This is a genomic window from Streptomyces sp. NPDC036764 (genome assembly GCF_055609385.1).
Genome location: NZ_JBVJPT010000008.1, coordinates 148,042 through 203,436, shown reverse-complemented (window position 1 = coordinate 203,436; position 55,395 = coordinate 148,042). Strand labels below are relative to the sequence as shown.

The following is a 55,395-nucleotide window of genomic DNA, read 5'->3' as shown; positions in this document are numbered from 1 at the left end:
CGAGGACGCCGCCGTAGAGGCCGAGGAGCAGCATCGGCAGGAACTGCAGGGCCGTCGTGATGCCGACGGCCGTGGCGGAGCCGGTGAGGCCGAGCACCAGCCAGTCCTGGGCGATGCGCTGCATCCAGGTGCCGGTGTTGGAGACGACCTGGCCGAGGAAGAACAGCCGGTAGTTCCGGACCTTCAGCGAGCTGAACATCGAGGACTTGCGGGGGCCGGAGGGGGTAGTAGGTGCGGTCGGTGCGGGTGCGGAATTTGCTCCGGGTCCCGAACTCAAAAGTGTTCGCCTCCTTGCGACGACTGCTTACAGATGCGCGAGCTTCTCCAGCACGGGGGCGGCGGCGCGCAGTTTCGCCCACTCGTCCTCGTCCAGGCCCTCGACCAGGGTGGCCAGGAAGGCGTTGCGCTTGCGGCGGCTCTCCTCGAGCATCGCCTCGGCCTGCTCCGTCTTCGTGACGACCTTCTGGCGCCGGTCCTCCGGGTGCGGCTCCAGTTGGACCAGGCCCTTGGACTCCAGCAGCGCGACGATGCGGGTCATCGACGGCGGCTGGACGTGCTCCTTGCGGGCCAGCTCACCGGGGGTGGCCTTGCCGCAGAGGGAGAGGGTGCCCAGCACCGACATCTCGGTGGGGCTCAGCGACTCGTCGACCCGCTGATGCTTGAGCCGACGCGACAGTCGCATCACGGCTGAGCGCAGGGAGTTCACGGCGGCAGCGTCGTCGCCATGGGTGAGGTCCGACATGTTCCTTAGCGTAACTCATTACCCTGACTAAAGACCACCGGGTACGGTGTCACTCATCCGGGTGATCCGGTGGCGGAACGTGACACGCCGGACCCGCACATGAGGCAACCCTCGTGTCCATGGGGACCAGCGTGCTCAGCCTGCGGATAGACCACGAGCTGCTCGAGCGACTGAAGGAGCATGCGGCGAAAAGAGGAATGAGCGTCCAGGACTACGTGGTCCGGACGCTCATCCGTGATGACTTCGACGAGCGGTTCCAGTCCGCCGTCGATGAGACCGAGAAGTTCTACGGCCTTACGTGAGCCCCAGCGCCGGCATCAGGTAGAAGAAGGCGAAGACGGCGGAGACGACGTACATCGCCACCGGCACCTCCCTGCCCCGGCCGGCGGCCAGGCGCAGCACTGCGAAGGTGATGAAGCCCATGCCGATGCCGTTGGTGATCGAGTAGGTGAACGGCATCATCACCATCGTCACGAAGGCCGGGATCGAGATCGTGTAGTCGGCCCAGTCGATCTCCTTGACGGAGTTCGCAAGGATCAGGAATCCGACCGCGAGCAGGGCCGGAGTGGCCGCCTGCGACGGGACCATGGTGGCGACCGGCGTCAGGAACAGCGCCACGGCGAAGAGCGCGCCGGTGACGACGTTCGCGAAGCCGGTGCGTGCGCCCTCGCCGACGCCGGCCGTGGACTCCACGAATGCCGTGGTGGCCGAGGAGGAGCTGGCACCGCCCGCGGCGACGGCGACACCGTCGACGAACAGCACCTTGTTGATGCCCGGCATCTGGCCCTGGGCGTCCGTCAGCTTCGCCTCGTCGCTGACGCCCATGATCGTGCCCATGGCGTCGAAGAAGCAGGACAGCAGGACCGTGAAGACGAAGAGGATGCCGGTCAGCACGCCGACCTTGCCGAAGCCGCCGAACAGGCTGACCTGGCCGATCAGGCCGAAGTCGGGGCTGTCGAAGGGGTTGCCGGGCCACTTCGGGGTCGTCAGGCCCCAGGACGGCACGTTCGCGACGGCCTCGATGACGACGGCGAGCACGGTCATCGCCACGATCGAGATGAGGATCGCGCCGGGGACCTTGCGCACGATCAGCGCGAGGGTGAGCAGCGCGCCGAGGATGAAGACGAGCACCGGCCAGCCGTTGAGGTGACCGTCGGCGCCGAGCTGGAGCGGGACCGTGGTGTGGGCGGCGTCCGGGATGCGCGAGACGAAGCCGGAGTCGACCAGGCCGATCAGCATGATGAACAGGCCGATACCGATGGAGATGGCCTTGCGCAGGCTGTAGGGCACGGCGTTCATGACGCGCTCGCGCAGACCGGTGGCGACCAGCAGCATGACCACGAAACCGGCCAGGACCACCATGCCCATCGCGTCCGGCCAGGACATCCGGGGCGCGAGCTGGAGCGCGACGACCGAGTTCACGCCCAGACCGGCCGCCAGCGCGATCGGCACATTGCCGATGACGCCCATCAGCAGCGTGGTGAACGCCGCCGTCAGGGCGGTCGCGGTGACGAGCTGGCCGTTGTCGAGCTGATGGCCGTACATGTCCTTCGCGCTGCCGAGGATGATCGGGTTCAGCACGATGATGTACGCCATCGCGAAGAAAGTGGCGAAACCGCCGCGGATCTCACGGGACAGTGTGCTGCCGCGTTCGGAGATCTTGAAGAAGCGGTCGAGTGCGCCGCTGGAGGGCCCGGCTCCCGGCTGTTCAGGGGTGGGGGCCTTGGCAGGAGCCGAGGTGGACATTCTTTTGGTGTTTCCTACGAAGAGAAGTGGTCAGACACAAACCGTTTCAGTATGAACATATAAAGCCCCGATCGGCTATCTCCGCGCGTAGATCTGATCGCCTCGTAAGCTGTCCTCCATGGTCGGATTTTTCACGGGACCCATCAAGCACGAGGCGCCGGAGCCCCTGGAGGGGCCGGTGGTCCCCACCATCGTCGGCGGCACGATCCTCTGGTTCGTCCTCTTCCTCGCGCAGCTCCCCTTCTACGGCTGGTTCGACGACCACGGCCACACCTGGTGGGTGTGGACCTGCCTGGCCGGCGGCGGACTCGGGCTCATCGGCATCTGGTACGTCCGCAGGCGCGACGCGGCTCTCAAGCGCGCGGCGGCCGCCACCGCGGAGCCCAGGGAAACGACCGGCGAACCCCAGTCGTCCTGAGGCACCGCGCCCTACAACCAGGGCACGAGACCCCGTCCTCCCCAAGTCGGAACTTCCGCCCACTCGGCGGGTGAAGGCGTAAATCCGCACGTACCGTCGAATGCATGACGCATGCCGACGCGGGCACCGAAGTGGACAATCCCGTGCGCCCCGCCGCCGTCCCGGTGGCATCGGGCGGGCTGACCGCCGCCGAGGTGGCCGAGCGGGTCGCGCAGGGCCGGGTCAACGATCTGCCGGTGCGCTCCAGCCGGTCGATGGCCGAGATCGTTCGCGCCAACGTCTTCACCCGGTTCAACGCGATCATCGGCCTGCTGTGGCTGATCATGCTGTTCGTCGCGCCGATCCAGGACAGCCTGTTCGGCTTCGTGATCCTCGCCAACACCGGCATCGGGATCATCCAGGAGTGGCGGGCGAAGAAGACCCTCGACTCGCTCGCGGTGATCGGTGAGGCACGGCCCACCGTGCGGCGGGACGGCGTCGCCGCCCAGGTCGGCACCTCGGACATCGTGCTGGACGACCTGATCGAGGTCGGGCCGGGCGACAAGGTTGTGGTGGACGGCGTGTGCGTCGAGGCCGACGGGCTGGAGATCGACGAGTCACTGCTCACCGGCGAGGCCGACCCGGTCGTCAAACGGCCCGGCGATCCGGTCCTGTCCGGCAGCTTCGTCGTCGCGGGCGGCGGCGCCTTCCAGGCCACCAAGGTCGGCCGCGAGGCCTATGCCGCCCAGCTCGCCGAGGAGGCGTCCCGCTTCACCCTCGTCCAGTCCGAGCTGCGCTCCGGCATCTCCACCATCCTCAAGTACGTGACGTGGATGATGATCCCGGCCGCGCTCGGCCTGATCGTCACCCAGCTCGTCGTGAAGAACAAGGACCTCGACGACTCCATCGCCCGGACCGTCGGCGGCATCGTGCCCATGGTCCCCGAGGGGCTGGTCCTGCTCACCTCCGTGGCCTTCGCGATCGGCGTCATCCGCCTCGGCCGCCAGCAGTGCCTCGTCCAGGAGCTGCCCGCCATCGAGGGCCTCGCCCGCGTCGACACCGTCTGCCTGGACAAGACCGGCACCCTCACCGAGGGCGGCATGGACGTCACCGAGCTGCGCACCCTGAACGGCAACGACGAGGCGTACGTCGGCAAGGTGCTCGGCGCCCTCGGCGAGTCCGACCCCCGCCCGAACGCCTCCCTGAAAGCCATCATCGACGCCTACCCGGACGCCGATGACTGGCGCTGCACCGAGTCCCTGCCCTTCTCCTCCGCCCGCAAGTACAGCGGCGCGAGCTTCAGCGAGGGCGACGGCGAGGCCGGCACCTGGCTGCTGGGCGCCCCCGATGTGCTGCTGCCCGACGACGACCCGGCCCTGGCCGAAACCGATCGCCTCAACGAGCAGGGGCTGCGGGTGCTGCTGCTGGCCCGGGCCGGCCGCGACCTCGACGATCCCGACGTGGCCGAGGGCGCCGATCCGACCGCCCTCGTCGTACTGGAGCAGCGGCTGCGGCCCGACGCCGCCGACACCCTGCGCTACTTCGCGGACCAGAACGTCCGGGCAAAGGTGATCTCCGGGGACAACGCGGTGTCCGTCGGGGCGGTGGCGGGCAAGCTGGGGCTGACCGGCACGACCGTCGACGCCCGCACGCTGCCCCGCGACAAGGACGCGATGGCGACGGCCCTGGACGAGGGCACCGTGTTCGGGAGGGTCACCCCGCAGCAGAAGCAGCACATGGTGGGCGCGCTCCAGTCCCACGGGCACACCGTCGCCATGACCGGCGACGGCGTGAACGACGTCCTCGCCCTGAAGGACGCCGACATCGGCGTGGCGATGGGCTCGGGGTCGGAGGCGACGCGGGCCGTGGCGCAGATCGTGCTGCTGAACAACAGCTTCGCGACGCTGCCGTCGGTGGTGGCCGAGGGGCGCCGGGTCATCGGCAACATCACGCGCGTGGCGACGCTGTTCCTGGTCAAGACGGTCTACTCGGTGCTGCTGGCCCTGATGGTGGTGCTCTGGCAGGTGGAGTACCCGTTCCTGCCGCGCCATCTGACCCTGCTGTCCACCCTCACCATCGGCGTCCCCGCGTTCTTCCTGGCCCTCGCGCCCAACAAGGAGCGCGCGAAGCCCCATTTCGTACAGCGGGTCATGCGGTACTCGATCCCGGGCGGCGTGGTGGCGGGGATCGCGACCTTCGGGACGTATCTGATCGCCCGGCACTACTACACGGGCGAGGGCTCGCTGGACGCCGAGACGAGCGTCGCCACGCTGACGCTCTTCCTGATCTCGATGTGGGTGCTGGCCATCATCGCCCGGCCCTACACCTGGTGGCGCGTCGCCCTGGTGGCCGCGATGGGGCTCGGGTTCCTCGTGGTGCTGGTGGTGCCGTGGCTTCAGGAGTTCTTCGCGCTGAAGCTGGTCGGGATGACGATGCCGTGGATCGCGGTGGGGATCTCGGCGGGGGCGGCGGTCGCCCTGGAGGTTGCGTGGAGATGGGTCGACCGCCGGTTCCCGGACTAGTGGCGATGGCTACCGGACGTCGACGAAGTCGCCCGCCGTGGTGGCCGCCGGAGTCGTCGTGGTGCCCGCGAAGGTGAAGCGGAAGTAGCCGTCCTGGGTGGCGGTGACCGTGGTCTTGAGGTTGCCGGTCGCGTTGGTCTTCACGGTCTTGACCGTGGTGTAGGTGTCGCTGCCGTTCTTGCGGAACTGAAGGTTCACGGGCTGCTCGACGTAGCCGTTGTACGTGCCGCGGTCCCAGTTGGCGCGGGACAGCTTGCCGGTGACCGTGATGGTCTTGCCCTTCGTCACCGGCTCCGGCGAGGCGTCCACCGTCAGCTTCGAGACGCGCTGCATCAGCGTGCTGCCGAGACCGCTCTGGCCCTTGTAGCCGACCTTGGTGATGTCGAAGGTCTCGCCCGCCGGGTCCTGGCCGTTGAACGCGGTGGCCTCGGCGGCGGCCCGCCAGGTGCCGGCGTCGGTGTTGCGCAGCTCGTGGTCGCCCGGGTAGACGTCGATGGTGCCCTTGCAGGTGGCGGTGGTCGCGTCGGTCGCGGTGCACTTGGCCGGCTTGTTGCCGTAGAGCATGTTGTCCGGCCGGGTGTACGAGCCCCGGTAGATGATCGGGTCGGTGACGAAGTCGCGGGCGGCGATGTTGACGTCCGCGCCGTGGGTCAGCGTGTAGGTGACCGTGGTGGCGACGTGGTTGGTCGTGCCCGCCTTGACCGCCTTGGCGATCTTGAAGTTGGAGAAGGAGACGTTCAGGGCGTACGGCTTGCCCGCGGCCCTGGCCGACGCCGCGTGCGCGGCCTGGCGGACCTTCGCGACGTCCGCGCGAAAGGCACCGGAATCGTCGGCCTGCGCGGCCGGGACGGCGAGGGCAGAGAGGGCGAGGGCGCCGGAGACGGCGGCCACGGTGGCTCTGATGCGCATGCGTTCCCCTGGTACGGAAAAGGGGCCCCGCAGGTCACCTCGGGGCCCGGTGATCGTGGGGCCTGTTGACCCATGTGATCAGATACGCGCCCGGGGTCGCCGGTTGTCTCGCCGGCCGGGAATCTTCGTGACCTTCGTCACGAACCCCCGGACGGCGCCCGGGAGTTCGTGACAAACGGCCCTACTGCACGTCGACGAAGTCACCCGTGGCGTTGACCGCCGGGGTGGTCGTGGTGCCCGCGAAGCTGTAGCGGAAGTAGCCGTCGGTGGAAGCGGTGACGGTCGTCTTCAGGTCGCCCGTCGAGTTCGTCTTGACGGTCTTCAGCGTGGTGTACGTGCTGCTGCCGTTCTTGCGGAACTGCAGCTTCACCGGCTGCGTGGCGTAGCCGTTGTACGTGCCGCGGTCCCAGTTGGCGCGGGTCAGCTTGCCGGTGACCGTGATGGTCTTGCCCTTCTTCACCGGCTCCGGCGAGGCGTTGACCGTCAGCTTCGAGGCGCGCTGGACGTTGAAGCTCTTGGCGTTGTCCTTCTGGACGTAGTCGGCGTCGTTGCCCGCGGCGATCGCCCAGACCTTCCAGGAGCCGGCCACGCTGTTGATCAGGTTGACGCCCGGCTCCAGGTCGAAGGTGGACTTGCAGTTCGACGAGGTGGCGCTGACGACGGTGCAGGTGGCGCGGCCGTCGCTGCTGTTGGCCACGGCGCCGGAGTCGGAGCTTTCGATGGTCGCACCGTGGTACAGGATCGCCTGGGCCCAGTCGACGCCCGAGTTGTCCTTGGCGGTGAAGGAGACCGTGATGGTCTTCTTCGCGGTCGAGCCGACGACCGGCGCCTTGCCACCGTTCACGACGACGTTCGAGATCGTCGTGTCGCCCTCGACCTCGTCGGCCTGGGCGGCCGGGACGGCGAGAGCGGAAAGGGCCAGGGCACCGGTGACGACGCCGAGGGTGGCACGCATGCGCATGTGTTGTTTCCCCCACGTGGAGTGATCAAAGAGTCTGTTGACTCGGGTGATCAGATCCGTGACGCATGCGAATGGTTGTACGTCCGGTGAGAAATTTGTGCGGGAAATTTCAAGATCAGTCGAACCACCGGTCGCGCGCCAGCTCCCCCGTCCGCGACGGATCCTCCAGCAGCGCCGCCACCTCGAACCGCCGGGGCCACTGCCCCGCCGCCCAGGCCAGCCCGGCGGCGACGCCCTCCAGGGTCGCCGCGTGCAGCGCGCCGTCGTCGCTCAGCCGCCAGTCGATCTCCACGCCGTCCACGACGAGCTCCTCGTGCTCGACGTACGACTCGGGAGTGCGCGCCCCGAGCAGCACCCGCACCGGCTCGGGTACGTCGTGCTCGGTGCCCTCGGAGTCCACCCCGCCGGTGACGGACTCGCTCAGCCGCCGCACCTGGAACAGCTCGGCGAGCTCGGCGGCCCGCGCCGGCCGGACCGGGAGCAGCGGGACGCCCTCGGTGAACGGCAGCAGGTCGGGCGAGTCGACGACCACCGCGTCCGCCGCGTCCACCACCTCGACCCGCCCGTCCACGACGGCCCGCAGCTCGTCCGGGAGGGTCACCTGCTCGGGGTCCAGGTCGGCGAGGGCGCCGTAGAGGGCGTGGAGCTGGGCGGCGGTGACGGCACGCTCCGGGTCGGCGAGCCGGTCCAGCAGTTCGGCGGCGCCGCCCGGCTCGTCGAGCAGCGCGGCGACGGAGGTGCGCACGCCGAGCGCCCGCAGCACCTGCTCGTCCTCGAAGCCGGTCGCGTCGGCCTCGTCGTACAGACCGCGCAGCAGCGGGTCGCCGCCGGAGGCGAGCAGGCCCGCCGGGCGGCGGCCGTCCAGCACCGGGTTCCCGCGCAGCCACCAGGCCGTGTACGGCCGTACGACCTCGTGGGTGCCGTCCGGCAGCAGGATCCGCACCTGCTGGGTCAGCGCGTCCCGCAGCGGCGGCTGCGCGAGCAGGGCGAGGGCCTGCGGCCACTTGTCGTCGTCCACCAGGTCCAGGTCGCGTACGGCGATCAGCTCGGTGGCGACCGGCGGCACGGGCGTGTCCGGGAACCGGTCGAGGATGTCCTCGCACCAGACGTCGACGGCGTCCAGCAGACCCGCGTCGTCCGGCTCGGCGAAGTCGCCCTCGCGCGGCTCCAGTTCGTCCGGGTCGAGGACGACGTCCGTGGCGCGGACCAGGGCGAAGTTGGCGAGGACACCACACGCCGCGAGCGGCTGCTCGCCCCACTTCTCGGCCAGCTCGGGGTCGACGGCGGCGAGTTCGTCCTCCCGCATGACCTCGGCGAAGGGGCTGCCGGGCAGGACCAGCTCACCGGCGGGCACGAGCTCCCCCTCCTCGTCGGGCAGGGCGAGAGCACCCAGCCACGGCTCGTCGCCGGGCTCCAGGCCCGCGTCGCGCACCAACGCCAGGACCGTGTCCGCCAGTTCCTCGGCGTCGGGCGCGTCCTGCTCCCAGCTCACACCGCCCTCGTCGTCGAGGGAGGCGGCGACCGCGGCACGCACCTGGGGCGTGGTGAGGACCGCGCGGGGTGTGGCCGGCAGGGCGCCGAGCTTCTCCAGGAGCGGGTGCGCGGCGTCCGGGTGGGCGACCTTGAGGCCGAGGCGGGCCAGCATCTCGGGGTCGACCCGGACCGCGTCGGGGGTGGGCAGCAGGATCTGCCGGGGGCCGATGGCGGTGCGGCCGTCGGCGAGCGGCACCGGCAGCCCGGACAGCCGGTCCGGGTCGACGCCGGCGAGGCTGTCGTAGAGCCGCCGCCACCAGTCGGGCTCCTTCTCCAGCCCGGCCAGCCGGTCGATCGCGTCGGTGAGCGGGACGCGGGCGACGCCCAGGGTGCGCAGCTCCACCCGCCGTTCGAGCCCGGCGGGCAGCAGGGTCGGCAGCACCTCGGCCAGCACCCGCACGGTGTCCGTGCCGGCGCCCTCGACGACCTCGGCGTCCCGGGGCCGCAGCGACTCGGGCAGCTCGGAGTCGACTTCGTGCGGTTCGCCGGAGGGCGGGAGGGCGGGCGGGGGGACCGCCGGGTGGGCGGGCGGGAGGAACTCAGTCCGGGGCAGTCGCTCCAGGATCGCCTGGCGCAGGGCCCCGTCCAGTTCGCCCTTGCCGAGCGGGCCCGGCACGAGGCCGATGATGCCCTCGCTCACCGGGCGCCAGTGCGCGAGCAGTTCGGCGTAGGTGTCCGCCGCGCGCTGCACCAGGAAGTCGGTCAGCGGGCCGGGCGCGGCGTGCCGGCGGGTGGTGTCGAGGGGGAACGAGGCGATGAGCAGGGCCGGGACACCGAGGGCTTCGTCGCTGGGCGTCGGCGCGTGGACGACGGGGGCGGTGCGGGGCCGGTCGGGCGTGCTGTCGGCGGCGTTGACGGGCACGGCCCAGGTGAGCGACCAGTGGGGGCGCAGCCGCTCCTCCACGGGCCGGTCGGCGAGGAGTTCGGGCGTGAGCGGGCCGTGCGCGGCGGACGTGCGCCAGTGGGTGACGCCGGCCCGGGAGTCCTCGACGACGGTGAAGGGGCCGTCGACGCGGCGGCGCAGCGTGCGCGGCTCGTCGTCGCCGACCTCGATCACGACCTCCTCCAGGCCGGGCAGGGCGAGCAGCAGCGCGTCGTCGACGGCGTGCAGAAGGCGCTCGGCGAGGTCGGCGGCCGCGGTGTCGCGCAGCGGGAGGATGACGACGGTGTCGTAGGGGTCCGGGGCGGTGCCCTCGGCGGCGAACGGCAGCCTCAGCAGCGGCACATGCCCGTCCCGCCGGCGGATCTCGTCCCCGAGGCCGGGGCTGTGCCGGGCGGTCTCCTGAGCCAGCTCCCGCGCTTCGGCCAACGCCCACCGCACACCGCCGTGCCGCCCGACCACGGCCGGCTCGTCGGTGACGGCGACGACGGCGGCGAACCCGACACCGAACCGGCCGACGGCAGCCGAGTCCCGCTTGGCGGAGGCGCGCAGGGTGGACAGCGACTCCACACCGGCCGCGTCCAGCGGAGCGCCGGTGTTGGCGGCGACGAGAACGTCCTCACGCAGGGTCAACCGCAGTCGCCCCGGAACACCCGCCCGGGCGGCGGCGTCGGCGGCGTTCTGAGCGAGCTCGACGACGAGGCGGTCCCGGTACCCGCCGAGGACGAGGTCCTCCTCGGCGTTGGCGTCCTCCCGGAACCGGGCCGGACTGGTCGCCCAGGCATCCAGCACGCCGCGACGCAGACGGGCCGTACCGAACGGGTCGGCGCCCTCGGCCGCGGGCCGCACGAACTTGCTCACGTTGACTCTCCTCATCGGCGTGATGATGAAGGTACCGCTCACGAGACGCAGGCGCGCCGCCCACCGGCCCCGCTCCGGGCACGCGTTCCGTGGACCGGCTCCGCGGGCCGGGTCTAGGGCATCGGGGGCCGGTGGGTGATTTACGGCAGCGATCTTCACGCCAGGCCGCCTCATCCGTCTCGCAACTCCCTTGCAGCACCGGCAGTTGACTACCTAGCATCACGTTCACGATCGCGAATCAAATGCGTTCCAGTGCATCGGGGGCCTGGCGTGACGTTGATGATGGCGGTGGCCGCCGTCTGGGGTGTGCTCCAACTGTTCGCGATCTCCTGGCCGACGCGTTCGGTGCGCCTGTCGACCGTGCTGCTGGCGCTCGCGGTGGGCGTGTACGGATGCGGGGTGGCGACGGCGCTGGTGCAGCTCGCCTACACCCGGATCTACGCGGAGCAGTCGGGGCAGTCGCTGGTGGCCGTGGTGAACACCACCGGCTACACCGTGGCCCCCTGGGTGGAGGAGTTGCTCAAGGTCACCCCGTTGCTGCTCGCGGGGTCGAGTCCGCGGGTCCGCCGGCAGTGGGGTCTGACCGACTTCGTGGTGGTGGGTGCGGCCCTGGGCGCCGGGTTCGGGCTGCTGGAGGCGGTACTCCGGTTCGGCCTGGACGCGGACCGTGCGATCCCTCGCGGCGAGGGCTGGATCGTCCCCGACAGCCTGTCCCCGCCGTATGTGCCGGGGCTCGCAGGTGCTGACCGCTTGGCTTCCGGCGCCGTTCAGCCAGTTGGACCTGGGCGGCACTCCGGTCACGGAGACGTTCACACACCTGGTGTTCACGGCCATGGCCGGCTTCGGGGTGGGTCTGCTGTGGCGCACTCGCGGTTGGGTACGCCTGCTGTCGGTGCTCCCGATCGCGGCAGCCGTCGTCCACCACACGGTGAACAACTACGCGGTGCAGGAACACTCCGGCGCGGCGAAGGACTGGCTCGAATCCCTGAACGGGACGGCGTGGGCGGCACCCCTGCTGTGCCTGGCCCTCGCCATGACCGCGGACCTGCGCCGGCTCCACCGCGGCAAGCGCGCCATGCCCGAGGTGCTCCTCGCGTCGGAGCGCGCCGACGGCGACAGCATGGGAGCACTGCTGCGCTACGCCGCCCGGCGTCTGCCCTGGAGCCTGCTGATCGTCCTGCGCTACGTCAGGCTGCGGCGCTCCCTGCTGTACGCCGCCGCGTCGGCGCCGCCCGAGGCCACCGCCGACCTGCATCGCGTGGCTGCGGGGATCACGGCCCGGATGGACGCGTCCGACAACCAGCGCGCCTGGCAGTCGCTGAACATCCGCCCCTGGCTGAAGGCGACCCGAGCGGCGAGACGCTCCCGCGGGAGATGGCTGCTCCTGATCCCGTGCGTGCTGATGCTTCCCTCGCTGCTGTTCCTGGGCGTCGGCTCGTTCACCTCCACCGCCGGGCTACAGGAGTTCTTCAGCACCGGTGCAGGGCCGAAGATCCTCATGGGCTTCGCGACAGCCGCCCTGGCGTGGATCGCCTACCAACTGGTCACCCTCTTACGCACCTGGCGACCGGCGTCGGCACAGCCCCTGGGAGAAGTGCTGGCGGCCCACCGCTTCCGTTTCGGAACGGCACTGGGCGCAGGGACCACCGGCGCCCTCCTGCTGTGGCGCGCCCTGGGCGAAGCGGGCCCCGACGGCAGCACCATCCGCACCCTCCACCTCCTCGACGCCCTGAACACCTTCCTGGTCTACCTCGGCTTCGCCCTTCTCCTGCTGTCCCTGCTCGCCCTGTTCCCACCCGGGGGGCTCGCCCTGGCGGGAGGCGGAGCGGCCGGCGCCCTGACAGCCGAGGCGGCTCTCAGCGCCGGCGTCCTTGGTACCGCCGGTGTCGTCCTGATGGCGGTCGGTGGCGGGGCACCGGGCGCGAGCGATCCGGGCGGCGGCAAGAGCGAAGGCCTCCCGCAGTGGCTGCGTGACAAGTGGAACGCGGGACGAGAATTCAACAAGGAGAACTGGCCACGCTACCCGGCCAACGAGGTATACCTGGAAAACGGAAAAGTCCTCGACTCATACCGACCCGGAAAGGAGATCGTCTCCCGCAAACAGACGCAGATATCGAAGATCAAGCCAGAGTCATTCAAGGACTATCTGCGCGAGATCAACCAGAAGTACAAGGCAGGAACAAAGATCCCGGACACACCTAAGGCCCGTGCAGAATACCCGCAGTTGATCGGAAGACCCCTGAAGGGAAAATACTATCTGGAAGTCCCCGTCCAGACAGAGCCTGTGCCAGAATGGGCGCTCAGGGAAGCAGCGAACCACGGCGTGATAATCCGAGACGTACAGGGTTTCGTCTACCGGCTACCGAAGGGCACGGGCTGAATCAGCCATGATCTGGACCTACTGCGAGCAGTGGAACAACCTCGCCGAGACACCCATGAACCCTCTGACGCCCGAGCAGGCTCAGGCCCGGCACGTCTCAGGCAAGTTGTACACCGCAGTCGCCTCCCCTGCCGAGCAGTCCGCACCGACCCTTCGGGTGGAAATTCGACTGGAGACGGGCTACGGCTCGGTCATCTTCATGGACGAATACGGTCGCGACACGCTGGACTACACGTTCACGCTCATCAACGGATCCTTCTTCCTGGAGACAGCAACCTCGTACAGTTACGGCAATTCTCAGGAGCGAGGCGGGTACGCGGACGCGGACCGCACCGAGACGTACGAGTTCACGTCCGATGGCGTCATCCAGCGGGCGGTCGAGGAGGAAGGCGGCGAATCGAAGGAAAGCCGCCACGGAGTCGATGTCTCCTCCAACTGGGAGCCGATTCCGACTTTCGGCGCATACGCCTCACTGATCAGACGCGAACGCTGAGGATATGTTGTATGGGTCAGGAATTTCCCTCAGAGCCGCGATTCTATGAACTCAGCGGTCTGCTAGCAGCCTATGCGAATACCGGCCCTACGTTCTCCGACACCGCAGAAACCCCAGGTCCTGGTCTGGCCTCTTACCTCAGAATCGCCGCCCGGGACCCTGCACGCGCGTCAACAGCCGTCCAGCAAATCGATGAGCTGCTCTTCGTCGGACTCTTCTCCGAAGAGATCGCAGATGACGTGGATAACATTCCGCACATCCGCCCTCCGATGGGCACCAGCGTGGAGGACTGCCTGCGTATCGCCCAGGGACCATCTCATCCGGTTCCCGGAAGACCCGTCACGGGTTCCCCAGATGAACCCGCAGAACGCCTGGGAATGGAACGAGCGGTTCCCCCAGCTCAGCCAGTTCCTCGGCGCCTACTTGCACCAGAATTACTCAGAGTTCTATGCCTCTCCCGAGGCGGCTATCGATGAGTACGTCATCGAAGCCGTGCCGGAAGACCGTGCACAGGCGGCGCTGGAGATCACCGAGCTTCTGACGATGGTGACCTCGGAACAGGAGCTCGACACCGCAACCACGGCCTTGGGGTTCGACCTTCTGCCGCCGGAGGGGATGTCACTTGGGCAATGGCTGGAAGCGATCCGCCGACAAATCACTGTGGCGTGGCGATGACTCCCAGCGCGGCAAGGGATGAATCAGCCATGAGCTGGACCTACTGCGAGCGGTGGAACCGTCTCACCGAGAGCCCCACGAATCCGTTGACCTCCGACGAAGCCGAGGATCGGCATAATGCTGAAGCACGCCGCGGCGTGCCCGTCGTACCCCTGCTTCAGAAAAGAACAGCGCCATATCTCGCCCGCCCCGGAACATGGCGGAGCCCGGGAGTCGTATCCAGCTCCCGGGCCCCTGGGGATGCCACCCAATTGCGCACGCCGGCGGCGTTTAAGAGGACGGATCAGTCATCATGCCGTCGTGTTCTTCCTTTGAACTACCGCAGCACGAGAGAGCTGCAGGCGAGAGTCGAACTCGCATCCGACGGCGTTCGTCCGGCCTCGGTCGATCCGGCGATCGGCGGCAATGCTGAGACTGGAGCGAGAGTCTGAGATTGATCGCGGCTGCCTCTGCCATATTGGGCTACCCCGGCCCGGATGGGTGTCGTAATGCCGGGGGAAGGATTCGAACCTTCACTGTCACCGCTTCTTCAGGCTGAACGTCAGTTTCAGCTTGCGCTCATCGCGCGAACCGGTCCTCATTTCCGGCCCGCGCCTGTTGCGCACCCCCGCGCTCGCACGCGGGGGCGATCGTGGATGCTACCCGTGGCCGGCGTCAGCCGAACAGGTAGCCGAACACCGCGTCGCCGACCCGCTGGTCGGTGACCTCCGCGCCGTTGGCCTCCTCGCGGGCGAACTTCACGGCCTGCTGGAGCTTCTCGACCCGCTCCACGAGTTCGTTGACCCGCCGCGCCGGAAGGGACCCGGAGAACTTCACGGTCGTCCAGTACCCGATGGGCACGTCCTCGTAGTACACCTCGACCTGCGCCGGGTGCTTCTCGGTCGCCTCCGCCTTGACGTGGTTGCGCGGGACCTTCTTCGTACGGATCGTGCGGACCGGGTCCGTCTTCCACCAGTCCGTGGACGGGTCGTGGGACCAGGACTCGGCGGCATCGAGCGTGGGAAGCTTCTTGACGAAGGTGTGCAGGTCGGTGAGCTGCTTCTCCAGGAAGAGGAGGTAGCTGACCGGAACGTCGGCGACGATCGTCCGCCCGTCGACCGTGACGTCGGCGCGCGCCGAGCAGTTGGCCCAGTCCTTCGTGGCGGTCACGTCGAACAGCCGGGTCAGCGACGCGGACATCTCACGCAGCACGTCCTCCGCCTGCACCTGCACGCGCGTGGACTCCGGCGGCAACTGCTCGCCCTCCTCGTCCTTCGGCTGGTACGTACGCGAGATACCGGCCAGCAGCGCGGGCTTCTGCACCTTGTGGTGCGCCGCGGTGATGTCCTGGAGCGACTTGCTCTTGACACCCTTTTCGACAGCGATGATCTGGTTCAGCTTCGTCACGTGGTCCCCCTTCGAACAGGCAGGAACCTACCGCGCCGGCTCGAACACCCGCACTCGCTTTATCGATCAGCGCTCGGACGCAGGCTCCGGACAGCGCATCCACCGAACTCGTCGCCCGCGTCCGCAACTTCAGCCTGAAGCCGTCCTGGGAAGCCGACCTGGGAGGTCGTCCGGAGGTACCGACCCGCCGACCGCCTGACCCCTAGGAGTGCCCCAGCTCCCCCGAGTCCCCGTCCGCCCCCACCGACACCGACCCGGAGTCCGGTGCCGGACGCAGCGGGAACGGGTCCACGCGGGTCTCGTCGATCACCGGGGGAGCCGGGCGCGGGGGCTTGGGCATGACCGCGGCCTCGGAGTGGCCGCCGCAGCCGTAGGTCAGGGAGACGACCCGGCCGTCCGCGGGGGAGAACTCGTTCGCGCACACGCCGAAGGCCTGGCCCAGGGAGCCGCCGATCGGGGTGAGGAAGCCACAGGTGACGCAGGAGGCGGGCGCCGCCTGGGCCATGGGGGTCTTGGCGCCGTACGACTCCTCCCAGCGGTCCGCGGCGACGTGCAGGCCGTAGCGGGACAGGACGCGGGCGCGGCGCATGCCCAGTTCCTCGGCGACCGAGGTGATCGAGCCGCGGGAGGGGACCACGGGGAGGTTCGCGGGGCCGCCGGCGGTGACCTCCGCGTCCTCCGCCTCGACCAGTTCCGCCATCTCCTCCGAGACGGGCGCGTTCGGTGCCAGTTCGTCCTCGCCGGAGTACCCGGGCTCCAGGCGCAGATCCTCGGCGTCCGTGGGCAGCAGGTCGCCCGGGCCCATGTCGCCGGGGCGCAGGCGCTCGCTCCACGGCACCCACTCGGGAGCCAGCAGCGCGTCCGCGCCGGGCAGCAGGACCACCTCGTCGAGCGTGACGACCTTCGCGCGCGACGCCCGGGCCACGGTGACCGCCCAGCGCCAGCCGCGGTACCCGAACTCCTTGCACTCGAAGTAGTGCGTGACAACGCGGTCGCCCTCGGAGGCCAGTCCCGCGTGCTCGCCCACCACGCCGGGCGCGGCGGCCTCCTCGGCGGCACTGCGGGCGAGGTCGACGGCCTCGGCGCACAGACGGTCGGGGGTGCGGCTTCGCGTTGTCGCTGCGCTCACAGGTATCGCTTCTCTCCTACGCCGTCTCTCGGGTGCGGCTGCCTGAAGGCGGCGGAGCGAACGGAGCGGACCTGTGGGCCGCGTCAACGTCCGCGTCCGAATCGCGCTCGGGCGCACCTACGTCATCCATTGTGCGGGATGGCTGAGATACGCACGCTACCTGTTCGCGGGCGCTGGGCCTACACCGACGTTGCTTCTCGGCGCTCCGCGCTACCCGCCGAGCGCGAGAGCTTGGCCCCCATACGCGCCGTAACCGCACTACCCACCCCCATCTCGGGGCACTATTGCGTCGTGGCAACCGCGAGGTCGCCCCGAGGAGCCACCGGTGTCGGCGGGGCCAAGGGCGGTCGTGATCGAGGTGGCGGAACGGGCCGGATCGGCGGCTCCCTCCGCGCGGTGGGCCGTGCCCTGCACTTCCCGCTCACCGGCCCCGCGCGCGGCATCCGCAAGGCCACCCACGCGCAGGGCGCCGGCGAGTCCGGCCTCGGCAAGCTGATCGAGCTCCACGGTGTGAACGGCGCCGGGGACATGATGATCACCGTCGCCCTCGCCTCCACCGTGTTCTTCTCGGTCCCCACCGACGAGGCCCGCGGGCGCGTCGCGCTCTACCTCGGCATCACGATGGCGCCGTTCACGCTCCTCGCCCCCGTGATCGGCCCCCTGCTCGACCGCCTCCCGCACGGCCGCCGCGCGGCCATGGCGGGCGCGATGCTGGCCCGGGCGCTACTCGCCCTGGTCCTGTCCAGCGCGGTCGTCAGCGGCGATCTCCAGCTCTATCCGGCCGCTCTCGGGGTGCTGGTCGCCTCGAAGGCGTACGGCGTCGTCAGAAGCGCCGTGGTGCCCCGTCTGCTGCCACCCCGCTTCTCCCTGGTGAAGGCGAATTCCCGGGTCACCCTGGGCGGCCTCCTCGCCACGGGTGTCGCGGCCCCGATCGGAGCGGGGCTCCAGGCGATCGGGCCGCGCTGGCCGCTGTACGGCGCCTTCGTGATCTTCATCGCCGGTACGTTCCTGTCCTTCACGCTGCCGCACAAGGTCGACTCGGCCAAGGGCGAGGACACCGCGCTCCTCGCGGCCGACGAGCAGCATCTGCACGGGCCGCACCGCCGGCCGGTCAAGCGGCCCGGCCTGCGCACCGTCGGCATCGCCGTCACCCACGCCCTCGGCGCCAACTGCGCCCTGCGCTGTCTGTCCGGCTTCCTGATCTTCTTCCTCGCGTTCCTGCTGCGCGAGCACCCGATGTCCGGCCAGAGCGCCGCCGTGTCGCTGGGCATAGTCGCGGTCGCGGCCGGCACGGGCAACGCGCTGGGCACGGCCGTCGGGGCGTCGCTCAGGTCCCGGGCGCCGGAGATCATCATCGTGACCGTCGTCGGGTTCGTGCTGGCCGTGGCGATCACCGCCGCGATCTTCTTCGGCGCCGTCATGGTGGCGTGCCTGGCGGCCGTCGCCGGGTTCGCGCAGGCGCTGGCCAAGCTGTCGCTGGACGCGCTGATCCAGCGGGACGTGCCGGAGCTGGTGCGTACGTCGGCCTTCGCGCGCTCCGAGACGCTGCTCCAGGTGTGCTGGGTGCTCGGCGGCGCCATCGGCATCGTGCTGCCGCTACGGGGCTCCCTGGGGCTGCTGGTCGGCGCGGCGATCGTCGCCACGGGCTGGGTGACCACGGTCAAGGGCCTGATCGGCTCGGCCCGGCACGGCGGCCATGGGCGCCCACGGGTGACCTGACGCGTTCGGACGCGTCCGGACGCTTTCGCGACATAAGCCCCCCGCGCCACCGTGACATACGGCACGCCGCCCCCCACGTAGTCGGACCGTCACACGCGCCCGATAGCCTTCGCCCATGACCACGCTGCAATCCGTTGTGCGACGCCGCCGCGCGCTCGCCGCCGCCGGCGCCGTTTCCGCCGGACTGCTCGTCCTGTCGGCCTGCGACAAGCCGACGCCGCTGGCCACGGTCACCGTCGGCACCGCTTCCGTCCACTCGGAGGCCACCTGCGGTGGTGAGGGTGAAGCCCTGAAGACCGCGGACCTGGCGCAGTGCCTGAAGGACAAGGACATCGAGTCCATCAAGGTGGACCCGGACGACACCGTGCGCTTCGGTGTCGACCCGGACATCGCCGACGAGGGCTGGACGATCCTCATGAACGGCCAGCCGCTCACCGACTCCAGCACCAAGACCTACCGCACCGTCCCGGGCAGCGTGTTCTTCAACGCCCAGTACGGCGCCAGCGGTGACTCCACGCTGGTGTCGATCAAGGAGGGCGAGCAGAACGTGACGGGTCTGTGGTCCTTCAAGCTGGAAAAGGACAGCTAACCACGTCTGTCGTACGTGTCCTCGTCGCCACCGCGGTCCCCGCCGAGCGGGACGCGGTGGCCGGGGCGTTCGCCTTGCCCGGCGCCGATGTGATCGCCGCCGGCGTCGGCCCCGCGCTCGCCGCCGCCACCACGGCCACGGCCCTCACCAGGGCCGCCCTCGAAGGCGCCCCCTACGCCCTGGTCGTCTCGGCCGGCATCGCGGGCGGCTTCGCCCCTGACGCCCCCGTCGGCTCCCTCGTCGTGGCCGACGAGATCACGGCCGCCGACCTCGGCGCGGAGACCCCCGACGGTTTCCTGGCGGTCACCGAACTGGGCTTCGGCACCGTCACCCACCGTCCGCCGGAAGCACTCGTACGAGAAATCGCGGCCGCCACCGGCGCGCGCCCCGGCGCCGTCCTCACCGTCTCCACCGTGACCGGCACCGCCGTGCGGGCCGCGTGGCTGCGCGAGCGCCACCCCACCGCCCTGGCCGAGGCCATGGAGGGCTTCGGCGTCGCCGAGGCCGCCGCCGCGCATCGCACGCCGGTGCTGGAGCTGCGCGCGATCTCCAATCCGGTGGGCCCCCGCGACCGGGCCGCGTGGCGCATCGGCGACGCGCTGGCCTCCCTGGCGGAGGGTTTCGGGAAGCTCGCGCCCGTACTGGAGAGTTGGAACCCACATGACCAGTGAGCCGCTGAAGATGGCGTACTCCCCCTGCCCGAACGACACCTTCGTCTTCGACGCCCTCGCCCACGGCCGCGTCCCCGGCGCCCCCGCGCTCGACGTCACCTTCGCGGACATCGACATCACCAACGGCATGGCTGAGCGCGGCGAGTTCGACGTGCTGAAGGTGTCGTACGCCGTGCTGCCGTACGTCCTCGACGAGTACGCGCTGCTGCCCTGCGGCGGCGCGCTGGGCCGGGGGTGCGGGCCGCTGGTGCTGACGCGGGAGGCGGGGGTCGACCTGACGGGCCGCACGGTCGCGGTGCCGAGCGAGCGGTCGACGGCGTATCTGCTGTTCCGGCTGTGGGCCGCCGACACGGTGCCCGGCGGAGTCGGCGAGATCGTGGTGCTGCCGTTCCACGAGATCATGCCTGCGGTGCGGGACGGGAAGGTCGACGCGGGACTCGTCATCCACGAGGCGCGTTTCACGTACCAGAACTACGGGCTCAACAAGCTCGCCGACATGGGCGAGCACTGGGAGAACACCACCGGGCTGCCGATCCCGCTCGGGGCGATCATCGCCAAACGGTCGCTGGGCGCCGGGACACTGGCGGGGCTCGCGGACGCCATCCGTACGTCGGTGCGCGCCGCCTGGGACGACCCCGAGGCCTCGCGTCCCTATGTGATGGAGCACGCCCAGGAGATGGACCCGGCCGTCGCGGACCAGCACATCGGCCTGTACGTCAACGAGTTCACGGCCGGCCTCGGCGAGGACGGCTACGCGGCCGTACGCGGGCTGCTCACGCGTGCGGCGGCCGAGGGGCTGGTACCGCCCCTCGGCCCGGGTGCACTGGATTTCCCCTAGAAATACCGAGGATCCGCCACTTCTGCGGCGTCCGTACGTCCTATACGTCGAGCTGGTCGGCGACCGCGCGGAGCAGGCCGGCGATCTTCTTGCCGGCCGCCTTCTCGGGATAGCGGCCCCGCTCCAGCATCGGGGTGATGTTCTCCAGGAGGGTCGTCAGGTCCTGGACGATGGAAGCCAGCTCGTCCGGCTTCTTGCGCTGGGCGGCCGCGACGGACGGGGTCGGGTCGAGAATGACGACCGAAAGCGCCTGGTCACCTCGCTGACCGGCGACGACGCCGAACTCCACTCGCTGTCCCGGCTTGAGTACGTCGACTCCGGCGGGGAGGACCGAGGAATGAACGAAGACGTCACCGCCGTCGTCGCGGGAGAGAAAGCCGAAGCCCTTCTCGCTGTTGAACCACTTGACCTTGCCGGTAGGCACGTCTGTCCTCGTCCTCGTACTCGTCGGAAAACTGCTTCTGAAAACGGCTCTTGATAGCACTACAGCGGGTCGACCACGACCCGCCGGTACCAAGGCTAATGGTCCCCGGGCCGGTGACAAGACGTCGTCCGGTTGTTCCCTCGCGCAGGGAACTACCCTGGTCCGGTGCGTGACAAAACCCAAACGAATTCCGCCGCTCCCGGCGACCGACTGATCCGTGCCGGTGCGGTCGTGTTCTTCATCGGTGCCGTGGCCACTCTGGTCACGGTGGCCCCGTTCCTGCTCGGCACGACGCCATTTCCGACATACATGTTCGGACTGAGCATGTTGATGGGGGTCGGATTCCTCGTCGCCGGTGCCGGAGTGTTCCGCTCGATCGCGGCCGGAAGGCGTCAGGCGCGCGGCGCTTCGAGGTAGCCGGCCAGCCAGTCCGGGAACTCGGTGAGATCGGCGAGGACCACATCCGCGCCGAGCGCGCCGAGTTCATCGGCGGTGTACGGCCCGGTCGCCACGGTGACCGCCAGGGTGTCGGCCGCGCGGGCGGCACGGATGTCGCCCTGGTGGTCGCCGACGTAGACGCTCGCGCCGTACTCGCGCAGGGCCTCCGCCTTCTGCTCGGCCCAGAGGTTGCCGATGACCGCGTCCGGGTCGATGCCGAGGTGTTCCAGGTGCAGCTTGGCGTTCGGTTCGTACTTGGCGGTGACGACGATCGCGCGCCCGCCTGCCCGGCGTACGGCGGCTATCGCCTCGCGGGCGCCGGCCAGGGCGGGTGTCGCGGCGATGGCGATCGTCGGGTACATCTCCCGGTACACGTCGGCGATCCGCGCGACCTGCTCCGCCGGGAACCAGTTGATCAACTCCTCCTCCAGCGGCGGCCCGAGCCGGGTGATCGCCAGGTCGGCGTCGATGTGGGTCCCCGTCCGCTCGGCCAGCGCCGTGTAGCAGGCGTGGATGCCGGGGCGGGAGTCGATGAGGGTCATGTCGAGGTCGAAGCCGACGGTGAGTGCCATATGGGCCATTGTGCCCAGGTGGCCCTGCGGGCAGACGCCGGGTGGGTGTGATGTGCGCCCAGTGGCTCGGGGCTGTGCGTTGCGTGGCGGCTGCGGGTGGGTGAGGGCTGGTCGCGCAGTTCCCCGCGCCCCTTTCAGGGGCGCTTTTGTGGACGCCGGACTGTGATGTGCGCCCAGCGGCTCGGGGCTGTGCGTTGCGTGGCGGCTGCGGGTGGGTGGGGGCTTGTCGCGCGGTTCCCCGCGCCCCTAAGGGCGCTTTTGTGAGCGCCAGGCGATGAACAGGGCCGATGCCAGTGCCGCGCCCCGCAGGACCCAGGGCCAGGTTTCGGCGATCGCGGCGTTCGTGTGGCCCTCGGTGATGGGGGTGCCCCAGCGGTCGTTGGTGCGGCCCCAGAGCCAGACCACGCCCGCGGTGAGGGAGAGGGCGGGCAGGATGATCACCGCCCACTTGGTCTCGGCGTCGCTCAGGCGGCGCGAGCCCCAGGCGATGAGCCAGCCGAGCAGCAGGGCGAGGAGGTTGCCGAGGACCGCGCCGGCGACGAGGAGGGCGGCGGCGACGAGCAGGAGGGGGTTGCTCCAGCGGCCGGAGGGCAGGGTGGGCCGGCGGAGGAGGCGGCGGCGGGCCTTCGGCTCGTCCTCCTCGGCCTTCTCGACCGCGGCCGGCTCCTCGACGGCTTCCTTCTTCGCGAGCCGCGTCTCGTCCTTCGCGGGCGGGCGTCTGAGCATCTCCGGGATCTCGATGCCGCCGGTGAATCCCGGCACGTCCTCACCGGGACCGAAGGGAGTGCTGTCGACCCGCCACCAGTCCGGCTGGAGCGCGCTGTCGCCGAGGTCCGCGATGCCGGCCAGATGCGGCGGCGGAGGGGCGTCGTCGCGGGCCGGGGAGGGCTCGGCGGGGCGCGGGCGCGGCACCATCCGGCGCAGGCCCCTGGGGCGCCTCTCACCGGCCTCCACGTCCCGGCCCGTCGGCTGTGCGGGCACCGGGGCGACCGGCGCCTGCGGGGCGGCGGAGGTGCCCCCGGCGGCCGCGACGACCTCGTCCGGGGTGCCCAGGCGGGCGATGATGCGGCGGACGGCGGCGGGGTTGTCGACGGGCGCCTTGGCGCGCCGCCGGTCGATCTCGCCGCGCAGTTCGTTCACCAGGCGCATGCGCGTGGACGACGGCAACTGCCGTTGCTGGGCCACGTCGCCGACACGGCTCAGATACTCGTAGACGACCTGGTCGCTCTCGATCCCCACGAAGTCCCCTCCGGGGTGGGTGCGTTGGATGCCCGGTGGGACGACGTTAGCGCAGGACAGGACAGGTGAGGTGGGTCAGACCGGGCGGCACTCGCCCGAGTTCTGCACTTCGGAGCACAGGCCGTGGCCGTGATCGCGGATGATGTCGCGGCCGCTCTGCTGGGTGAGGAAGTTCAGGAAGGCCGCGGCGACGGAGCCGGCCGGGGGCTCGCCGTAGGTGTAGGCGAACTCGGTCTGCCAGTAGGGGTAGTTGGTGGCCTCGACGCCCTGCGCGGTCGGTTCCCTGCCGTCGATCGTCACCTTGACCAGCCCTTCGGCGGCCTTGTGGCCGTCCACGGCGGTGGCCTCGCTGTAGCCGATGGCGCCGGCGGTCGAGGCGGTGGTGCTCAGCATGGTGTCCGTGCCGGTGACCTCGCAGCGGCCGTACCGCTTCGGGTTGAGGGCGGCGCAGTCGGTCTCGGTGAACTGGGGCGGTTCCTTGCCGCCGAGTACCTTGGCGACGAGGGTGCTGCGGGTGCCCGAGCCGGGGTCGCGGTTGATGAGGTGGACGGGTACGTCGTCGCCGCCGATGTCGGACCAGTTCTGGACGCGGCCGGCGAAGACGGCACGTACCTGGTCCAGATTCAGGTTCTCCACGCCCGCGTCCTTGTTGACGACGAGGGTGAACACGGACAGCGCGACGGGTTTGGGGATCAGCCGGGGGTGGCCGTCGGAGGCGAGGCCGTCGGTGAAGGAGAGGTGGTCGGGCAGGCCCTCGCCGACCGGGATGCCTGCCTCCTTGCCGGCCTTGTCGAGGTCGGTGACGCCGTCGGTGCTGCCCTTGAAGGTGTCGTCCGCGAGCGGGATGTGCACGTCCGCGCCGTCGCACCGCTTGAGGTAGTCGTCCGCGGCGGCCCTGACCGCGGGGGCGAAGGCGGTGGAGCCGTGCAGGTGCAGCGTGCCCTGTACGCAGTCCAGCGGTGGCCGCTTGTCGTCGCGGAGGAAGAGCGTGAAGTTGGCCTGTACGGCGACGGCCGCGATCAGGATCCAGATGACCCACCATGCGGGCCGGGAGGCGAAGACATGGCTCTCGGTCCTGGTCGCCTTCAGCCTCAGCAGCCGTATCAGCGGGTCGTACCAGCGCTCCTGGCCGTCGGTGCCCTGGACGACGGGGTCCGGGAAGGGGTCGGTGCTGTGGTCCTCGGGCCAGCGTTCCAGCACGACGAGCACCTTGTACTCGGCACCTCGGGGCAGCGTCACCTTCGGCAGCCGGATGGTGCCCGTGCGGTGCCCCGCGTTGTTGTTGCGGCGGAAGCCGGGTTTGGCGACGGTGCGGACGGTGTCGCCCTCCGTCACCTCCTCGAAGAAGAAGTCGCGCAGCGCGTTGTTGCTCGGGTCGGTGAGGACCACGGCGGCGACGCGGCGGTCGCGGAAGGTGACCTTGATGCCGTAGGGGTCGGCGGGGTCGGCCAGATAGTCGTCGGAGACGATCTTGGTGGATCCGGCGTTCTCGATGCGCAGCAGGACGAACGAGGGGTCCTTGAGCTGGTGGCCGTCGTGCCGCATGTCCGCCAGCACGTCGGCGTAGGGCTTGTCGGCCGCGTCCGCGGCGAGGGTGTCCATCTGCACCCGATAGCCGAGCCGCTTGCGCCCGACGATGGCGAACTCCCACAGGAACGCGGCGACGGGAAACGCGAGACTCAGGATCGCGATCCACTGCTCGGCCTGCTCGCTCATCGTGTCCCCCCAATTCCCTTGAGCTGTGAAGTAGTTGACCGAGAGCCCAGGGTGACGAGTGGGGGCGAGGTGTTGCCGGGGACCTCGGAATCCTCCGGATGATGTTCATCCGGCCGTCATTTGCGAAACGTTCCGTTCGCCGGGCGGGCGGCGATCGGGCCGACCGGCACACCCCCTGCCCCGGCGCCCCACCCGCTAACGTGGGCAGGATGAGCGACCCGGCCACACCGCCCCGTTCCCTCGCGGAGGATCTCCGCGTGCGGGACGACGCCTCGCTGACCGTGCTCCTGCGCAGCCGGCCCGATCTCATCACCCCCGTCCCGACCGACCTCACGCAGCTCGCGACCCGTGCCGGTACCCGGGCCTCCGTGGTGCGTGCCCTGGAGCGGCTGGACCGTTTCGCGTTGCAGACCGCGGAGGCGCTGGCCGTGGCGGCGGATCCGGCGGCGTACGGCGAGCTGCTCGCCCTGATGGCCGGCGACGAGGGCGACCAGGCGGTCGCCGGCGCGCTGCCGCACGCTCTGCGCACCCTGCGCGAGCAGGCCCTGGTGTGGGGCGCCGACGACCGGCTGCGCCTGGTGCGCACGGCACGCGAGCTGCTCGCTCCCTCCCCGCAGCACCCCTCGCCGACGGGCCTCGGGCCGACCGTGCAGGAGGCGACGTCCGGCATGTCGCCGGGCCGTATCCAGGAGATCGTCACGACGGCCGGGCTGCCCTCGACCCACGACGCGGTGTCCGCCGTGTCGTCGCTCACCGCGCTGTTCACCGACCGCGGGCGCATGGCGGCCCTGCTCGCAGGCGCCCCGGAGGAGTCCCGGGAGGTCCTGTCCCGTCTGGTCTGGGGGCCGCCGTACGGCCAGGTCACCGCCGACCCCGCGGCCCGCCTGCGCTGGCTGCTGGACCGCGGTCTCCTCCTGCCGACGGCGCCCGGCACGGTCGTACTGCCCCGCGAGGTCGCCCTGCACCTGCGGGCGGGCCGTGCGCACCGCGCCACCGAGCCGCTGCCGCCGCCCGTCGAGCCGGCCGCGACACACAGTCCACAGGTTGTGGACGCGACGGCGGCCGGGCAGGCGTACACCGCGCTGGCCACCGTCGAGGAGCTGCTGAAGGACTGGGACGAGGGCGGACCCGCGGTGCTGCGCGCGGGCGGTCTGAGCGTGCGCGACCTCAAGCGCACCGCCGTCGCCCTCGACGTGCCCGAGCCGGTGGCCGCCTTCTGGACCGAACTCGCCTACGCGGCGGGCCTGCTGGCCTCCGACGGCGAGGCCGACGAGCGGTTCGCGGCGACGCCCGCCTACGACGAGTGGCTGGAGCAGCCCGCCGCCGAGCGCTGGGCGCTGCTGGCTCAGGCGTGGCTGACGGCGACCCGGACGGCGGGCGTGATCGGCGGGCGGGACGCGAAGGACCGTACGTTGTCGGCGCTCGGCCCGGGCCTGGACCGCTCCGCCGCGCCCGAGGTGCGGCACCGGGTGCTGACGCTGCTCGCCGGGCTGCCGCAGGGCGCCTCCCCGGCGGCCGAGTCGGTGCTGGCACGGCTGCGCTGGGAGCGCCCGCTGCGGGGCCCCCAGCGCGAGGACGATCTGCGCAGCCGCCTCGCCCGGTGGACGCTGAACGAGGCGGAGCTGCTGGGAGTGACGGGGCGGGGGGCGCTGTCGGCGCACGGGCGGGCGCTGCTGGGGGCGCCCGCGGCGGGGTCCGCGGGGAAGCCGGGGGGCTCGGGCCGGGCCTCCGGTCCTTCGGCCACCGGCCCGTCCGCGGCGACCCGCGACACCACCACCGTCACGTCCGCGACCGGCCTCTCGGCCGCGTCCCACGGCCCCGGCGACAAGCTGCCCGTCCATCACGAGCACCCCCGCCCGGCCGGCCCGCCCGAGCCCCTCTCCCCCGCCGAGCAGGCCGTCGCCTGCGCTGCCGCCGCCCGCCTGCTCGCCCCGCTGCTGCCCGAGCCGCTGGACCACGTCCTCCTGCAGGCCGACCTGACGGCCGTGGCGCCGGGGCCGTTGCGGCGGCCGCTCGCCGACATGCTGGACGTGCTCGCGGACGTCGAGTCGAAGGGCGGGGCGACGGTGTACCGGTTCACGCCCGGCTCGGTGCGCCGCGCGCTGGACGCCGGCCGCAGCGCCTCCGACCTGCACGCCTTCCTCGCCGAGCACGCGCGCACTCCGGTGCCGCAGCCGCTGGCGTATCTGATCGACGACGTGGCACGTAAGCACGGCCATCTGCGGGTGGGCGCGGCCTCGGCGTACGTCCGCTGCGACGACGACGCGGTGCTGAACGAGATCCTCGCCGACAAGCGGGCCGCCGGTCTGCGGCTGCGCCGCCTGGCGCCGACCGTGCTGGCCGCCCAGGCGGACCCGGCCGGGCTGCTGGAGGGGCTGCGCGCGATGGGCTTCGCGCCGGCCGCCGAGTCGGCGGAGGGCGACGTCCTGATCACCCGTGCCGACGCCCACCGCACCCCGCCGCGCTCGGCCCCCGAGCCGGTCCCGGACGGCCCGCCGACGCCGGACGCCACGCTGCTGGCCGCAGCGATCCGCGCCATCCGGGCGGGCGACCTCGCCTCCACGACACCGCGCAAGCCGAGCGGGACCGCCCCCGCGATGACCGGGGGCGAGCTGCCGCGCACCACGTCCGCCGAGACCCTCGCGACCATGCAGGCCGCCGTCCTGACCGGCGAGTCGCTGTGGATCGGGTACGTCAACGCCGAGGGCTCCGCGAGTCAGCGGGTGATCGCGCCGGTGCGGGTCGAGGGCGGGTTCGTGACGGCGTACGACCACACCGCGGACGAGGTGCGCACGTACCCGCTGCACCGGATCACGGGTGTCGCCGAACTCGCGGACGACCAGGTCTGAGGACGGCTGCGGCAGCCCCGAGGAGAGGTCCGCCGGCTCACTCGTCCGGGCGTACGCGGCGGTTCATGCACGCCACGCCGGGCTTTTCCAACTCTTGAGGGACCTTTCGGGCCTCTCCGCATTCCGTCGCGCGGCGCAGGGCAGCCACCCGATGTCCTGATCACGCTCAAGTGAGCGCAGCAGAGAGGTAGTTGTCCCATGCGCACAGCGCGTCGTCTTGCCACCGTCCTGGCCGCAGCGGCCCTGATGATCGGCGCCTTCACCACACAGGCCGCCGCAGTCAGCGTCGACATCGCCGGGCTGGTCGTCGAGACCCCACAGGTCTGACGCACTCCATGGGGCCGGTCCCGGCGAACCAGGGCCGGCCCGCCCTCCCCCACCCGAAAGGCTCTGAGGTCCCCATGCGTTCCGAGCGCACCGCCCGCACCCGTACCGCCCTGTCCGTCGCCGCTCTCTCGGCGGCCGCGGCCCTGGTCACGGCCCTCGCGCCGGCGGCCGCCGCGGCCCCCTCCGCACTGCCGCTGCCGCTGCCGCTCCCGGCGGCCGGTGGCGAGTCCCTGGTCACCGAGGGACTCACCATCGAAGGACCGCTGATCAACAACGTCAGTCTGCCCACGCTGAAGTAGCGCGGCGCATCCGATAGCTCTCGCCCTCGATCCGTACGAGCTCGGCGTGGTGGGCCAGCCGGTCCGCCATCGCCAGCGCCGAGGGGCCGCCGAAGACCTCGTCCCAGCGGGCGAGCGGACGATCGCTGGTCACGATCAGGGAGGCCCGCTCGTAGCGGTGCGCGACCAACTGGAAGAAGAGCGCGGCGGCCTCCGGGTCGAAGGGCGTGTAGCCGATCTCGTCGACGATCAGCAGGGCGTGCGCGTCGAGCGCGGACAGCTCCTGCGCGAGCCGTCCGGCGTCGCGGGCTGCGGCCAGCCGGGCGGCCCACCGGGCGGCGCTCGCGAACAGCACCGAGTGCCCGGCCTGGCAGGCCCGCACCCCGAGCCCGACGGCCAGGTGCGTCTTGCCGGTGCCGGGCGGGCCGACGAAGACCACGTTGCGTCCGGCGGTGACGAAGTCCAGCTTGCCGAGCCGGGCGACGGTCTCCCGGTCGAAGGAGCGCGGGTGCTCGGAGTCGAAGTCCTCCAGCAGCTTGCGGGCGGGGAACCCGGCGGCCCGCAGCCGCTCCTCGGCGCTGGGCTCGTCCTCGCGCGAGGCGGCCTGCGCCGGGACGAAGACCTTCGCGGCGGGCTCCTCGGGGGCGCGCTCGTGGTGCGTCTGGTGATGGGCCCGCTCGGCCTGCGCGGCCATCGGACCGGACATGTACGCCAGGATCGCCGCCGACGCGATGAACGCCATGTGGATCACCGTGCCCCACAGCAGCGAGTGGTGCGAGGTGCGGTGGACGTCCACGAACATCTGGAGCAGATGGACCGAGGAGATGCCGACGATGGCCGTGGCGAGCTTGACCTTCAGTACGTTGGAGTTGACGTGCGAGAGCCATTCGGGCTGGTCACGGTGGCCCTGGAGGCCGATGCGGGACACGAAGGTCTCATAGCCGCCGACGATCACCATGATCAGCAGGTTCGCGATCATGACGACGTCGACGAGCTTGAGCACGGCGAGCATGACGTAGGTCTCAGTGGCCTGACCGGTCACACAGCGGAGAATTAAGGCCCAGAGTTCGTTGAAGAACTTGTAGACGTACACCCCCTGCGCGGCCACGAGGCCGAAGTAGAGCGGCGCCTGCAACCAGCGGGTGGCGAACAGGGCGTATCCGAGGGTGGTGGTCGGCGGGGACGGTTCACGGTCGATGGCCTGCACACCCGGCATTCTTCGCAGCCAGGGCCGTTTAGGTGAAACCACACCACTCACAGGAATGAAAAGACATCCTGTAGGACTCCGTACGACTCCTGCGGGGCTTCGGGAACGATCAGGCACACTGGACGTTTGGTCGAGTGGTGAGCGGAAGGACGGACCCACGTGAACGGACCACTGATCGTCCAGTCGGACAAGACCCTGCTCCTGGAGGTCGACCACGAGCAGGCCGACGCGTGCCGTCGGGCGATCGCGGCGTTCGCCGAGCTGGAGCGGGCGCCCGAGCACATCCACACCTACCGGGTGACACCGCTGGGCCTGTGGAACGCGCGCGCGGCCGGGCACGACGCCGAGCAGGTCGTGGACGCGCTGGTCACGTACAGCCGCTACCCCGTGCCGCACGCCCTGCTGGTCGACATCGCCGACACGATGGACCGCTACGGCCGCCTCACGCTCTCCAAGCACCCCACGCACGGCCTCGTCCTGACCAGCACCGACCGGCCGGTGCTGGAGGAGGTGCTGCGCTCGAAGCGGATCGCGCCGCTGGTCGGGGCGCGCATCGACCCGGACACCGTGGCCGTGCACCCCTCCGAGCGCGGGCAGATCAAGCAGACGCTGCTGAAGCTGGGCTGGCCCGCCGAGGACCTCGCCGGATACGTCGACGGCGAGGCGCACCCGATCGAGCTGAACGAGGACGGCTGGGCGCTGCGGCCGTACCAGAAGCAGGCCGTGGAGAACTTCTGGCACGGCGGCAGCGGCGTCGTCGTGCTGCCCTGCGGCGCGGGCAAGACCCTCGTCGGTGCCGGGTCCATGGCGCAGGCCAAGTCGACCACGCTCATCCTCGTCACGAACACCGTCTCGGCCCGGCAGTGGAAGCACGAGCTGGTGAAGCGGACGTCGCTCACCGAGGAGGAGATCGGCGAGTACAGCGGGACTCGCAAGGAGATCCGGCCCGTCACCATCGCCACGTACCAGGTGCTGACGACCAAGCGGAAGGGTGTCTATCCGCATCTGGAGCTCTTCGACTCCCGCGACTGGGGCCTCATCCTGTACGACGAGGTGCACCTGCTCCCGGCGCCCGTCTTCAAGTTCACCGCCGATCTCCAGGCCCGGCGCCGGCTCGGCCTGACCGCGACCCTGGTCCGGGAGGACGGGCGTGAGTCGGACGTGTTCTCGCTGATCGGCCCGAAGCGGTTCGACGCGCCGTGGAAGGAGATCGAGGCGCAGGGGTACATCGCGCCCGCCGACTGCGTCGAGGTCCGCGTCAATCTCACCGACGCCGAGCGGCTCGCGTACGCCACCGCCGAGCAGGAGGAGAAGTACCGCTTCTGCGCGACGACCGACACCAAGCGGAAGGTCACCGAGGCCCTCGTCCGCCGGTTCGCGGGGCAGCAGACCCTGGTCATCGGCCAGTACATCGACCAGCTCGACGAGCTGGGAGAGCATCTGAACGCCCCCGTGATCAAGGGCGAGACCTCCAACGCGCAGCGCGAGAAGCTCTTCGACGCCTTCCGGCAGGGCGAGATCAGCGTGCTCGTGGTGTCCAAGGTCGCGAACTTCTCGATCGATCTGCCGGAGGCCACGGTCGCCATCCAGGTCTCGGGCACCTTCGGCTCGCGCCAGGAGGAGGCACAGCGCCTCGGCCGGGTCCTGCGTCCCAAGGCCGACGGCCATCAGGCGCACTTCTACTCGGTCGTCGCCCGCGACACGCTCGACCAGGACTTCGCCGCCCACCGCCAGCGCTTCCTGGCGGAACAGGGCTATGCGTACCGGATCGTCGACGCCGACGAGATTCTCGCGGAGGGCTAGCAGGGCGGGACGGGCGTCCCTGGACCGTCACTTACGGCGGACGCCCGCTTCCTCTCCGTACTCACCGAGGACGATCACGTCGAAGGCTGCGCCTGCGAACACCCTGACGGCACGCAGGGCTTCGCCGAAGCGGTGGCGGTGGCTCCCCTGGAGCGCTGTCGCTCCGCGGGGGCCCGCGGGGGCTGGGTGGATGGTTGCTGCGCTCATGTCTTCCATGATGCGTTCGCGCACATAAGGGCCGCATCGGCCTGCGGACCGAAGCCGCACACCGTCCGCGTACGTCTCGGGACGGACCGCGTACCCCCAAGGAGGAGGGCCGCGTCCCCTAGGGGACGGAGCTTCGTTCAGGGGCCGGGTGATCCGTTCCGAGGCCCGGCGATTCGTTCTTCCTGGGTCGGGTGATCCGTTCCGGGGCCTGGCGATTCGTTCTTCCGGGGCCTGGCGATTCATTCCGGGGCGGGAAAATCGTTGGCGTCCGTCTCGCGTGCTCACCTAAAATCTCCGCTCTTGCCCGCCTCCGTTCACGGAGTGCTGCCGCCCGGACGGAAACCGGCCGGCCCTCTCGACCACCCATCGCAGGTCCTCCGGAGGCACCCCCTTGTCCACGCCCGTCGACGACCCGCTCGACTCCCTCGACCCGCTGTCCCGAGAGCGCTCCCACCTCGCCGGATCCCGTGCCGCCCTGCGCGCCATGCGGGAGGACGTCGAGTCCCTCGACATCAGCGACGTCACCGCGAACTGGGTCAATGCCGAAGTCCTCGCCCGCCAGATCGACGAGCGCATCAAGGCGCTGGCCGACCTCAGCGACACCCCGCTGTTCTTCGGCCGGCTCGACTACCTGCACGCCCCGGGCGCCGAGGAGGCGGAGGGCGCGGAGGGCGAGCGCTTCTACATCGGGCGCCGGCATGTGCACGACGCCGAGGGCGACCCGATGGTCATCGACTGGCGGGCGCCGGTGTCGCAGCCGTTCTACCGGGCGTCCAAGAAGGACGCGATGGACATCGCGTTGCGCCGCCGCTTCGGCTACACCGGCGGCGATCTCACGGCGTACGAGGACGAGCACCTCTCGGACCCGCAGGAGGCTGCCCGCACCAGCAAGCTGCTCCAGCAGGAGATCGAGCGTCCGCGCGTCGGTCCGATGCGCGACATCGTGGCGACGATCCAGCCCGAGCAGGACGAGATCGTACGGTCGGGGCTCGGCGGGACCGTGTGTGTGCAGGGCGGCCCGGGCACCGGCAAGACGGCGGTGGGTCTGCACCGGGTGGCCTATCTCCTCTACGCCCACCGCGAGCGGCTCGCCCGCACCGGCACGCTCGTCATCGGGCCGAACAAGTCCTTCCTGCACTACATCGAGCAGGTGCTGCCGGCGCTCGGCGAGCTGACGGTCCGCCAGGCCACGGTCGACGACCTGGTCGCCCACGTCGAGGTGCGCGGCACGGACGACGCACCGGCCGCGGTGGTCAAGGGGGACGCGCGGATGGCGGAGGTGCTGCGGCGGGCGGTCTACTCGCACGTGACGATGCCGACGGAGGCGGTGGTCGTGGTCCGCGGATCCCGCCGCTGGCGCGTCGCGGCGTACGAACTCGAAGAGACCGTACGGGAGTTGCTGGACCGCGACATCCGGTACGGCGCCGCCCGCGAGGCCCTTCCGCAGCGCATCGCGCACGCCGTGCTGGTGCAGATGGAGCGGTCGGGCGAGGCGCCGGACGACCGGGTGCAGGACGCGGTGGCCCGCAACAGCGCGGTGAAGGCGGCCGTGAAGGCGATCTGGCCGCCGGTCGACCCGGCGAAACTGGTGCTGCGGCTGCTGACGGACGAGGATTTCCTGGCCGAACACGCCGCCGGAATCCTGTCGGGGGACGAGCAGAAGACGATCCTGTGGGCGAAGCCGGTGCGGTCGGTGAAGTCCGCGAAGTGGTCGGCGGCGGACGCGGTACTGATCGACGAGGTGACCGACCTCGTGTCCCGGACGGCGTCGCTCGGCCATGTCGTCCTGGACGAGGCGCAGGATCTGTCGCCGATGCAGTACCGGGCGGTGGGACGTCGGTGTACGACCGGTTCGGCGACGATCCTCGGTGATCTGGCGCAGGGCACGACGCCGTGGGCGACGCGCAGTTGGGACGAGGCGCTGTCGCACCTCGGCAAGTCGGAGGGGGTCATCGAGGAGCTGACGGCCGGGTTCCGCGTCCCGACGGACGTGATCGCGTACGCCTCCCGGCTTCTTCCCTACATCGCGCCGGGGCTGGCTCCGGTGGCGTCGATCCGTGAGAACCCGGGGTTCTTCGAGGTCCGTACGGTGTCGGGGGCGGGCGAGGTGGTCGCCGCGTGCGGGGAGTTGCTGCGGCATGAGGGGTCGGTCGGCCTGATCGCCGCGGATGGCCGGATTCCGGCGCTGTCGGAGGCGCTGGCCGAGGCGGGGCTCATGTACCTGTCCCCCGGCGAGGAGACGACCCAGGAGACCCGCCTGACGCTGGTCCCCGCGTCCCTCGCGAAGGGCCTGGAATACGACTACGTCGTCCTGGACGAGCCCCAGGCCGTGGTGGACGGCGAGCCGGACGAACGCACGGGGTTGCGACGGTTGTATGTCGCCCTGACGAGGGCGGTTTCGGGGTTGGTGGTGGTGCATGCGGCGGGGTTGCCGGTGCAGTTGGGTTGAGGGGCCGGGGGGGTCGGGGGTGGTGACGGCTGGGGGTGCGGTGCGGGTGGGTGGGGGCTTGTCGCGCAGTTCCCCGCGCCCCTGAGGGGGTTGCCGCTGGGGCTCGGCGATCAGTTCCCGTCGGGACACTGCCCCGGGCTCTGGGGTGGTGGCGGCTGGTAGCGGGCTGCCGGTGGTCTGTGGCCGGTCGCGCAGTTCCCCGCGCCCCTAGGGGGGTGCGGCCGGGGGCCCGCCGATCAGTTCCCGTCGGGACACTGCCCAAGGCTCTGGGGTGGCGGCTGCTGGTAGCGGGCTGCCGGTGGTCTGTGGCCGGTCGCGCAGTTCCCCGCGCCCCTGAGGGGGGTGCCGCTGGGGCGGGAGATCGGCGCGCCCGGCCCTCCTGACCCTCTCGCCCCTCCCGGCCCTCCCTGCCCTCTCGCCCCTCCCTGCCTCCCGGCCCTCCCTGCCTCCCGGCCCTACGCGAGTCCGTCCAGTGCTGCTCGCCATTGTGCGACCGCGGTCGTGGAGACGGGGGCGTTCCAGCCGTTGGGGCGGGCTGCGCCGCCGATGTGGAAGGCGTCGATGCCGGCGGTCAGCAGCGTCGGCACGTGGTCGAGGCGTAGTCCGCCGCCCACCAGAATCCGTTGCTCGTACCCGGGCTCCCCCGCCCTCTCCGCCTCGGCGAGCAGGGTGGGCAGACCGTCGTCCACGCCCGCCGCCGCCCCGGCCGTGAGGTAGGTGTCCAGCCCCGGCATCCCGTCGAGCTGCTTGCGCAGGGCGTCCCGGTCGGCGGCCCGGTCGATGGCGCGGTGGAAGGTCCACCGGCACCCGTCCAGCACACCCACCACCCGCTCGACGGCCTCCAGATCCACCCCGCCGTCGCCGTCGAGGAACCCGAGCACGAACTCCTCGGCCCCGGCGTCCCGCATCGCCCGCGCCGTGCGCACCAGCCGCTCGACGTCCCCCACCGCGAATCCGTCCGCCAGCCGCAGCATCACGCGCAGGTCGATGTCGACGGCGGCGCGGATCGCGGCGAACGTCTCCACCGGCGGGGTCAGTCCGTCGGCCGCCATGTCGGTGACCAGTTCGAGCCGATCCGCACCTCCGGCCTGGGCGGCGACCGCGTCCTCGACGCCGAGGGCGATCACCTCCAGGACTGCACGCTTGCTCATGGGACCCCATTCCTCGGCATTCGACGACGCTAAAGGTCTAGCCCAAACAGGTCTAGTCCAATCCCAGCCTACGCCTGCCCACCAGAGATCAGCCCACACCACACCCCAGCCCCCTGCTCCGCCACATCAGCCACAACCCCCTCAGGAGCGCGGGGAACTGCGCGACCGGCCACAGACCACCCCCAGCCCGCCACCAGCAGCCACCACCCCAGAGCCTGGGCAACGTCCCAACGGAACTGATCGGCCGGCCCCAGCCGCTACCCCCTAGGGGCGCGGGGAACTGCGCGGCCAGCCCCCACCCACCCGCAGCCCGCCCCAAGCCGTCACCACCCCCGAGGCCGGGCAATGCCCCAACAGAACTGATCAGCGACCCCCAGCCACAACCCCCTCAGGGGCGCGGGGAACTGCGCGACCGGCCCCCCACCCACCCGCACCGCACCCCCACCCGTCACCACCCCCGACCCCGAAGTCGGCCATCGACCACCCCGTGCCACGCACGTCACAATGACGCCATGGCCGATCCCCACACCCTCGAAGCCCTCCGCACCCGCTTCGCCCAAGCCCTCAACGCGGCCCGCTCCCCCGAGCCCATCGAAGCCGCCCCCGACCCCACCCCCTACGCCGACAACCTCCTCGCCCGCTGGCAGGAACCGCAGCGGCACTACCACACCCTCACCCACCTCACCGCGGTCCTGGACCGCGTCGACGAGTTGGCCGGCCACGCCGACGACCCTGACGTCGTACGCCTCGCCGCCTGGTTCCACGACGCCGTCTACCTCCCCGACCGCTCGGAGAACGAGGAGCGTTCCGCCCGGCTCGCCGAACGCGCGCTCCCGGAGGCCGGCGTCCCCGCGGAGCGCACCGCCGAGGTCGCCCGACTCGTGCGCCTGACCGTCACCCACGACCCGGCGCCCGACGACCGCGACGGCCAGGTCCTGTGCGACGCCGACCTCGCGATCCTCGCCGCCCCGCCCTCCGTGTACGCCGCCTATACGGCCGCCGTCCGCGAGGAGTACCACTTCGTCCCGAACGACGCCTTCCGCGAGGGCCGTGCCGCGATCCTGCGCCAACTCCTCGATCTGCCGGGCCTGTTCCGCACCCCGCACGGCAAGAAGGAGTGGGAGGCCACGGCCCGCTACAACCTCGCCGGCGAGCTGGAAATGCTGTCGCCCTGACCGACCCGGGCCCGTAGCCTGCCGCACATGCGACACATGGGCGGGGAACGCGCGAGCGAGGCCGTGGCGAGCTGCGTGGCACTGCTGCGCACGGCGGCGGACCGGGACTGGGCGGCCGTACGGGCCGGCCGACTGGAGTGGAACTGCCACCAGACGGCGTTCCACATCGCGGAGGACCTCATCGCCTACGCCGGCCAGTTGGCGGGCCGCGCCCAGGACGCCTACGTCCCCTTCGAGATCACCCTCGACGCCGGCACCGACAACGAGGGCCTGCTCCAGGTGATCGAGACGACCGGCGCCCTGTTCGCCGCCACGATCCGCACCACGCCCCGCGAGGCCCGCGCCTTCCACCCGTACCCCTTCCGCAGCGCGAACCGCGAGGGCTTCGCCGCGATGGGGATCGCCGAGGTGCTGCTGCACACGTACGACATCGCCGAGGGCCTGGGGCTGACGTACGAACCGCCCGCCGAACTCCCCGAGTTCGTCCTCACGACGATCTTCCCGCACGTCCGCCCGGGCCCCGACCACTGGCACACCCTGCTGTGGGCCACCGGCCGCCGCGACCTCCCGGGCCGTCCGGCCGTCACCGAGTGGCGCTGGCAGAACAACCTCGTCATCCCCACCGACCGCCTCACCCTCCAGGGCGTCACCCCCGCGGCCGCCACCGACCTGCACACCGGCGGGGACGGCGGCTTCGAGTGGGTCGACGGCGGCCCCTTCCAGGGCACGCGGGACGCCGCGGGCATGGTGGTGAAGGCGTACGCGGAGGGCGTGCACCGGCCCGAGTGGGGGCTGTTCGTTCTCGTACGGCGACAGGACGGCCGCGCGATCGGCGGCATGGGATTCCACGGCATACCGGACGAGGACGGCAGCGCCGAGGTCGGTTACGACCTCACCGAGGCCACCCGCGGCCAGGGCTACGCGACCGAGGCCCTGCGCGCACTGTCGGAGTGGGCCCTGGCCCGTGACGACGTGCACCTCCTCCACGCCGCCATCCACGTCGACAACACACCTTCGCAGGGCGTCGCCACGCGCGCGGGCTACGTGCGGGCGAGTATCGAGGAGGAGCGGACGGCGTACGAGGAGCACGACATGGACCGGGAACTGCGGCTCTACGTCCGCAGGCGGCGGTCCGCCACGGCCTAGCCTGTCGCGTGTCCGACCCGCGCCGCCGAGGGAGCCGTCATGTCGTTCACCGACGAGGAGATCACCTATCTGACCTCCAACCCCCTCGCCCGCTTCGCAAGTCTCTGCGCCGGCGGGCAGCCCGACGTGGTCCCGGTGGCCCTGGAATTCGACGGCACCCACTTCTGGGTGGGCGGCCCCCGCGCGGAGGTCCTCGGCACCCGTAAGTTCCGCAATGTCGGCCACGGCCGCGACAAGGTGGCCTTCGTCGTGGACGGCATGCTCTCCGTCGATCCGTTCGTCGCCCAGGGCATCCGGGTGTACGGCACGGCGGACGGCCCCGTCCAGCGGACCGGCATGGTGGGCCACGGCCACTACCTGCGCATCACACCGACGCTGTCGTGGAGTTGGAACCTGTCCGACCCGCCGGAGCCGGCCGGTGACACCTGGTACCCCATGCGACGGACCGAGCACTCCCGCGGGGTGCACAGCGAGTGACCTAGGCCACATCCCTCCCCGTCACATCCGCCCGACCCCCTCCGTCATAGCTGTGTAACCACCCACAACGGCCAACAGCAACGGCTGAGGAGTTCGCCATGAGCGCCCGTTTGAACGCCCTTGAGATCCCGACCGTCGGCAAGTTCGTGAAGTACATCGCCTCGGCGGGCAAGGTCATCCACGACTCGTCGCTGCCCGTCGCGACGCAGAACATGGTGACCCTGCGCGCCAGCCAGATCAACGGCTGCGGTTTCTGCACCGACATGCACTTCAAGGACGCCGTCGCCGCGGGCGAGGACACCGTCCGCCTCAATCTGGTCGCCGCCTGGCGGGAGGCCACCGTCTTCACCGAGGCCGAGCGCGCCGCGCTGGAGCTGACGGAGGCGGGCACCCGTATCGCCGACGCGGCCGGCGGAGTACCGGACGACGTCTGGGAGAACGCCGCCAAGCACTACGACGAGGAGCAGCTCGGCGCCCTGGTGTCCCTGATCGCCCTGATCAACGCCTTCAACCGGATGAACGTCATCGTCCAGCAGCCGGCCGGCTCCTACCAGCCCGGCCAGTTCGCCTAGCGGGCCCGGACCGAAGGGGCGTCAGCCCCAGCTCCGCCCCTTCGGCCTGCGCAGCCCGGCCTCCTGCAACAACCGCACCACCTCACGGCTGCTGACCTCCACCGCGCCGGCGCGCACCGCGTCGGCGTACCGGTGCGAGGGGACGTCGTAGTGATCTCGCTCGAACGCCCGCCGGGGCACGCCCAACTCCTCGGCGAACGTGTGCAGTTCGTCGTACGAGACGTCGCTCACGAGGTGGGACCACATCCGGCCGTGCCCCGGCCAGGTGGGCGGATCGATGTAGATCACGAGGACGGCGCCCCGCCCGCGACGGCCGGCCCCAGCGAGCCCACCGCCGCGACCTTCACGCCCGCCTGGTGGCACACCCAGTGCGGATCGGGCCCCAGTTCCGGCTCGACCTCCAGCGCGTGCGGGTCACCGCCGGAGCACACCGGGCACAACGGCCAGCGGCCGTACCGGTCCAGCAGGGCGTCCTGTACGTCCTGGGCGACCAGCCCCGCCACGAACTCCACGCCGTCCGGCCACTGCTCCACCCACCAGCGCCGCTGTACGACCGCCTCCTCGACCAGCGACACGACGTCCGCCTCGGCGACCTCGCCCGCGACCAGGTCGGCGAGCACGAGGGCGCGGGCGGTGTGCAGCGCCTGTTCCAGCGGAGTAACGGGTTCCATGCTCCTATTGTGCGCACTCTTGACCAGGGCCCGGACCTGAAAATACCTTTCAAGTGTGCCTCATGAAGTGAAGGAAACTTTCGACCGTGCTCCCGCGCCCGCCGCCCTCGCGGCCAAGGTGCGCACGCTCGCCCCGTCGATGACCCGCTCCATGCAGCGCGTCGCCGAAGCGGTCGCGAACGACCCGGCGGGCTGCGCGGCCCTCACGGTCACCGGCCTCGCCGAACTCACCGGCACCAGCGAGGCCACCGTCGTGCGCACCGCCCGCCTCCTCGGCTACCCCGGCTACCGCGACCTGCGCCTCGCCCTGGCCGGCCTGGCCGCCCAGCAGCAGTCGGGCCGCGCCCCGGCCATCACGACCGACATCGCGGTGGACGACCCCATCGCGGACGTCGTCGCCAAGCTCGCCTACGACGAGCAGCAGACCCTCGCCGACACGGCGGCCGGCCTCGACACGGTCCAGCTCGGCGCGGCGGTGTCGGCCGCCGCCACCGCCCGCCGCATCGACGTGTACGGCGTCGGGGCGTCGGGGCTGGTCGCGCAGGATCTGGCTCAGAAGCTGCTGCGGATAGGGCTGATAGCCCACGCGCACAGCGATCCGCATCTCGCCGTGACGAACGCTGTGCAGTTGCGGGCGGGGGACGTGGCCATCGCCATCACCCACTCCGGGTCCACCGGTGACGTCATCGAGCCGTTGCGGGTCGCCTTCGAGCGCGGGGCCACGACCGTCGCGATCACCGGGCGGCCGGACGGGGCCGTGACCCAGTACGCCGACCACATCCTCACGACGTCGACGGCACGGGAGAGCGAGCTGCGGCCCGCCGCGATGTCGTCCCGGACCAGTCAGCTTCTCGTCGTGGACTGTCTGTTCGTGGGAGTCGCTCAGCGGACCTATGAGACCGCGGCTCCCGCACTGGCCGCGTCTTACGAGGCACTGGCACATCGGCATCGCAGATAGACCGCGGGCCTGACGGTTGCGGGATTTCTGCGGGTCCGTTGTGGCTGCTCACGCCCGCGCGGCGGTAGCCGCAAATTGAACACAGCCCCGCGCCCCTGAAGGCCGGACAGGACACCGCACATCAGAAAGAGCCGCCTGCTCATGACCTCTGCATCCAACGCCCGTGATCTCCGCGCCGAGTTGGACACCCTTGCCACCGAGGCGTTCCGGCCCGAGCTCGCCGAGATCGATCAGCTCCCCACCCTCGACATCGCCCGGCTCATGAACGGCGAGGACGCCTCCGTGCCGGCCGCCGTCGCATCCCGGCTGCCCCAGATCGCCGCCGCCATCGACGCCGTCGCCGAGCGCATGGCACGCGGCGGGCGCCTCATCTACGCCGGTGCCGGTACCGCAGGGCGCCTCGGTGTCCTCGACGCCTCCGAGTGCCCGCCCACCTTCAACACCGACCCCGCCGATGTCGTCGGCCTCATCGCGGGCGGCCCGGAGGCGATGGTCACCTCCATCGAGGGGGCGGAGGACTCCAAGGACCTGGCCCGCGTCGACCTGGACGCCCTCGTGCTCACCCCCGCCGACACGGTGGTCGGCATCTCGGCCTCCGGCCGCACGCCGTACGCGATCGGCGCCGTCGAACACGCCCGCCGCCAGGGCGCGTTGACCATCGGCCTGTCCTGCAACCCGGACAGCGCCCTCGCCGCGGCGGCCGAGCACGGCATCGAGGTCGTCGTGGGCCCGGAGCTGCTCACCGGCTCGACGCGCCTCAAGGCGGGCACGGCCCAGAAGCTGGTCCTCAACATGCTGTCGACGATCACGATGATCCGGCTCGGCAAGACCTACGGGAACCTCATGGTCGACGTCCGCGCCTCCAACGACAAACTGCGCGCCCGCTCCCGCCGCATCGTCGCCCTGGCCACCGGCGCGGACGACACCGACATCGAACGGGCCCTGGCCGAGGCGGGCGACGAGGTGAAGACGGCGATCCTGATCCTGCTCGCCGACACGGACGGACCCACCGCGACCCGGCTCCTGGCCGACTCCCAGGGCCACCTGCGAGCGGCGCTGAAATCGGCGGGGCGCTGACCAAATCCCCTGTTAGCGTGGCCGCATGACGGCACCGAAGACGTTCCGTATCGGCGGCGACCTGGAAGTAGGACGGCTCGGATTCGGGGCCATGCATCTGCGGCCGGAGACCGACGAGGCCCGCGCCGGCCGGCTCGCGGTCGCCCGGCGGGCCGTCGAACTCGGCGTCACACTGATCGACACGGCGCACATGTACGGCTGGGGAGCGAACGAGGATCTCCTCGCCGAGGCCCTGCACCCGTACCCGCAGGGCCTCGTGATCGCCACGAAGGTCGGTATCCGCCACACCACCTCGGCCGAGGGCTGGCGGTACGCGGGCGAGCCCGCCGACCTGCGCGCCCAGGTCGACGAGGCCCTGCGCCGCCTCCGCCTCGACCGCATCGAGCTGCTCCAGCTCCACCGCCTCGACCCCGGCGTGCCCCTGGCCGACCAGCTCGGCGCCCTGCGCGACCTGCGCGACGAGGGCAAGATCGGCCGCATCGGGCTGTCCGAGGTCACCGCCGCCGAACTCGCCGAGGCGCGCGCCGTCGTGGACATCGCGAGCGTCCAGAACCGGTACAACCTCCTCGACCGCGAGCACGAGCCCGTCCTCACGGCGTGCGAGGAGGCGGGCATCGCCTTCCTGCCCTGGCGGCCGGCGGCGGCGGGCCGGTCGGGAGCGCGCTCGGCAAGGATCGCCGCGATCGCGAAGGAAGCCGACGCCACGCCGACCCAGGTCACCCTCGCCTGGCTCCTCGCCCACTCGCCGGTGATCCTCCCGATCCCGGGGACGGCGAGTGTCACGCACCTGGAGGAGAACGTGGGCGCGGCCGACGTACACCTCTCCCCGGACCAGTACGACCGCCTGACCACCCTGGCCGAGGGCGCCTGACACGGCGACCGCGCCGCCCGGCCGGCCCGCGCGCTCAGCTTTCGGACATCGATGTGAGCGCCTTCGTCATTGCGGACAGGATCTGACCTAATCGGTTCCTACCGTAGTCCTCATGAACGAGACCTCGAACGAAACCGTCACCGACGAGCGCACCGACCTCCTGGAGGCGCTGGCCAAGCACCGGTACTTCCTGCGGTTCACCACCCGGGACCTCACCGACGAGCAGGCGGGGCAGCGGACCACGGCCGGTGAGCTGTGTCTGGGCGGTCTGATCAAGCACGTCACGTCGACGGAGCGGAACTGGGCGGAATTCATCCAGCGCGGCCCGTCGGCCATGGGCGACTTCAGCGCCATGACCGAGGAGGACCTCGCCCGGCGGGCCGACGAGTTCCGCATGCTGCCCGGCGAGACCCTGAAGGGTGTGCTGGACGAGTACGCCGAGGTGGCCCGGCGGACCGACGAGCTGGTCGCCGCCCTGCCCGACCTGAGCGTCGCCCATCCGTTGCCCACGGCCCCGTGGTTCGAGCCCGGCGCCCACTGGTCGGCCCGCAGGGTGCTGCTGCACATCATCGCCGAGACGGCGCAGCACGCCGGCCACGCCGACATCCTCCGGGAGTCCCTGGACGGCGCGAAGAGCATGGGCTGAGAGTGGCGCGAAGGGCGTGGGACTGCACAGACTGGGGTCCATGAACCACGCCCAACTGACGGCACTGGGCCGAGCACTGCGCCTCCTCGGCGAGCACGGCGAGGCCCTCACCGTCGACACGCCGGACACCAGGCTGCACGAGGTCAAGGCGGATCTGCGCCGCGCCCTCGACCTGCTGGACGAGAGTGTCACGACGGCCGCCCGGACGACCCGGTGTCCTGAGCACCCGGGCGGCCCGGTGGACCCCGCGGCCCCGGACCTGTGCCTGCTGTGCGAGACGCGGCGCCGGGCGGCCCGCCGCTCCGAGTACAACGGCACCGGCCCGGCGGCCCCCCACTCCCCCGAGCACTCCGCGCCCTCCCGCTACGGCGTCCGCGGTGACCGCCCACAGCCCCAGCAGCGCTGGCTGCCGGAGCTGTGGAACGGCCAGGAGTGGCAGCTCTGCGGCACGCCGCGGCGCGACCGCCGGGAGGCCGAGCTCTATCTCGCCGCCCAGCGCCGCGGCCCGCGCCCGGCCATGGCCTACCGGCTCGTGCACGAGTTCACCGACTACGAGGTGCTGCGCGTGTGGGGCACTCCGGTGAAGGTCGACATCGAGCCGCTGGGCAACCTGTAGCCGCTACTTCGCGGTCGCTCCCGCCGGCTCCGCCGTCGCCCGCGCCACGGGCTCCCCGGCGGCGGCCGACCCCTGCTTCGGGATGAACGACGCCACCACGAACGCCAGCAGTGCCGCCCCGGCACCCACGGCCAGGACCACCTTGAAGCCGCTCTCGGACGGAAGGGCGTAGCCGCCGAGGTCCGTCGTCATCTGGGCGAGGATCACGCCCGCGACGGCGCTCGCGGTGGACGTACCGAGGGAACGCATCAGCGTGTTGAGGCTGTTCGCGGCGGCCGTCTCCGACGCGGGGACGGCGCTCATGATGAGGGCGGGCATCGAGCCGTAGCCGAAGCCGACACCGGCGCCGATGATGCAGGCGACCAGGATGAAGTGCCAGACCTCGGACATCAAGACGATGTTGAGGCCGTAGCCCACGGCCACGATCAGGACACCGATCATCAGCGTGACCTTGGGGCCCTTGGCCCGGGAGATGGCCGCCGACACCGGGGCCGTCGCCATCATGACCAGGCCCGACGGCGCCATGCACAGGCCCGCGACCAGCATCGACTTGCCGAGGCCGTAGCCGGTCTGGGCGGGGAGCTGGAGGAGCTGCGGGATGACCAGGCTCATCGCGAACATCGCGAAGCCCACCGCGATCGAGGCCAGGTTGGTGACCAGCACCTGACGGCGGGCGGTCGTACGGAGGTCGACCAGCGGCTGGTCGGTGCGCAGCTCCCACCAGCCCCAGGCGAGCAGGATCACCACGGCCGCCACGAAGAGACCGAGCGTCGTGCCGCTGGTCCAGCCCCAGTCGGCGCCCTTGGAGATACCCAGCAGCAGACACACGAGCCCGACCGCCATGCCTATGCCGCCGACGAGGTCGAAGCGCCCGCCGGTGCGCACCTTCGACTCGGGCACGAACAGCAGCACGCAGCCCAGCGCCACGACACCCATGCCGGCCGACGTCCAGAACAGCACGTGCCAGTCGAAGTTGTCCGCGATGAGCGCGGCGGCGGGCAGGCCGAGCGCGCCGCCGATGCCGAGGGAGGCGCTCATCAGGGCGGTGGCGGAGCCGAGGCGCTCGGCGGGGAGCTCGTCGCGCATGATGCTGATGCCGAGCGGGATCACACCGGAGGCCAGGCCCTGGAGCACGCGTCCGACGATCATCGGGACCAGCGCGTCGCTCAGGGCGCAGACGACGGAGCCGGCCACCAGCAGGACGACGCTGACCAGCAGCATCCGCCGCTTGCCGTACATGTCGCCGAGCCGGCCCATCACGGGCGTCGCCACGGCCGCGGCGAGCAGCGTCGCCGTGACCGCCCAGGCGGTGTCCGAGGCCGGGGCGTCCAGCAGCTTGGGCAGTTCCGGGACGATCGGGATGACCAGTGTCTGCATCAGCGAGACGACGATTCCGGCGAAGGCCAGCACCGCCACCACGGCGTTCGACCGAGGCAGGGCGCCGCCGCCCGCCTCGGCGGGAGGAGCAGGGGCGTGGGACATGGCGGAGCCTCCGTGGGCGTACGAGCAGGAAGGTGGCCGACCGGCCTGACTGATTGACCTAGGCAACCTTAAGTCAGTTGATTGACTTACTCAAGCGACACAGGTCACGCCCCGCCCGGGCCCAGGTCACGCCCCGCCCGGGCCCAGGTCCCGCCCCCGCCCGGACGCAGGTCACGCCCCGCCCGGGCCCAGGTCCCGCCCCCGCCCGGACGCAGGTCACGCCCCCGCCCGGGCGCCGATCACGCTCCGGGCCAAGGCGTACCCGGCTCAGCCCTCCCGATCCACCATCGCCCGCACCTGACCCTCGTCCAGCTCGTACACCGTCTCGTGCGCCCGGGGATCGCGTGCGTGGAAGGTGTGGAACAGCGGCCCGTCCGCTCCGCCCAGCTCCACCAGCGACGCCGACGCCCCGCGCACCACCCGTTCCGTGCCGGGTGCCGTCGTCAGGTCGACGCGGCTGACGACACCGGGGGTGACCCAGACCGGCACCGCGGCCAGGAAGCCGAAGAGCTGGAGGTGGTAGTGCCCGGCCAGGACGAGGCGTACGTCGCTGCCCCGGATCACCGCCGCGAGGTCGCCGGGGTCGCGCAGGCCGAAGACCGGCTGGGTCGCCGAGATGTCGAGGGCGATCGGCGGATGGTGGAGGGCGAGGACGGTGCCCTGCTGGGTCGGGGCGCTCAACACGCCCTTCAGCCAGTCGAGTTGGGCCGAGCCCAGCCGGCCGTGCACCTTCCCCGGCACCAGCGAGTCCAGCGTCACCAGCCGCACGCCCCCGACCGTGCTCACGGCCGCCCGCTCACCGGCCGCGGAGTCCAGTACCAGCTCCGGCTCCGCATGACCGCTGCCCAGCACCTTGCCGAAGGCCACGCGTTCGTCATGGTTGCCGGTCGTGTAGAAGACCGGCGCGGCGAGCGTCCGCGCGAACTCGCCCACCAGTTCCCGTACGGTCGTGTACGCCTCCACGGCGCCGTCGTCCGCGATGTCCCCCGTGACGACGATCGCGTCGACGCCCCGCAGGTGCCTCAGCTCGGCGAGCAACAGCCGCAGCGAGTCGGTGGCGTTGACACCGTGCCTGTCGGGGGCGTCGGTCTTCCGGATATGGGTGTCGGAGAGATGAAGGATCCTCATCTCTCCGACGGTAGCCGCGAGCCGGGGCTCAGCTCAGGGACTTCAGCGACGCCGCGTCGTACGGCGCCAGGTCACCGAAGCGGCCCTCCAGCACCTTCGCCGCCCACTCGGGGTCCTGGAGCAGCGCGCGGCCGACGGCGACGAAGTCGAACTCCTCGGACTCCAGCCGGTCCAGAAGGTCGTCGAGGCCCTTGAGCCCGGAGCCCTGTCCGACGAACGCGCCCAGGAACTCGCCGTCCAGGCCGACCGAGCCGACGGTGATGGCGGGCTTGCCGGTCAGCTTCTTCGTCCAGCCCGCGAGGTTGAGGTCGGAGCCGTCGAACTCCGGGATCCAGTAGCGGCGGGTGGAGGCGTGGAAGGCGTCGACGCCGGCCGCGGCGAGCGGGGCCAGGATGGCCTCCAGCTCCTCCGGGGTCTCGGCGAGGCGCGCGTCGTAGGCCTCCTGCTTCCACTGCGAGTAGCGGAAGATGACGGGGAAGTCCGGGGAGACCCGCTCGCGTACGGCGGCCACGATCTCCGCGCCGAACTTGGTACGGGCGACCGCGTCACCGCCGTAGGCGTCCGTGCGGCGGTTGGTGCCCTCCCACAGGAACTGGTCGACGAGGTAGCCGTGGGCGCCGTGGATCTCCACGCCGTCGAAGCCGATGCGCTCGGCGTCCGCGGCGGCCTCGGCGAAGGCGCCGATCACGTCGTCCAGGTCGCTGCGGGTCATCGCCCTGCCGGTGGCCTCGGCGGCACCGATGCGCAGCCCGGAGGGGCCGACGGCAGGGGCTTCCGCGTAGGGCGGCTGGCCCTGCTGACGCACCATGCCGATGTGCCAGAGCTGCGGCACGATGGTGCCGCCCGCCGCGTGTACCGCGTCGGCGACCTTCGCCCATCCGGCGAGCTGCTCCTCGCCGTGGAACCGCGGCACCCGGTCACTCTGACCGGCCGACTCGTGCCCGACGTACGTCCCCTCGGTCACGATCAGCCCCACCCCGGCACCGGCCCGGCGCGCGTAGTACGACACCACGTCCTCCCCGGGAACGCCGCCCGGCGAGAACATGCGGGTCATCGGCGCCATCACGATGCGGTTGGGAACGGTGAGGCCGTTGATCGCGGTCGGCCGGGAGAGGATCTGGGCCGCGCGGGAGGCGGCGGGCTGGGTGACGGTCACGTAGGAGCTCCTGGGAAGCGGGTTCTGTTTATACCGAGCGGTATGTGCGTACGCATTGTTGCACCACATTAAGCAACGACGGGTGTGAGGTCGCGCATTCCCAGGAGGGGGTTCTGTTTCGTGTGCGGGTGCGGGTACGTGTGGGCTGGTCGCGCAGTTCCCCGCGCCCCTTAGCGGCGCGGGGAACTGCGCGAGCAACCACGAACCACGCGCAGCCGCCGAAACACCGAGGGCGGCACCCCCTGTCGCAACAGGGGGTGCCGCCCTCGGTAAGGACGTTGATCAACCGGAGGCCAGGGCCCCCGAGGTCGATCAGAAGTCCATGTCACCGCCCGGCATGCCGCCACCGGCAGGCGCGGCGGCCTTCTCCGGCTTGTCGGCGATGACGGCCTCGGTGGTGAGGAACAGCGCGGCGATCGACGCGGCGTTCTGCAGCGCGGAACGCGTCACCTTCGCCGGGTCGATGATGCCCTCGGCGACCAGGTCGACGTACTCACCGGTCGCGGCGTTCAGGCCGTGACCCGGGGTGAGGTTGCGGACCTTCTCCACCACGACGCCGCCCTCGAGGCCGGCGTTGACGGCGATCTGCTTCAGCGGGGCCTCAAGGGCGAGCTTGACGGCGGCAGCGCCGGTCGCCTCGTCACCCTCCAGCTCCAGCTTCTCGAAGACACCGGAGGCCTGGAGCAGGGCCACGCCACCACCGGCGACGATGCCCTCCTCGACGGCCGCCTTGGCGTTGCGCACGGCGTCCTCGATGCGGTGCTTGCGCTCCTTGAGCTCCACCTCGGTGGCGGCACCGGCCTTGATGACGGCCACGCCGCCCGCGAGCTTCGCCAGGCGCTCCTGGAGCTTCTCGCGGTCGTAGTCCGAGTCGCTGTTCTCGATCTCGGCGCGGATCTGGTTCACACGGCCGCCGACCTGGTCCGAAGAACCGGCACCGTCGACGATCGTGGTCTCGTCCTTGGTGATGACGACCTTGCGGGCACGGCCCAGCAGGTCCAGGGAGGTGTTCTCGAGCTTGAGACCGACCTCCTCGGAGATGACCTCGCCACCGGTGAGGATGGCGATGTCGTTCAGCATCGCCTTGCGACGGTCACCGAAGCCCGGGGCCTTGACGGCGACGGACTTGAAGGTGCCGCGGATCTTGTTGACGACCAGGGTCGACAGGGCCTCGCCCTCGACGTCCTCGGCGATGATCAGCAGCGGCTTGCCCGACTGCATGACCTTCTCCAGGAGCGGGAGCAGGTCCTTGACGGAGCCGATCTTGGAGTTGGCGATCAGGATGTACGGGTCGTCGAGCGACGCCTCCATACGCTCCATGTCGGTGGCGAAGTACGCCGAGATGTAGCCCTTGTCGAAGCGCATACCCTCGGTGAGTTCCAGCTCCAGACCGAAGGTCTGGGACTCCTCGACGGTGATGACGCCTTCCTTGCCGACCTTGTCCATCGCCTCGGCGATGAGCTCGCCGATCTGGGTGTCGGCGGCGGAGATGGAGGCCGTGGAGGCGATCTGCTCCTTGGTCTCGACGTCCTTCGCCTGCTCCAGCAGGGCGGCGGAGACGGCCTCGACGGCGCGCTCGATACCGCGCTTGAGGGCCATCGGGTTGGCGCCGGCGGCTACGTTGCGCAGGCCCTCCTTGACCAGGGCCTGGGCGAGAACGGTCGCGGTGGTCGTACCGTCACCGGCGACGTCGTCCGTCTTCTTGGCGACTTCCTTGACCAGCTCGGCGCCGATCTTCTCGTACGGGTCCTCGAGCTCGATCTCCTTGGCGATGGAGACACCATCGTTGGTGATCGTGGGGGCGCCCCACTTCTTCTCGAGGACGACGTTGCGGCCCTTGGGGCCGAGCGTCACCTTCACGGCGTCCGCGAGCTGGTTCATGCCGCGCTCGAGGCCGCGCCGCGCCTCCTCGTCGAACGCGATGATCTTGGCCATGTGAAGTGGTCCCTCCAGGACTGGGGGTGATTCCTTCGGACCGCGCCCGCGCCCGCGACGGACGGCTCGCCGGCCTCGTGGTTCCTTGCCCCACCCGGCCTGCGGGCCTCACCGACCCGGTCCTTCGTTGTCACTCTCACCTTCAGAGTGCTAACGCAATGATTAGCACTCGACCCATGCGAGTGCAAGCGGCTCTCGGGGATCGGGCGGGGCGCTCCGCCGGGCGCGAACGGACCGCGAACGGGTTCTGAGCACGGCGAAGGGCCCGCACCCCGGGAGGTGCGGGCCCTTCGAAGAAGTACGTCGCTGCTGTTAGTCGACGCGTGCTTCAGCCGGTCGCCAGACGGACCATGTCCGCCTGCGGCCCCTTCTGGCCCTGCGAGATCTCGAATTCGACCCGCTGGCCTTCCTCCAGGGTGCGGTAACCGTCCATCTGGATCGCGCTGTAGTGGACGAAAACATCCGCACCACCGTCGACCGCGATGAAGCCGTACCCCTTCTCCGCGTTGAACCACTTGACGGTGCCCTGAGCCATGCCTAACTCCCCTATTACTGGCCCTTGCACAGATCCACACTTCGCGGATCCGGGTCAGACCTCACCCCCCATCGGTCGGGGGCGTGCGCCGGAACGCGTCGACCGCGGCTGAATGTATCTGCCCAACTGCCGTCTGCAACAGGTCAATCGGACGAGAAATCCGGGCACGACCGGTCGGGAATGTGGGGACAATTCCCCTGACTTCAGGTCAAGTCGGACCTGACAAAAGGAACAGAAGCCGCAAAAAACCCGCACACTTTGGCTACTTCTTGTCGGGCGTACGGCAAGAATCAAGGGCAACCGACTCGGAGATCGGCGGCACGTTCCCCAACTGTACCTCGCTCAACCACACAGAATTGCCCCCTCCGCTTCTCTCACGGAGGGGGCAATTCGGTGAACTCTCAGTAACCCGTGTTACCGATGGTAATGATCGGTCATTCTGTCAGCCGCCGGCGACGGCCGGGATGATGGAAACGCCCGCACCGTCCGGGGTCGCCGTCTCCAGGCCCTGCTCGAAACGCACGTCGTCGTCATTGACGTAGACATTGACGAAGCGCCGCAGCTTGCCCTGGTCGTCCAGCACCCGGGCGGCGATCCCCGTGTGGTTCTTCTCCAGGTCGGCGATGACCTCGGCGAGGTTGGCACCATCGGCGGCGACCTCGGCCTGCCCGCCGGTGTAGGTGCGCAGGATGGTGGGGATGCGAACGGTCACGCTCATGCGAGGCCAGCCTCTCGGAAGGAGTCCAGGTTCGGGCGGATGGTGGCGGTGAGGCCGGTACCGGCCACCGCGTCGAGGGTCTTGAGGCCGTCGCCGGTGTTGAGGACGACCGTGGTCTTCGTGGGGTCGAGGACACCGCTCTCGATCAGCTTCTTCGTCACGCCCACGGTCACCCCGCCGGCGGTCTCCGCGAAGATGCCCTCGGTCCGGGCGAGGATCTTGATCGCGTCGACGACCTGCTCGTCCGTCACATCCTCCACGAACCCGCCGGTGCGGCGCGCGATGTCGAGGACGTACGGGCCGTCGGCCGGGTTGCCGATGGCCAGCGACTTGGCGATGGTGTTCGGCTTCTGGGGGCGGACCACGTCGTGGCCGGCCTTGAAGGCGGTCGACACCGGCGAGCAGCCCTCGGCCTGCGCACCGAAGATCTTGTACGGCCGGTCCTCGACGAGCCCGAGCTTGATCAGCTCCTGGAGCCCCTTGTCGATCTTCGTGAGCTGCGAGCCGGAGGCGATCGGGACGACCAACTGGTCCGGGAGCCGCCAGCCGAGCTGCTCGCAGATCTCGTACGCCAGGGTCTTGGAGCCCTCGGCGTAGTAGGGCCGCAGGTTGACGTTGACGAAGCCCCAGCCCTCGCCGGCCGGGTCGCCGATCAACTCGGAGCAGAAACGGTTCACGTCGTCGTAATTGCCCTCGATGCCGACGAGCTCGCCGCCGTAGATCGCGGCCATGACGACCTTGCCCTGCTCCAGGTCGTGCGGGATGAACACGCACGAGCGGAAGCCGGCGCGGGCGGCCGCGGCACCCACCGCGCCGGCCAGGTTGCCGGTGGAGGAGCAGGAGAGCGTGGTGAAGCCGAAGGCGCGGGCGGCCTCCAGGGCCTGGGCGACGACACGGTCCTTGAAGGAGTGCGTCGGGTTGCCGGAGTCGTCCTTGATGTACAGGCCGCCGGTCACACCCAGCTCGCCGGCGAGGTTGTCGGCCTTGACGAGCTTGGTCCAGCCGGGGTTGAGGTTCGGCTTGTCGGCGACGTCGGCCGGGACGGGCAGCAGCGGCGCGTAACGCCAGATGTTCGCGGGACCCGCTTCGATCTGCTTGCGGAGCTCCTCGGTGTCGTAGGCCGAGAAGTCGTAGGCGATCTCCAGCGGGCCGAAACACTCCTCGCACGCGAAGACCGGGCCGAGCGGTACCCGGTGGCCGCACTCGCGGCAGGAGAGCGCCGCGGCGGGGCCGAGGTCTACGGTGGATTCGGTGGTGCTTGCAACAGTCTGCGCAGCCATGTGAGGCGAGGCCCTTTCTCCTCATCTTCCTCACGACGCATCTCGCCGTGAGACGGATTTGGCACCTTCCCTAGCCGGGAGCCTCGCGCAGACGATCAACTGTGACGATCGACGCTGATCTACGAGAACCGACTGGAGGGTTGCCGGGGCTTCATCGGGCCGTATCCCTCTGCCCCTCTGGATGAGCGGTATTCGGTTGTGGACGACGGTTGACCTCGGACATGCGATGGTCACCCGCGTTGTTCAAGACTGTAACCGAACGCCAGGACAGTTGAGATAGCCGTCCGAACCGCGAGATGGATCACAAACGTTCCGACAGTGAGGAGCCGCCGACCGTGCTGGAAGAAGTCGAGCGCTGGCTGAGCCGCCGCTCCTGGTCCGTTACCGATCGCCCGCTGCATCACATCCTGGCCGCCAAACAGCGCACGGGCCAGTCGGTCTCCGTCGTGCTGCCCGCGCTCAACGAGGAGGAGACGGTCGGCGACATCGTCTCGATCATCGCCCATGACCTCGTGCGGCAGGTTCCGCTGGTCGACGAGATCGTCGTCGTCGACTCCGGCTCCACCGACCGCACCTCCGAGGTGGCCGCAGCCGCGGGCGCCCGGGTGGTGCACCGGGACGAGATCCTCCCGCGCGTCCCGGCCGTGCCCGGCAAGGGCGAGGTGCTGTGGCGCTCGCTGCTCGTCACGACCGGCGACGTCGTCTGCTTCATCGACGCCGATCTGAAGGAGTTCTCCTCCGACTTCGTCTCCGGGATCGTCGGCCCGCTGCTCACCGACCCCGGCGTGGACCTGGTCAAGGCGATGTACGACCGTCCGCTCGGCGGTGCCGCCGGGCAGGGCGGCCGGGTCACGGAGCTGATGGCGCGCCCGCTGCTGAACATGCACTGGCCGCAGCTCGCCGGTTTCGTGCAGCCGCTCGGCGGCGAGTACGCGGCCCGCCGCAGCCTGCTGGAACAGCTCCCGTTCCCCGTCGGGTACGGCATCGAGCTGGGCATGCTGGTCGACGCGCTGCATCTGGTCGGGCTCGACGCGCTCGCCCAGGTGGACGTGGGGGTGCGCAAGCACCGGCACCAGGACGGGCAGGCGCTCGGCCGGATGTCCGCCGCGATCTACCGCACGGCCCAGTTGCGGCTGGCCCGCGGGCATCTGGTGCGGCCGTCGCTGACCCAGTTCGAGCGCGGCGAGGACGGTTTCGAGCCGCGTACGTACTCCGTGGACACCGAGGAACGGCCGCCGATGGTGGAGATCGCCGAGTACGCGACGCGGAAGGTCGCGTAAACGCCGGAATCCGGCCGTATACAGGGCGTACAAGAGCCCCCCACTGAGCGGAACCGCACGTTTGAGCGTTTCCGGGGAGGGCTAGGTTGAGGCTTATGGCTTCCACGCAGGATGCGCAGGATGGGCCGGGTGCGCCGGGTGCTGCCAAGGTGCTGGTCGCGTCGAACCGCGGCCCGGTCTCGTACGCGGTGGGCGACGACGGCTCGCTGAACTCCAAGCGCGGCGGCGGCGGAGTCGTCTCCGGGCTGTCGGCGATCGGGCCGGACGCGGGCGCGCTGTGGGTGTGCTCGGCGCTGTCCGACGGGGACCGGGAGGCGGTGCGGCGCGGGGTCGGCGAGGACGGCGTGCTGATGCTGGACATCCCGGCCGACGTGCACGCGGACGCGTACAACGGCATCGCGAACTCGGTGCTGTGGTTCGTCCACCACATGCTCTATCAGACGCCGCTGGAGCCGGTCTTCGACGCGGAGTTCCGGCGCCAGTGGACCTCGTACGTGACCTACAACCGCGCCTTCGCCGAGGCGCTGGCCGGGCAGGCGGCGCCGGGGGCGGCGGTGCTGGTGCAGGACTATCACCTGACGCTGGTGCCGGGGATGCTCCGTGAGCTGCGCCCCGACCTCAGGATCGGCCACTTCTCGCACACGCCGTGGGCGCCGCCCGAGTACTTCGGGATGCTGCCCGACGACATCGCCGATCAGGTGCTGCGCGGGATGCTGGGCGCGGACCGGCTGGGTTTTTTGACCCGGCGGTGGGCGGACGCGTTCGAGGCGTGCTGCGCCGCCCGGTTCGCCGACGGGCTCGGGGGCACGCGGATCGGCGTGCACGGGCTGGGCGCGGACGCGGACTTCCTGCGCGAACGCTCCCACCGGGCGGACGTGGAGGAGCGGATGACCGCGCTCCGCGCCGAGATCGGCACGGCCCCGGACGGGACCGCCCGCAGGGCGATCGTGCGGGTCGACCGGACCGAGCTGTCGAAGAACATCGTGCGCGGTCTGCTCGCCTACCGGCAGCTCCTCGACGACCGCCCCGAGTGGCGCGAGCGCGTGGTGCACGTGGCGTTCGCCTACCCCTCGCGGCAGGACCTGGCGGTGTACCGGGACTACACGGCCGAGGTGCAGCGGGTGGCGGACGAGCTCAACTCGCAGTACGGGACGCCGGGTTGGACCCCGGTCGTGCTCCACGTCAAGGACGACTTCGCGCGCTCGCTGGCCGCCTACCGACTCGCGGACGTGGCGCTCGTCAACCCCATCCGGGACGGCATGAACCTGGTCGCGAAGGAGGTGCCGGTCGTCTCCGACGAGGGGTGCGCCCTGGTGCTGTCGCGGGAGGCCGGGGCCCACGAGGAGCTGGGCGAGGACGCGATCACCGTCAACCCGTACGACGTGATCGGCACGGCACGGGCACTGCACGAGGCACTGACCGTGCGTCCGGAGGAACGGGCGGAGCGCTCGAAGCGCCTGGCGGCCGCCGCAACCGCACTACCGCCCGCCCAGTGGTTCCTGGACCAACTGCACGCGTTGGAGGAACGGCCCGGCCCGTCCGCCTGAACGGGGGGCCGGTCAGCCGGCCCGGTCGGCGAGGGCTCGTAGTAGCCGTACGACGCCCGCCGGGCCGTCCACCACGATGTCCGCCCGCTCCGACAGTTGGGTGACCTCCTCGCTGCCGCTGCACACCAGCAGGCCGGGGGTGCCGTGGGAGCGGAGTTTGTCGACGGCGGCGTAGGCGGGCAGGTCGCCGAGGTCGTCACCGGCGTAGAGGACGGACTCGGCGCCGAGTTCCCGGACGTACTCGCTCAGCGCCACGCCCTTGTCCATGCCCGGCGGGCGCAGTTCCAGGACCATGCGGCCGGGTTCGACGATCAGGCCGTTGCGCCGGGCCAGGTCGGCCAAGGGGCCGCGCAGGGCCTCGAAAGTGCCCTGGGGATCGGCGGCGCGGCGGGTGTGCACGGCGATGGCGTGCCCCTTGTCCTCGGTCCAGGTGCCGGTCGCGGCGCCGTTCGCGTCGAGGACGCCGGGCAGTTCGGCCCGCACGGCCGCGACGCCGGGGTGGGGGTCGGGCGCGGTGACCTCACCGCTGACGGCGTCCCAGCGTTCGGCGCCGTAGTGCCCGAGCACGACGAGGTGCTCAAGGCCGGGGATCCCGGCGAATCCGCCGTACCGCACGGCGACGTCGGCCGGCCGGCCGGTGATCACCGCGACGGCGGCGACCTTGGGGGCGAGCGCCGCGAGCGCCGGCAGGGCGTCGGGGTGGGCCCGCGCCTGCTCCGGGTCCGGCACGATCGGCGCGAGCGTGCCGTCGAAGTCCAGGGCGACGAGCGCCCGCTCGGGTCGCGCGAGCAGGGCGGCGAGCCCGTCACGGCCGGGCGCGGTCGCGGGGGTCGGCAGGGGGGCCGTGGGGTCGGCCGGGTCGGGGGCGGGGTCGGTCAGATCCTTGTCCTTGTCACTGGCCATACAGCGACCCTATCCAGCGGAGGCCGCACGCACCCCTCGCTCAGCTCCCCCGCGCCGCTCGGCCCAGCTCCCCCGCACCGCTCGGCTCAGCTCTCCCGCGCCGCTCGGCTCATCTCTCCCGCGCCGCTCGG

52 protein-coding genes, 1 pseudogene and 1 riboswitch (1 of these 54 only partly in view) are annotated in these 55,395 nt (G+C 70.8%); of the genes and pseudogenes, 28 read left to right on the top strand and 25 right to left on the bottom strand.

The window, feature by feature from the left end:
* Both ACZ69Q_RS27805 and ACZ69Q_RS27800 read right to left on the bottom strand, forming a co-directional pair.
* Positions 1 to 199, bottom strand: the 5' portion of a protein-coding gene (locus ACZ69Q_RS27805; RefSeq protein ID WP_471046689.1) for an MFS transporter. It extends 1,073 nt beyond the left edge of the window; only the first 199 of its 1,272 coding nucleotides appear in the window; it begins with the start codon at positions 197 to 199; its stop codon lies beyond the left edge, outside the window.
* 105 nt (positions 200 to 304) lie between these two features.
* Positions 305 to 742 carry a MarR family winged helix-turn-helix transcriptional regulator gene (locus ACZ69Q_RS27800; protein WP_471046687.1) on the bottom strand — a complete coding sequence of 146 codons (438 nt, stop codon included), beginning with the start codon at positions 740 to 742 and terminating at the stop codon, positions 305 to 307.
* 119 nt (positions 743 to 861) lie between these two features.
* Here ACZ69Q_RS27800 and ACZ69Q_RS27795 point away from each other — a divergent pair, with 119 nt between their 5' ends.
* The gene (locus tag ACZ69Q_RS27795; protein WP_432193889.1) at positions 862 to 1,044 is read left to right on the top strand and encodes a ribbon-helix-helix protein, CopG family; all 183 of its coding nucleotides are present in this window, start codon (positions 862 to 864) and stop codon (positions 1,042 to 1,044) included.
* Here the strand turns inward: ACZ69Q_RS27795 and ACZ69Q_RS27790 are convergent.
* Positions 1,037 to 2,488 (bottom strand): NCS2 family permease, encoded by a 1,452-nt coding sequence (locus ACZ69Q_RS27790; protein WP_471046685.1) that lies wholly within the window; start codon positions 2,486 to 2,488, stop codon positions 1,037 to 1,039. The two genes, ACZ69Q_RS27795 and ACZ69Q_RS27790, sit on opposite strands and share 8 nt — an antisense overlap.
* Before the next feature lie 118 nt (positions 2,489 to 2,606).
* On the opposite strand from ACZ69Q_RS27790, the gene ACZ69Q_RS27785 reads away from it, so the two are divergent.
* Complete coding sequence (locus ACZ69Q_RS27785) at positions 2,607 to 2,906, top strand: DUF2530 domain-containing protein (RefSeq protein WP_471046683.1); 300 nt, start codon at positions 2,607 to 2,609, stop codon at positions 2,904 to 2,906.
* Positions 2,907 to 3,010: 104 nt separating this feature from the next.
* Positions 3,011 to 5,407, top strand: a complete 2,397-nt coding sequence (locus tag ACZ69Q_RS27780) for a cation-translocating P-type ATPase (protein ID WP_471046681.1) — start codon at positions 3,011 to 3,013, stop codon at positions 5,405 to 5,407.
* 9 nt (positions 5,408 to 5,416) lie between these two features.
* Here ACZ69Q_RS27780 and ACZ69Q_RS27775 read toward each other — a convergent pair whose 3' ends face one another.
* From ACZ69Q_RS27775 to ACZ69Q_RS27765, 3 genes are all read right to left on the bottom strand, one after another.
* A complete protein-coding gene (locus ACZ69Q_RS27775; RefSeq protein ID WP_471046679.1) occupies positions 5,417 to 6,316 on the bottom strand; it encodes a hypothetical protein in 900 nt (299 codons plus the stop codon).
* A 181-nt stretch (positions 6,317 to 6,497) separates the two neighbouring features.
* Positions 6,498 to 7,277, bottom strand: coding sequence for a calcium-binding protein (locus ACZ69Q_RS27770; protein ID WP_471046677.1), 780 nt, complete (start codon positions 7,275 to 7,277; stop codon positions 6,498 to 6,500).
* Positions 7,278 to 7,392: 115 nt separating this feature from the next.
* Positions 7,393 to 10,551: a sacsin N-terminal ATP-binding-like domain-containing protein gene (locus ACZ69Q_RS27765; protein ID WP_471046675.1), complete on the bottom strand. Its 3,159-nt coding sequence runs from the start codon at positions 10,549 to 10,551 to the stop codon at positions 7,393 to 7,395.
* A 279-nt stretch (positions 10,552 to 10,830) separates the two neighbouring features.
* Here ACZ69Q_RS27765 and ACZ69Q_RS27760 point away from each other — a divergent pair.
* The 4 genes and pseudogenes from ACZ69Q_RS27760 to ACZ69Q_RS27745 form a co-directional block, all read left to right on the top strand.
* Positions 10,831 to 11,145, top strand: a pseudogene (locus tag ACZ69Q_RS27760) (RNase A-like domain-containing protein); the annotation flags it as partial.
* Positions 11,146 to 11,290: 145 nt separating this feature from the next.
* Positions 11,291 to 12,931 (top strand): hypothetical protein, encoded by a 1,641-nt coding sequence (locus ACZ69Q_RS27755; protein ID WP_471046673.1) that lies wholly within the window; start codon positions 11,291 to 11,293, stop codon positions 12,929 to 12,931.
* Positions 12,932 to 12,938: 7 nt separating this feature from the next.
* On the top strand, positions 12,939 to 13,424 hold the full coding sequence (locus tag ACZ69Q_RS27750) for a hypothetical protein (RefSeq protein WP_471046671.1): 486 nt from the start codon (positions 12,939 to 12,941) through the stop codon (positions 13,422 to 13,424).
* Positions 13,425 to 13,778: 354 nt separating this feature from the next.
* Positions 13,779 to 14,099, top strand: coding sequence for a contact-dependent growth inhibition system immunity protein (locus tag ACZ69Q_RS27745; protein WP_471046669.1), 321 nt, complete (start codon positions 13,779 to 13,781; stop codon positions 14,097 to 14,099).
* A gap of 654 nt (positions 14,100 to 14,753) precedes the next feature.
* On the opposite strand, the gene ACZ69Q_RS27740 is transcribed toward ACZ69Q_RS27745, so the two are convergent.
* Complete coding sequence (locus ACZ69Q_RS27740) at positions 14,754 to 15,485, bottom strand: DUF7873 family protein (protein ID WP_030967569.1); 732 nt, start codon at positions 15,483 to 15,485, stop codon at positions 14,754 to 14,756.
* A gap of 202 nt (positions 15,486 to 15,687) precedes the next feature.
* Positions 15,688 to 16,614 (bottom strand): DUF3027 domain-containing protein, encoded by a 927-nt coding sequence (locus tag ACZ69Q_RS27735; protein ID WP_471046668.1) that lies wholly within the window; start codon positions 16,612 to 16,614, stop codon positions 15,688 to 15,690.
* Positions 16,615 to 16,905: 291 nt separating this feature from the next.
* Here ACZ69Q_RS27735 and ACZ69Q_RS27730 point away from each other — a divergent pair, with 291 nt between their 5' ends.
* The 4 genes from ACZ69Q_RS27730 (at position 16,906) to ACZ69Q_RS27715 (ending at position 20,431) form a co-directional block, all read left to right on the top strand.
* On the top strand, positions 16,906 to 18,333 hold the full coding sequence (locus ACZ69Q_RS27730) for an MFS transporter (protein ID WP_471046666.1): 1,428 nt from the start codon (positions 16,906 to 16,908) through the stop codon (positions 18,331 to 18,333).
* 115 nt (positions 18,334 to 18,448) lie between these two features.
* A complete protein-coding gene (locus tag ACZ69Q_RS27725) occupies positions 18,449 to 18,922 on the top strand; it encodes a DUF2771 domain-containing protein (protein WP_471046665.1) in 474 nt (157 codons plus the stop codon).
* Entirely contained in the window at positions 18,892 to 19,593 is a 702-nt protein-coding gene (locus ACZ69Q_RS27720) for a futalosine hydrolase (RefSeq protein ID WP_471046663.1), read from the top strand. Before ACZ69Q_RS27725 ends, ACZ69Q_RS27720 begins: the two co-directional genes overlap by 31 nt.
* Positions 19,583 to 20,431: a 1,4-dihydroxy-6-naphthoate synthase gene (locus tag ACZ69Q_RS27715; RefSeq protein WP_471046662.1), complete on the top strand. Its 849-nt coding sequence runs from the start codon at positions 19,583 to 19,585 to the stop codon at positions 20,429 to 20,431. Before ACZ69Q_RS27720 ends, ACZ69Q_RS27715 begins: the two co-directional genes overlap by 11 nt.
* A 40-nt stretch (positions 20,432 to 20,471) precedes the next feature.
* On the opposite strand, the gene ACZ69Q_RS27710 is transcribed toward ACZ69Q_RS27715, so the two are convergent.
* Complete coding sequence (locus ACZ69Q_RS27710; RefSeq protein ID WP_471046661.1) at positions 20,472 to 20,855, bottom strand: cold-shock protein; 384 nt, start codon at positions 20,853 to 20,855, stop codon at positions 20,472 to 20,474.
* 165 nt (positions 20,856 to 21,020) lie between these two features.
* Here ACZ69Q_RS27710 and ACZ69Q_RS27705 point away from each other — a divergent pair, with 165 nt between their 5' ends.
* The gene (locus tag ACZ69Q_RS27705) at positions 21,021 to 21,272 is read left to right on the top strand and encodes a hypothetical protein (RefSeq protein ID WP_393522815.1); all 252 of its coding nucleotides are present in this window, start codon (positions 21,021 to 21,023) and stop codon (positions 21,270 to 21,272) included.
* On the opposite strand, the gene ACZ69Q_RS27700 is transcribed toward ACZ69Q_RS27705, so the two are convergent.
* The 3 genes from ACZ69Q_RS27700 to ACZ69Q_RS27690 all read right to left on the bottom strand — a co-directional run bounded on the left by ACZ69Q_RS27700 (position 21,248) and on the right by ACZ69Q_RS27690 (position 24,820).
* Complete coding sequence (locus tag ACZ69Q_RS27700) at positions 21,248 to 21,874, bottom strand: HAD family hydrolase (RefSeq protein WP_471046658.1); 627 nt, start codon at positions 21,872 to 21,874, stop codon at positions 21,248 to 21,250. The two genes, ACZ69Q_RS27705 and ACZ69Q_RS27700, sit on opposite strands and share 25 nt — an antisense overlap.
* Before the next feature lie 237 nt (positions 21,875 to 22,111).
* A complete protein-coding gene (locus ACZ69Q_RS27695; RefSeq protein ID WP_471046656.1) occupies positions 22,112 to 23,104 on the bottom strand; it encodes a hypothetical protein in 993 nt (330 codons plus the stop codon).
* A gap of 75 nt (positions 23,105 to 23,179) precedes the next feature.
* Entirely contained in the window at positions 23,180 to 24,820 is a 1,641-nt protein-coding gene (locus ACZ69Q_RS27690; protein ID WP_471046654.1) for a substrate-binding domain-containing protein, read from the bottom strand.
* Between the two features lie 209 nt (positions 24,821 to 25,029).
* Here ACZ69Q_RS27690 and ACZ69Q_RS27685 point away from each other — a divergent pair, with 209 nt between their 5' ends.
* The 3 genes from ACZ69Q_RS27685 (at position 25,030) to ACZ69Q_RS27675 (ending at position 28,295) form a co-directional block, all read left to right on the top strand.
* The gene (locus ACZ69Q_RS27685; protein WP_471046652.1) at positions 25,030 to 27,669 is read left to right on the top strand and encodes a helicase-associated domain-containing protein; all 2,640 of its coding nucleotides are present in this window, start codon (positions 25,030 to 25,032) and stop codon (positions 27,667 to 27,669) included.
* A 198-nt stretch (positions 27,670 to 27,867) separates the two neighbouring features.
* Positions 27,868 to 27,996 (top strand): hypothetical protein, encoded by a 129-nt coding sequence (locus ACZ69Q_RS27680; RefSeq protein WP_093746457.1) that lies wholly within the window; start codon positions 27,868 to 27,870, stop codon positions 27,994 to 27,996.
* A 74-nt stretch (positions 27,997 to 28,070) separates the two neighbouring features.
* Complete coding sequence (locus tag ACZ69Q_RS27675) at positions 28,071 to 28,295, top strand: hypothetical protein (protein ID WP_471046649.1); 225 nt, start codon at positions 28,071 to 28,073, stop codon at positions 28,293 to 28,295.
* On the opposite strand, the gene istB is transcribed toward ACZ69Q_RS27675, so the two are convergent.
* Positions 28,273 to 29,490, bottom strand: coding sequence for an IS21-like element helper ATPase IstB (istB, locus tag ACZ69Q_RS27670; RefSeq protein ID WP_471046647.1), 1,218 nt, complete (start codon positions 29,488 to 29,490; stop codon positions 28,273 to 28,275). The genes ACZ69Q_RS27675 and istB overlap by 23 nt on opposite strands.
* 150 nt (positions 29,491 to 29,640) lie before the next feature.
* Between istB and ACZ69Q_RS27665 the strand changes: the two genes are divergently transcribed.
* Entirely contained in the window at positions 29,641 to 31,284 is a 1,644-nt protein-coding gene (locus ACZ69Q_RS27665) for a DNA repair helicase XPB (protein WP_471046645.1), read from the top strand.
* Positions 31,285 to 31,311: 27 nt separating this feature from the next.
* On the opposite strand, the gene ACZ69Q_RS27660 is transcribed toward ACZ69Q_RS27665, so the two are convergent.
* Positions 31,312 to 31,491, bottom strand: a complete 180-nt coding sequence (locus ACZ69Q_RS27660) for a hypothetical protein (protein ID WP_269642190.1) — start codon at positions 31,489 to 31,491, stop codon at positions 31,312 to 31,314.
* 391 nt (positions 31,492 to 31,882) lie between these two features.
* On the opposite strand from ACZ69Q_RS27660, the gene ACZ69Q_RS27655 reads away from it, so the two are divergent.
* Positions 31,883 to 33,940: a HelD family protein gene (locus ACZ69Q_RS27655; protein ID WP_471046643.1), complete on the top strand. Its 2,058-nt coding sequence runs from the start codon at positions 31,883 to 31,885 to the stop codon at positions 33,938 to 33,940.
* A gap of 455 nt (positions 33,941 to 34,395) precedes the next feature.
* Here ACZ69Q_RS27655 and ACZ69Q_RS27650 read toward each other — a convergent pair whose 3' ends face one another.
* Complete coding sequence (locus ACZ69Q_RS27650) at positions 34,396 to 35,091, bottom strand: copper homeostasis protein CutC (protein ID WP_471046641.1); 696 nt, start codon at positions 35,089 to 35,091, stop codon at positions 34,396 to 34,398.
* A 512-nt stretch (positions 35,092 to 35,603) separates the two neighbouring features.
* On the opposite strand from ACZ69Q_RS27650, the gene ACZ69Q_RS27645 reads away from it, so the two are divergent.
* From ACZ69Q_RS27645 to ACZ69Q_RS27630, 4 genes are all read left to right on the top strand, one after another.
* Positions 35,604 to 36,266 (top strand): HD domain-containing protein, encoded by a 663-nt coding sequence (locus ACZ69Q_RS27645; RefSeq protein ID WP_471046639.1) that lies wholly within the window; start codon positions 35,604 to 35,606, stop codon positions 36,264 to 36,266.
* 27 nt (positions 36,267 to 36,293) lie between these two features.
* On the top strand, positions 36,294 to 37,412 hold the full coding sequence (locus ACZ69Q_RS27640; protein ID WP_471046637.1) for a GNAT family N-acetyltransferase: 1,119 nt from the start codon (positions 36,294 to 36,296) through the stop codon (positions 37,410 to 37,412).
* Between the two features lie 39 nt (positions 37,413 to 37,451).
* Positions 37,452 to 37,889 (top strand): PPOX class F420-dependent oxidoreductase, encoded by a 438-nt coding sequence (locus tag ACZ69Q_RS27635; RefSeq protein WP_471046636.1) that lies wholly within the window; start codon positions 37,452 to 37,454, stop codon positions 37,887 to 37,889.
* Between the two features lie 98 nt (positions 37,890 to 37,987).
* On the top strand, positions 37,988 to 38,461 hold the full coding sequence (locus ACZ69Q_RS27630) for a carboxymuconolactone decarboxylase family protein (protein WP_269642184.1): 474 nt from the start codon (positions 37,988 to 37,990) through the stop codon (positions 38,459 to 38,461).
* 21 nt (positions 38,462 to 38,482) lie between these two features.
* Here ACZ69Q_RS27630 and ACZ69Q_RS27625 read toward each other — a convergent pair whose 3' ends face one another.
* Entirely contained in the window at positions 38,483 to 38,749 is a 267-nt protein-coding gene (locus ACZ69Q_RS27625) for a DUF4031 domain-containing protein (RefSeq protein WP_471046634.1), read from the bottom strand.
* Complete coding sequence (locus ACZ69Q_RS27620) at positions 38,746 to 39,132, bottom strand: hypothetical protein (protein WP_471046632.1); 387 nt, start codon at positions 39,130 to 39,132, stop codon at positions 38,746 to 38,748. Before ACZ69Q_RS27620 ends, ACZ69Q_RS27625 begins: the two co-directional genes overlap by 4 nt.
* Before the next feature lie 55 nt (positions 39,133 to 39,187).
* Between ACZ69Q_RS27620 and ACZ69Q_RS27615 the strand changes: the two genes are divergently transcribed.
* From ACZ69Q_RS27615 to ACZ69Q_RS27595, 5 genes are all read left to right on the top strand, one after another.
* Positions 39,188 to 40,090 (top strand): MurR/RpiR family transcriptional regulator, encoded by a 903-nt coding sequence (locus ACZ69Q_RS27615; protein ID WP_471046630.1) that lies wholly within the window; start codon positions 39,188 to 39,190, stop codon positions 40,088 to 40,090.
* Between the two features lie 141 nt (positions 40,091 to 40,231).
* A complete protein-coding gene (gene murQ, locus ACZ69Q_RS27610; protein WP_471046629.1) occupies positions 40,232 to 41,167 on the top strand; it encodes an N-acetylmuramic acid 6-phosphate etherase in 936 nt (311 codons plus the stop codon).
* A gap of 25 nt (positions 41,168 to 41,192) precedes the next feature.
* The gene (locus ACZ69Q_RS27605; protein ID WP_471046628.1) at positions 41,193 to 42,038 is read left to right on the top strand and encodes an aldo/keto reductase; all 846 of its coding nucleotides are present in this window, start codon (positions 41,193 to 41,195) and stop codon (positions 42,036 to 42,038) included.
* A 112-nt stretch (positions 42,039 to 42,150) separates the two neighbouring features.
* Positions 42,151 to 42,684 carry a DinB family protein gene (locus ACZ69Q_RS27600; RefSeq protein ID WP_471046627.1) on the top strand — a complete coding sequence of 178 codons (534 nt, stop codon included), beginning with the start codon at positions 42,151 to 42,153 and terminating at the stop codon, positions 42,682 to 42,684.
* 40 nt (positions 42,685 to 42,724) lie between these two features.
* Positions 42,725 to 43,300, top strand: coding sequence for a hypothetical protein (locus ACZ69Q_RS27595; RefSeq protein ID WP_471046625.1), 576 nt, complete (start codon positions 42,725 to 42,727; stop codon positions 43,298 to 43,300).
* A 3-nt stretch (positions 43,301 to 43,303) separates the two neighbouring features.
* Here ACZ69Q_RS27595 and ACZ69Q_RS27590 read toward each other — a convergent pair whose 3' ends face one another.
* From ACZ69Q_RS27590 to thrC, 7 genes are all read right to left on the bottom strand, one after another.
* Positions 43,304 to 44,782 carry an MFS transporter gene (locus ACZ69Q_RS27590; protein WP_471046623.1) on the bottom strand — a complete coding sequence of 493 codons (1,479 nt, stop codon included), beginning with the start codon at positions 44,780 to 44,782 and terminating at the stop codon, positions 43,304 to 43,306.
* A gap of 267 nt (positions 44,783 to 45,049) precedes the next feature.
* Positions 45,050 to 45,910 carry a metallophosphoesterase family protein gene (locus tag ACZ69Q_RS27585; RefSeq protein WP_471046621.1) on the bottom strand — a complete coding sequence of 287 codons (861 nt, stop codon included), beginning with the start codon at positions 45,908 to 45,910 and terminating at the stop codon, positions 45,050 to 45,052.
* A gap of 28 nt (positions 45,911 to 45,938) precedes the next feature.
* Positions 45,939 to 47,066, bottom strand: coding sequence for an NADH:flavin oxidoreductase (locus ACZ69Q_RS27580; protein WP_471046619.1), 1,128 nt, complete (start codon positions 47,064 to 47,066; stop codon positions 45,939 to 45,941).
* 312 nt (positions 47,067 to 47,378) lie between these two features.
* Positions 47,379 to 49,001: a chaperonin GroEL gene (gene groL / locus ACZ69Q_RS27575; protein ID WP_471046617.1), complete on the bottom strand. Its 1,623-nt coding sequence runs from the start codon at positions 48,999 to 49,001 to the stop codon at positions 47,379 to 47,381.
* Between the two features lie 328 nt (positions 49,002 to 49,329).
* Positions 49,330 to 49,536, bottom strand: a complete 207-nt coding sequence (locus ACZ69Q_RS27570) for a cold-shock protein (RefSeq protein ID WP_007382895.1) — start codon at positions 49,534 to 49,536, stop codon at positions 49,330 to 49,332.
* A 442-nt stretch (positions 49,537 to 49,978) separates the two neighbouring features.
* Positions 49,979 to 50,254, bottom strand: a complete 276-nt coding sequence (locus tag ACZ69Q_RS27565) for a MoaD/ThiS family protein (protein ID WP_471046616.1) — start codon at positions 50,252 to 50,254, stop codon at positions 49,979 to 49,981.
* Positions 50,251 to 51,534: a threonine synthase gene (gene thrC, locus ACZ69Q_RS27560; RefSeq protein ID WP_471046615.1), complete on the bottom strand. Its 1,284-nt coding sequence runs from the start codon at positions 51,532 to 51,534 to the stop codon at positions 50,251 to 50,253. Before thrC ends, ACZ69Q_RS27565 begins: the two co-directional genes overlap by 4 nt.
* An 18-nt stretch (positions 51,535 to 51,552) precedes the next feature.
* A riboswitch (SAM riboswitch) is annotated at positions 51,553 to 51,722 on the bottom strand.
* A gap of 147 nt (positions 51,723 to 51,869) precedes the next feature.
* Between thrC and ACZ69Q_RS27555 the strand changes: the two genes are divergently transcribed.
* Positions 51,870 to 52,814, top strand: a complete 945-nt coding sequence (locus ACZ69Q_RS27555; RefSeq protein ID WP_471046613.1) for a glucosyl-3-phosphoglycerate synthase — start codon at positions 51,870 to 51,872, stop codon at positions 52,812 to 52,814.
* 95 nt (positions 52,815 to 52,909) lie between these two features.
* A complete protein-coding gene (locus ACZ69Q_RS27550) occupies positions 52,910 to 54,361 on the top strand; it encodes an alpha,alpha-trehalose-phosphate synthase (UDP-forming) (RefSeq protein ID WP_471046612.1) in 1,452 nt (483 codons plus the stop codon).
* Between the two features lie 12 nt (positions 54,362 to 54,373).
* Here ACZ69Q_RS27550 and otsB read toward each other — a convergent pair whose 3' ends face one another.
* The gene (gene otsB / locus ACZ69Q_RS27545; protein ID WP_471046611.1) at positions 54,374 to 55,264 is read right to left on the bottom strand and encodes a trehalose-phosphatase; all 891 of its coding nucleotides are present in this window, start codon (positions 55,262 to 55,264) and stop codon (positions 54,374 to 54,376) included.
* Between the last annotated feature and the right edge of the window lie 131 nt (positions 55,265 to 55,395).

What these genes read in the sequence shown, in the direction of transcription:
- ACZ69Q_RS27800 (WP_471046687.1), bottom strand. Translation starts at nt 742, where the DNA reads ATGTCGGACCTCACCCATGGCGACGACGCTGCCGCCGTGAACTCCCTG.
- ACZ69Q_RS27795 (WP_432193889.1), top strand. Translation starts at nt 862, where the DNA reads ATGGGGACCAGCGTGCTCAGCCTGCGGATAGACCACGAGCTGCTCGAG.
- ACZ69Q_RS27790 (WP_471046685.1), bottom strand. Translation starts at nt 2,488, where the DNA reads ATGTCCACCTCGGCTCCTGCCAAGGCCCCCACCCCTGAACAGCCGGGA.
- ACZ69Q_RS27785 (WP_471046683.1), top strand. Translation starts at nt 2,607, where the DNA reads ATGGTCGGATTTTTCACGGGACCCATCAAGCACGAGGCGCCGGAGCCC.
- ACZ69Q_RS27780 (WP_471046681.1), top strand. Translation starts at nt 3,011, where the DNA reads ATGACGCATGCCGACGCGGGCACCGAAGTGGACAATCCCGTGCGCCCC.
- ACZ69Q_RS27775 (WP_471046679.1), bottom strand. Translation starts at nt 6,316, where the DNA reads ATGCGCATCAGAGCCACCGTGGCCGCCGTCTCCGGCGCCCTCGCCCTC.
- ACZ69Q_RS27770 (WP_471046677.1), bottom strand. Translation starts at nt 7,277, where the DNA reads ATGCGCATGCGTGCCACCCTCGGCGTCGTCACCGGTGCCCTGGCCCTT.
- ACZ69Q_RS27750 (WP_471046671.1), top strand. Translation starts at nt 12,939, where the DNA reads ATGATCTGGACCTACTGCGAGCAGTGGAACAACCTCGCCGAGACACCC.
- ACZ69Q_RS27745 (WP_471046669.1), top strand. Translation starts at nt 13,779, where the DNA reads ATGAACCCGCAGAACGCCTGGGAATGGAACGAGCGGTTCCCCCAGCTC.
- ACZ69Q_RS27725 (WP_471046665.1), top strand. Translation starts at nt 18,449, where the DNA reads ATGACCACGCTGCAATCCGTTGTGCGACGCCGCCGCGCGCTCGCCGCC.
- ACZ69Q_RS27715 (WP_471046662.1), top strand. Translation starts at nt 19,583, where the DNA reads ATGACCAGTGAGCCGCTGAAGATGGCGTACTCCCCCTGCCCGAACGAC.
- ACZ69Q_RS27700 (WP_471046658.1), bottom strand. Translation starts at nt 21,874, where the DNA reads ATGGCCCATATGGCACTCACCGTCGGCTTCGACCTCGACATGACCCTC.
- ACZ69Q_RS27690 (WP_471046654.1), bottom strand. Translation starts at nt 24,820, where the DNA reads ATGAGCGAGCAGGCCGAGCAGTGGATCGCGATCCTGAGTCTCGCGTTT.
- ACZ69Q_RS27685 (WP_471046652.1), top strand. Translation starts at nt 25,030, where the DNA reads ATGAGCGACCCGGCCACACCGCCCCGTTCCCTCGCGGAGGATCTCCGC.
- ACZ69Q_RS27680 (WP_093746457.1), top strand. Translation starts at nt 27,868, where the DNA reads ATGCGCACAGCGCGTCGTCTTGCCACCGTCCTGGCCGCAGCGGCCCTG.
- ACZ69Q_RS27675 (WP_471046649.1), top strand. Translation starts at nt 28,071, where the DNA reads ATGCGTTCCGAGCGCACCGCCCGCACCCGTACCGCCCTGTCCGTCGCC.
- istB (WP_471046647.1), bottom strand. Translation starts at nt 29,490, where the DNA reads ATGCCGGGTGTGCAGGCCATCGACCGTGAACCGTCCCCGCCGACCACC.
- ACZ69Q_RS27660 (WP_269642190.1), bottom strand. Translation starts at nt 31,491, where the DNA reads ATGAGCGCAGCAACCATCCACCCAGCCCCCGCGGGCCCCCGCGGAGCG.
- ACZ69Q_RS27650 (WP_471046641.1), bottom strand. Translation starts at nt 35,091, where the DNA reads ATGAGCAAGCGTGCAGTCCTGGAGGTGATCGCCCTCGGCGTCGAGGAC.
- ACZ69Q_RS27645 (WP_471046639.1), top strand. Translation starts at nt 35,604, where the DNA reads ATGGCCGATCCCCACACCCTCGAAGCCCTCCGCACCCGCTTCGCCCAA.
- ACZ69Q_RS27640 (WP_471046637.1), top strand. Translation starts at nt 36,294, where the DNA reads ATGCGACACATGGGCGGGGAACGCGCGAGCGAGGCCGTGGCGAGCTGC.
- ACZ69Q_RS27635 (WP_471046636.1), top strand. Translation starts at nt 37,452, where the DNA reads ATGTCGTTCACCGACGAGGAGATCACCTATCTGACCTCCAACCCCCTC.
- ACZ69Q_RS27630 (WP_269642184.1), top strand. Translation starts at nt 37,988, where the DNA reads ATGAGCGCCCGTTTGAACGCCCTTGAGATCCCGACCGTCGGCAAGTTC.
- ACZ69Q_RS27620 (WP_471046632.1), bottom strand. Translation starts at nt 39,132, where the DNA reads ATGGAACCCGTTACTCCGCTGGAACAGGCGCTGCACACCGCCCGCGCC.
- murQ (WP_471046629.1), top strand. Translation starts at nt 40,232, where the DNA reads ATGACCTCTGCATCCAACGCCCGTGATCTCCGCGCCGAGTTGGACACC.
- ACZ69Q_RS27605 (WP_471046628.1), top strand. Translation starts at nt 41,193, where the DNA reads ATGACGGCACCGAAGACGTTCCGTATCGGCGGCGACCTGGAAGTAGGA.
- ACZ69Q_RS27600 (WP_471046627.1), top strand. Translation starts at nt 42,151, where the DNA reads ATGAACGAGACCTCGAACGAAACCGTCACCGACGAGCGCACCGACCTC.
- ACZ69Q_RS27595 (WP_471046625.1), top strand. Translation starts at nt 42,725, where the DNA reads ATGAACCACGCCCAACTGACGGCACTGGGCCGAGCACTGCGCCTCCTC.
- ACZ69Q_RS27590 (WP_471046623.1), bottom strand. Translation starts at nt 44,782, where the DNA reads ATGTCCCACGCCCCTGCTCCTCCCGCCGAGGCGGGCGGCGGCGCCCTG.
- ACZ69Q_RS27585 (WP_471046621.1), bottom strand. Translation starts at nt 45,910, where the DNA reads ATGAGGATCCTTCATCTCTCCGACACCCATATCCGGAAGACCGACGCC.
- groL (WP_471046617.1), bottom strand. Translation starts at nt 49,001, where the DNA reads ATGGCCAAGATCATCGCGTTCGACGAGGAGGCGCGGCGCGGCCTCGAG.
- ACZ69Q_RS27570 (WP_007382895.1), bottom strand. Translation starts at nt 49,536, where the DNA reads ATGGCTCAGGGCACCGTCAAGTGGTTCAACGCGGAGAAGGGGTACGGC.
- ACZ69Q_RS27565 (WP_471046616.1), bottom strand. Translation starts at nt 50,254, where the DNA reads ATGAGCGTGACCGTTCGCATCCCCACCATCCTGCGCACCTACACCGGC.
- thrC (WP_471046615.1), bottom strand. Translation starts at nt 51,534, where the DNA reads ATGGCTGCGCAGACTGTTGCAAGCACCACCGAATCCACCGTAGACCTC.
- ACZ69Q_RS27550 (WP_471046612.1), top strand. Translation starts at nt 52,910, where the DNA reads ATGGCTTCCACGCAGGATGCGCAGGATGGGCCGGGTGCGCCGGGTGCT.
- otsB (WP_471046611.1), bottom strand. Translation starts at nt 55,264, where the DNA reads ATGGCCAGTGACAAGGACAAGGATCTGACCGACCCCGCCCCCGACCCG.